Here is a 56246-nt window from a genome sequence, read left to right as displayed (position 1 = left end):
GCGCGACATCCAGGATGTCATTCGCCAACAGGCGCGCGAGCCCGCTCCGTCGAAAGGCTGGCTTAACGTACATGCCGAACAGCCGGCCCTTATGGGCGTGCTTCGGCCCCTGCTGGACGACGAAGCCCAGCGTGCCGACAAGCTCGCCGTCTCGAAAGGCGCCGAGGGTGTGGGTGTCCTCGAGCCGCCTGGCGAACCATTCGACGCCAAGCCCGTTCTCCAGCTCGAAGGTGCTGCCCATCGATTCCGGGCTGATCGTCAGCGCCTCCAGACGAAGGGCCTTGAAGCATGCCGCATCGTCGGCCCGCAGGCGCCGGATCGTTGCAGCAGGGCTCATGGACCGGCTTTCCATCGTCCTCGCGTGAAAAAATCTTCGCGTGAAAGCGCCGCCCTTGGGCGGGCGCTTCGCCGCATGCGCGTGCTCGACTCCTCGGCCTACGGGCCTTCACAGGCCGACATGCCAGCCGGCCTGCAAACAATGCGGCCTGCCGCAATCGCAGGCCGCCAGACGTCACCTCACAGGAGCTGACCTCAGATGAGGCCGAGAGGTCAAGCCATCAAACTACTGGGCGCGCTTCAACCGCTTGATCTCGGCGACCTGAAACTTGCCGCCGGCCAGCAGGCTGCTGCAATGCAGCCAGACCTTGTTGCGATCCCAGCCCAGGAACGCCTTGGTCTCCGCACAGTCCGCGTAGTGCTTGTACCTGAGGGTGTCGGAGCAGGTCGTATCGAAATGCGAAAATTCCTGACCGGACAAGCTGCATCCGACCCAAGGCGCATTGCCCGACTTGAAGCTGGTCTCGCAGCCGCCGTTGCAGCTGCTGGCGGCTCTCTCCAGCTTGGCGATCCTGGCTTCCACGGAGTCCGACGCAACTGACGGCGCGCGCGCCGTCGACGACGCCGTCGACCGCGTGCGGCGCGAGATCCCGGTGTCGGCCGTGGTCTTCGACCTCTGGAGCTTTGTCGCCTGCTTCGGTGCGTCGACCGTTACGCCCGGAAGCGAGGGGGCGGAGCCTGGTGTGATTTGCGATGCGGCAGGACCGCACAGCAGGACGGTTGCCAGCACGGCGGCAGCCGAGGACACGACGACACTCGACGACAATCTCATGACAATATCCCTTCAGGGACGAACCTGCCGTCCCAATACATTGTGACCGCACTATATTACCTATTCGAAAATGGGAAACTTGGCTACTCAGCGCCGAAAAAATTCTGCGAATGATCGTCGTTTGCATCGCGATCGGGTGATGTGCCGGCGACGCATCCAGAGATTGCCGTGTCGCGATGGGAGGCGATTTTCGGATCGACAGAAATGCGCGCAGGCTGGATCGGGGCGGTTGGCCTGATGTCACCTGCCGGGAGGCGGAGCTATCAACGCAGTGCGGCAATAGGCTTCCACGCGGCATTGAAAGCAGGCCGCGTTCCGCGCGGCAGGCTGCAAGTTCCTTGTGGAGCAGCTTCGCTGGAAACTGCTAGAAGCGATCACGCACTCACAGGGGATGACGAGCTCAATGACAGCCAAGCGCGTGGTGTTCACCGGGGGAACCGGCAAGGCGGGCAGGCATGTGCTGCCGCATCTGCAGAACAAGGGCTACGCGCTCCTCAACGTCGACCTCAAGCCGTTCGATCACCCCGGGATCAATACCCTGATCGCGGATCTGACGGACAGCGGCCAGGCCTTCAACGCGCTGACCACGCATCATGGCTTCGGCGGCTTCAACGCCGGCCGGCCGCCACGGGCGCCGGATGCGGTGGTGCATTTCGCCGCGATCCCGCGGGTGCTGATCGAGCCCGACAACGAGACCTTTCGCGTGAACACGATCAGCACCTACAACGTCATCGAGGCCGCTGCGAAGCTCGGCGTGCGCAAGATCATCATCGCCTCCAGCGAGACCACCTATGGCGTCTGCTTCGCGGAGGGCGACAAGGACTTCAGGAGCTTTCCGCTCGAGGAGGACTACGACACCGACCCGATGGATTCCTACGGGTTGTCCAAGGTCGTGAACGAAAAGACCGCGCGCGCCTTTGCGATGCGCTATGGCATCGACATCTACTGCTTGCGCATCGGCAACGTCATCGAGCCGCATGAATACGACATGTTCCCCCGCTTCCTCGCCGACCCGCCGTCGCGCAAGCGCAACGCCTGGTCCTATATCGACGCCCGCGACCTCGGCGAGATCGTGCATCTGGCGATCGAGAAGGACGGGCTCGGCTTCCAGGTCTTCAACGCGGTCAACGACACCGTCACCGCAACGATGCCGACGCGCGAGCTGCTGCGCCGCTATTGTCCGAATGTGCCGGTGACCCGCGAGATGGGTGACGACGAGGCGCCGCTGTCGAACCGCAAGACGCGCGAGGTGCTCGGGTTCAAGGAAGCGCACAATTGGCGCAAATACGTGAAGGCGGGGTAGGGCAGCCGTAGGGCGGATGAGCGCAGCGTAATCCGCCATTCCGGCTGTTGTGCGCATAGCGGCTGTTCGCGCACGGGGCGGCCGATTACGCTGCGCTCATCCGCCCTACGGACCGGTGCCTTCCCTCACGTCATCCGCCGCCGGAGCGCGAGCATCGCGAGCGACAGCACGATCGTCCCGACGATGAACACGGCCGCCGCCGAGACGATCGCCGGACTGATGTTCTCGCGGATGGTGGCGAACATCTGCCGCGCCAGGGTGCGCTGATTGGGGCCGGCGACGAAGAGCGTCAGCACCACCTCGTCCAGCGACGTCGCGAAAGCGAACAATGCGCCGGAGATCATGCCGGGCAGCGCGATGGGAAACGTCACCGAGCGCAGCACCACGGCAGGCGAGGCGCCGAGACTCGCGGCGGCCCGCTCGAGCTGGATATCGACGCCCTGCAAGGCCGAGGAGACGTTGACCAGCACGAACGGCACGGCGACGACGGTGTGCGCGATGATGACGCCGAGATAGGTGTTGGTGAGCCCGTAGCGCGAAAACATCAGCTGCATGCCGACGCCGAGCACCACCGCCGGCACGACCATCGGCAGCAGGAACACGGTGCGAAGCGTCGCGAACAGCAGCGAGGCGGGCTTGCCGCGCAGGCCGAGCGCGGCGAGCGTGCCGAGCAACGTTGCAAGGGCTGTGGTCCCCGCGCCGATCAGCAGGCTGTTGACGATCGACAGCCGCCAGGAGTCGGCGGTGACCAGCTCGCGAAACCAGCGCGTCGAATAGCCGGGAATGGGATAGTTCAGGAACACGCTGTCGGTCAGCGATAGCGGCAGCACCGCGACCAGCGGCCCGAGCAGGAACACGATGACGGCGATCGCGAACAGCAGCTTGACGAGCGGCAGCCATTTCATGCGCGCTGCTCCTCGGCCGAGGTCAGCCGGATGTAGACGGCATAGAGCAGGATCGTCATCGCCAGCAGGACGAGACCGAGCGCACCGGCCATGCCCCAGTTCGCCGCCCCCGTGGCGTAGTAGGCGATCACCGAGCTGATCATCTGGTCGTTGGCGCCGCCGATCAAAGCGGGCGTGATGTAGTAGCCCAGCGCGGCCATGAACACGAGCAGCGCGCCCGAGACGACGCCGCGCATCGACAGCGGCAGCAGCACGTGGACGAAGGCGCGCAGCGGATGGGCGCCGAGCGAGGCCGCCGCCGGCATCAGGTTGCGCGGGATCGCGATCAGCACGCTGAAGATCGGCAGCACCATGAACGGCAGCAGCACATGCGTCATGGCGATGACGACGCCGATCCGGTTGAACATCAGCGGGATCGGCGCCGACGTCAGGCCGAGCCCCTTCAAGGTGGCGTTGATCAGGCCGTTGTCCTGCAGCACGACATACCAGGCGGCGGTGCGTACCAGCAGCGAGGTCCAGAGCGGCAGCAGCACCGCGCCGAGCAGGATCTGCCGTCGCCAGCCGTCGACCGAGGCGGCCACCATCGCGAACGGCAGGCCGATGAGGATGCAGGCCAGCGTCACCAGCGCCGAGGTCACGAAGGTCCGGATCATGATCAGGCGGTTGGCCGAGGCGCCCTCCGGCATCGCAGCGATATTGCCGGCGGCGTTGCGCTCGAGGTCGACAGCAGCGAGCAGGTTCTTGTCGGTCCAGGGCGAGGCGACGGCCTCGGCGATGGTCGTCCAATAGGTGGTCTCGCTCCAGCGCGAGTCGATCGCGGCGAGGTCGACCGCGTCGGTGCCGTCGAGCGCGCGGCGGGTCTTACCAAGCAGGCTGCGGAATCCGGACTGCGCGCTGTTGAGGCGGCGAACGAGATCGCCGAACTGCTCGTCATTGGTCAGCTTGCGGATGTCGTCGATGAACGCGGCCTGTGCGGTTGCAGGAGGCACGCTCGTGCGGTCCCAGCGCGCCAGCGCCTTGTGGGTGCGGGGCAGGGACTCGGTCGCGACTGGATCGGATACAGCCGACTTCATCATCGTCACCAGCGGCACGACGAAGAACGACAGCATGAACGCCAGAAGCGGCGCCAGCAGCAGAAATGCCGTCAACCGTTGGCGGAAGACTGGTCGCATGATCCCACCACCCAGACGTCCGACGCCGCGAACGACAGCGCGACCTCGCTGCCGACCTCCGCAGCCTGACCGGCACGATCGCCCTTGATGATCAGCCGCTGCGCGCCGGCCGTGGCGACCAGACGCACGTGATCGCCGAAATACACCGCATCCAGGATGCGCGCGGTCAGGCGGTTCGCGGTCGCCGCTGCATGATCGTTGATCCGGATGGCCTCGGGACGGATCGAGACCTGCACCCTGCCGCCATCAATGCGGCCGGCGCCGGCATGCGCCGCCAGCGCGAGGCCCGAGTCCGCCGTCAGCCGCACCGCGTCGCCCGCGTGCTCGTCGACCTTGCACGCCAGCAGGTTGGTCTCGCCGATGAACTCGGCGACGAAGGGCGTGCGCGGCAGCTCGTAGATCTCGCGCGGCGTGCCGATCTGCTCGATCCTGCCGTGGTTGAACACGGCGATGCGGTCCGACATCGTCAGCGCCTCGTCCTGATCGTGGGTGACGAACACGATGGTGAGGCCGAGCCGGCGGTGCAGGTCGCGGATGTCGAGCTGCATCTGCTCGCGCAGCTTCTTGTCGAGCGCGCCGAGCGGCTCGTCCATCAGCACCACCTGCGGCTCGAACACCAGGGCGCGGGCAAGCGCGACGCGCTGCTGCTGGCCGCCGGACAGCTGCGCCGGCTTGCGCTCGGCCATGGCCGACAGCTTGACCATGTCGAGCACGCGGGCGACGCGCTGCGCGATCTCGGGCTTGGGCGTGCCGCGCATCTTGAGCGGAAAGGCGATGTTGTCGCGCACGCTCATATGCGGGAACAGCGCGTAGTTCTGGAACACCACGCCCATGTTGCGCTTGTGCGGCGGCAGCCCGTCGACCCTGGCGCCGCCGACCTCGATCGTGCCGCTGGTCGGCTGCTCGAAGCCGGCGAGCATCATCAGGAGCGTGGTCTTGCCGGAGCCGGAGGGACCGAGCAGGGCGACAAACTCACCGCGCGCGATATCGAGATCGAGATCGTCGACCACGGTCAGCGCAGCGAAGCGCTTGACCACCTGCCGGAACGAGATGAAGGGGGTATCCATGACGGAGGCTTTCGGCGCGGACCTCGCCGGGACTCATGCACGAGGAGGGCAGGCGCGCGTCGCGACGACGATCATCGCGCGCCCGGTTTGCTGAAGCGGCGAACCTCAGCGCGCGAGCCAGGCGTTGAAGCGCTTCGACAGCTCTTCAGAATTGTCGGTCCAGAAGCCGACGTCGAGCGCGATCGCCTGCTTCAGGTTGTCCGGCGTGGTCGGCAGCTCGGCGGCGAACTTTTCCGGCACCAGCTTGGCGGCGGCGATGTTCGGCAGGCCGTAGGCGATGTATTCCGGCAGCTTGGCCTGGTTCTCGGCCTGGCTCGCAAACGCGATGAAGTTCATCGCGGCATCCTTGTTCGGCGAGCCCTTCAGCACCACCCAGCTGTCGACCGCGTAGATGCTGCCCGGAAACACGAAGCCGAAATGCTTGCCCTCCGTGCGGTTGATGGCGCTGATGCGGCCGTTATAGACCGAGGTCATCGCGACCTGGCCGGACGACAACAGCTGCAGCGGCTGCGCGCCGGCCTCCCACCACACGATGTCGGCCTTGAGCGCGTCGAGCTTCTTGAAGGCGCGCTCGACGCCCTCCTTGGTCTTCAGCACCTTGTAGACGTCGCTGGCTGGCACGCCGTCGGCCATCAGCGCGAATTCGAGCGTGTATTTGGCGCCCTTGCGCAGGCCGCGCTTGCCCGGAAACTTCGCCGTGTCCCAGAAGTCCGCCCAGGTCTTCGGCCCATCCTTGATCTTGTCGCCGTCATAGGACATGCCCGTCGACCACACGATGGCGCCGACGCCGCAATCGCTCACGCCGGCCGGGATGAAGCCTTTCTTGTCGCCGATCTTGCTCCAGTCGATCTTCTCATAGATGCCGTCGCTGCAGCCGAGCTCGAGCTCCTCGGCCTCGACCTGCACCGCATCCCAGTTCGGCACCCCGGCCTTCACCTTGGCCTGCAGCACGCCATAGCCGCCGTCCCAGCTCTCGTCGAGCACGGTGGCGCCGAGCTTGGCGGCGAACGGCTGGAAGTAGATCTTGCGCTGCGCGTCCTGATAGTTGCCGCCCCAAGACACCACCGTGAGATCGCGCGCCTGCGCCGCCGCGGCGACGCTCAGCATGGCTGCCGCCGCCACCAGCACCGTCTTCGAGACGGGGAGGGCCGCGCGTGGCGTCCCGTTCGACACCTTCACACCCGTGGGGCTGGTCCGCCGTGAAAACATGCTCGATGATCCGTCGCGCTTTGAAAGGTTCAAAAAAGCTATCGGCTGTTCCCAGCCGTGGCAAGCGCGAGTTTTGATCGTGAGATGATGCCATTTTGGCGCTAGGCGCCGCGCCGGCCGCGTTGCGGCAGGGCGTGTTGAGATCGTCCGCTGCCGGCGCATGGTCTGGTCCGGCGGGGGTCACGCCCCCGGGGACGTGTTTGGAGCGTTGCGGTCCTACAATCCGGCGCTGCAACCTTGATCGTCCGGGCAGGCAAGCGCCGGCACCGGTTCGCTCCCCGCCGAATTGTCGACGACGAGACCGAGCGCCGGTGTGCTCGTCGCCCGCGCACGGGTCGGAGCCGGCAGCCGCCGCGATGCACCGTGGGCGCCGATGCGTTCAAAACCCTCTGCTGTCTTCATCAGTCTGGCGGCGACAAGATGATTCAAAAAATCCATGTTGCAACTCCGTGTGGTCAAATGACCCGGCGGCCTGGTGCGGGACAGGCCGCCGGGTCGGCGCAACGTGCTGGAGTTGGCGTCCTCCATCTCGCTGCGCTGGTCTGTGATCCGTTTCACAGTCGTGTAGAATTGATCGTGAATCGGATCATCCGTGGAGCGTGATCGGGACGCCGGCTGCCATTTGTCTCTACGAATCAAGAGACGATCGCGTTTCCGGGCGCTCGACATCACGCGCGTTCACATTCTTGTTTACTCCGCGGGTTGAGCCGCCACCGTGCCGTGGCCGCCATGCTGGGTGAGGGGCTTCATGCCGGTCAGCGTCCGCAGCAGCACGTAGAACACGGGCGTCAGGAACAGGCCGAACACGGTGACGCCGATCATGCCGGAGAACACCGCGACGCCCATCGCGCGCCGCATCTCCGAGCCGGCGCCGGTCGAGAGCACCAGCGGCAGCACGCCCATGATGAACGCCATCGACGTCATCAGGATCGGCCGCAGCCGCAGGCGGCTGGCCTCGATCGCGGCGCGCAACGGCGTCCGCCCGGCGAATTCGAGCTCGCGCGCGAATTCGACGATCAGGATCGCGTTCTTGGCGGAGAGGCCGACGAGCACGATCAGGCCGATCTGGGTGAAGATGTTGTTGTCGCCCTTCGAGAGGTAGACACCGAACATCGCCGCCAGCAGGGCCATCGGCACGATCATCAGGATCGCCAGCGGCAGGGTCAGGCTCTCATACAGCGCGGCCAGCACCAGGAACACCAGCAGGATCGCGAGCGGAAACACCCACAGGCCGGAGTTGCCGGCGATGAACTCCTGGTAGGTCAGGTCGGTCCATTCGAAGGCGAAGCCGGGCGGCAGCACCTCGGCCGCGACCCGCTCGGCGGCCGCCTGCGCCTGGCCGGAGGAGAAGCCGGGCGCCGCTGCCGCGTTGATATCCGACGACAGGAAGCCGTTGTAGCGGATGGCGCGTTCGGGACCTGCGCTCTGTCGCACGTTGAGCAGCGCCGACAGCGGCACCATGTCGCCGGAGGCGGAGCGCACCTTGAGCTGGCGGATATCGTCGGCACGGGCGCGGAACGGCGCGTCGGCCTGCACGCGCACCGAATAGGTGCGGCCGAACTTGTTGAAGTCGTTCACGTAGTAGGAGCCGAGGTAGATCTGCAGGGTGTTGAACACCTCCGTCACGGGGACGCCGAGCTGCAACGCCTTGGTGCGGTCGATGTCGGCGAACAGTTGCGGGACGTTGACCTGGAAGCTCGAGAACACGCCGGCGATCTCCGGCGACTTCTGCAGGCCGGCCATGAACGCCTTGGTGACGTCGTTCAGAGCCTCGTAGCCGAGGCCGGCGCGGTCCTCGATCTGCAGCTTGAAGCCGCCGATGGTGCCCAAGCCGTTGACCGGTGGCGGCGGGAACATCGCGATGAAGGCGTCCTGGATGCCCGCATATTTCTTGTTGAGCTCCATCGCCAGCGCGCCGCCGGACAGCGATGGATCCTTACGCTCGTCGAACGGCTTCAAGGTCGAGAACACGATGCCGGCATTGGAGGAGTTGGTGAAGCCGGAGATCGACAGGCCGGGGAAGGCGACCGAGCTCTCGATCCCGGGCTGCGTCAGCGCGATGTCGCTCATCTTGCGGATCACCTCCTCGGAGCGGTCGAGCGTGGCGCCGTCCGGCAGCCGCGCGAAGCCGACCAGATACTGCTTGTCCTGGCCCGGCACGAAGCCGCCCGGCACCTGCTTGAACAGCACGGCGGTGGCGCCGACCAGCAGGACATAGAGGATCATCACCGCGGCCTTGCCGGTGATCACCTTGGACACGCTGCCGCTGTAATTGTTGGAGGCGCGGACGAAGGCGCGGTTGAAGCCGCGGAAGAACCAGCCGAGACTCTGGTCGAGGATGCGGGTGAGGCGATCCTTCGGCTCGTGGTGGCCCTTGAGCAGCAGCGCCGACAGGGCCGGCGACAAGGTCAGCGAGTTCACCGCCGAGATCACGGTGGAGATCGCGATCGTCAGCGCGAACTGCTTGTAGAACTGGCCCGTGAGGCCGGAGATGAAGGCGAGCGGCACGAACACGGCGACCAGCACCAGCGCGATCGCGATGATCGGCCCCGACACCTCGCGCATCGCTTGGTAGGTGGCGTCACGCGGCGACAGCCCGCTCTCGATGTTGCGCTCGACATTCTCGACCACGACGATGGCGTCGTCGACGACGATGCCGATCGCGAGCACCAGGCCGAACAGGCTGAGCGCGTTGATCGAGAAGCCGAACAGATGCATCACGGCGAAGGTGCCGACGATGGAGACGGGCACCGCCAGCAGCGGGATGATCGAGGCGCGCCAGGTCTGCAGGAACAGGATCACCACGATCACGACCAGCACGATCGCCTCGAACAGCGTGTGCACGACGGCCTCGATCGAGGAGCGCACGAACTGGGTCGGGTCGTAGACGATGTGATACTCGACGCCCTCCGGCATCGTCTTCGCGATCTCCGCCATGGTGGCGCGGACGTTGTCGGAGATCTGCAGCGCGTTGGAGCCCGGCGCCTGGAAGATCGGAATCGCCACCGCCTGCTTGTTGTCGAGCAGCGAGCGCAGGCCGTATTCGGAGGCGCCGAGCTCGATGCGGGCGACGTCGCGCAGCCGCGTGATCTCGCCGTGAGCGCCGGTCTTCACCACGATGTCGGCGAACTGGTCCTCGTTCGACAGCCGGCCCTCGGCATTGACCGAGAGCTGCAGGTCCAGCCCCTTCACGCTCGGCGAGGCGCCGACCACGCCGGCAGCGGCCTCGACGTTCTGCGCCTGGATCGCCTTGACGATGTCGCTAGCGGAGAGACCGTGCTCGGCCGCCTTCTGCGGATCGACCCAGACCCGCATCGAATAGTCGCCGGCGCCGAACAGCTGGACGTCGCCGACGCCGTCGATGCGCGCCAGCCGGTCCTTGACGTTGAGCACCGCGTAGTTGCGCAAATAGGTGGTGTCATAGCGGCCGTTGGGCGAGATCAGATGCACGACCATGGTGAGGTCGGGCGAGCTCTTCTTGGTGATCACCCCGAGCTGGCGCACCACGGCGGGCAGCCGCGGCTCGGCCTGCTGCACCCGGTTCTGCACCAGCTGCGTGGCCTTGTCCGGATCGGTGCCGAGCTTGAAGGTGACCGTGAGCGTCATCGCGCCGTCGGTGGTCGCCTGGCTGCTCATATAGAGCATGTTCTCGACGCCGTTGATCTGCTCCTCGATCGGCGTCGCCACCGTCTCGGCGATCACCTTCGGATTGGCGCCGGGATAGGTCGCACGCACCACCACGGAGGGCGGCACGACGTCGGGGTATTCGGAGATCGGCATGGAGAACAGCGCGATCAAGCCGCCGAGGAAGATCAGCGTCGACAGCACGCCTGCGAAGATCGGCCGATCGATGAAGAATTTGGAGAGGTTCATGGGAGGCCCCGTGGTCGGGAGAGGTCGGTCGTCGTTATCTGACTTGGTCTAAGGGCTGGCGCGGTGCCCACCCTCCCCTGGAGGGGGAGGGTCGGCTCGCATGAGCGCAGCGACATGCGAGACGGGGTGGGGTGGCGGCCCCTCCGCGCGTGCGGTGCTCGACTGAGACGAACCCGCGACGCACGGATGGCTGAGGAGGTGCGAGCAGGTTTTCACCAACTGAGACCGTCACCCCACCCCGCCGCGCGCTGTGCGCGCGTCGACCCTCCCCCTCCAGGGGAGGGTGGGCATCGCGTGTGTGGTGACCGCCATTGTCGATCATGATCAGCGCTGCGCCAGTCGCTTGTTGTCAGTGGCCGCCCCATCGCGTGCGCCCATCGCGGCCACCTGCGTCTTCAACAACGCACCTGGCCGCACCCGCTGGAGGCCATTGACCACCACGCGCTCGCCGGGCTTGAGGCCGGCGGAGATGATGCGCAGGCCATCGACGCTGCCGCCGAGGCTGACCGGGCGATAGACAGCGCGCTCGTCGTCGCCGACCACCATCACGAATTTCTTGTCCTGGTCGGTGCCGATGGCGCGCTCGTCGAGCAGCACCAGCGATTGCTGCTGCGGCTGGCCCATGCGCACGCGCGCGAACTGGCCGGGGATCAGCCGGCCGTCCTCGTTCTTGAACACGGCGCGGACGCGGATCGTGCCGCTCTGCCCGTTGACCTGATTGTCGATCAACTGGATATGGCCGGATGCCGTGATGCCGCCCGAGGTCGTCATCTCGACCGGGATGCGGTCGAGATTGCCGCGTTTGCCCGAGCCGTCGGCAATCGCCGACAATGCGCGCAACACCAGCTCTTCGGTGGCGTCGAAGCTCGCATAGATCGGGTTGACGGACACCAGCGAGGTCAGCACCGGCGAGGCCGACCCGGCGGCGACGAGGTTGCCGACCGTGACCTCGATCCGGCCGACCCGGCCGTCGACCGGCGCGCGCACCTGCGTGTAGTCGAGATTGAGCTTGGCTGTCTGCAAGGTCGCTTCGGCGGCCTTGACGTTGGCGATGGCTTCGCGATTGCCGTTGTCGCGCTGGTCGTAATCGCGCTTGGTCACGATGGAATTGCCAACCAGCTGCGCGCCGCGCTCCAGTTCGTTGGCGGCGAAGGCGGCGCGGGCGCGCGCCGCTTCCAGTTGCGCCTGCGCCCGGTCGACCTCGGCGGCGTAGGGCGCCGGGTCGATCTTGAACAGGACGTCGCCAGCCTTGACCAGCGAGCCCTCGGTGAAATTGGTGCCGAGAATGGCACCGGCCACCCGCGGCCGGATCTCGACCCGCTCGACGGCTTCAAGCCGGCCGGAGAACTCGTCCCACAGGCTCGCCTGGCGCGGCTCGACGACGGCAACCGTAACGGGGACGGCCTGTTCGGGGGCCGCAGCGCGGGCCGCATTCGGCGCGGAACTGAAGTGGAAATATTGGGAGCCGGCGTAGGAGCCGGCGGCAATCACCAAGCCGGCGGCGACGGTGCTCAGCCACCGCTTCAGGCGGCCGGAAGAACGAATTTCGGACGAAGGCATTGGCGCGCTCCAGATTTGTAGTGCTCGCTACAAATGTGGCGCTGGCAACCCGTTCGCAAGAGACTTATGTAACGGATACTACGAAAATAGTAGCCCGACTTTCGGCGGACTGCGCCAGATCAAAGAAATCACGTTCAAGAACAACTAGATAAGAATCAGACGGGGCGGAGACGGAACAGGAGTTTTGCAGATGGGCATCGGACGGCCCCGGACTTTCGATCGCGACACCGCGCTGGACCAGGCGATGGAGGTGTTTTGGCGCCATGGCTATGAGGGCGCCACCATCGCCCAGCTCACCGACGCCATGGGCATCAACCCGCCCAGCCTCTATGCCGCGTTCGGCAGCAAGGAGGCCCTGCTCAGGGCCGCGCTCGACCGCTACACGGCGCGACGGGAGGCCTGGATGGACGAGGTGCTGAGCGCGCCGACCGCCCGCGAGGTCACCGCGCGGATGCTGATGGGCGTCGCCGAGAAACAGACCGATCCCTCCAATCCGCCCGGCTGCCTGCTGGTGCAGGGCGGTCTCGCCTGCGGCTCCGGCTCGTCCAACGTGCCGTTCGAGCTCGCGGCCCGCCGCGCGCAGACCGAGGAGCAGCTCCGGCACCGTTTCGAGCGCGCCAAGCGCGAAGGCGATCTGGCTGAAGCCGCCGACCCCGCTGCGCTCGCGCGCTATGTTTCCGCCGTGATCACCGGCATGAGCGTGATGGCGTCGTCAGGCGCCGACCGCGAGGCATTATCCCAGGTCGCCGTCGTCGCGATCAAGGCGATCGAGGATCAGTCGGTGAGGGCGCCGGCGGCGGCGAACTGATCGACATCATGCGCTGAGCGACGGGTGCTCTGCCGTCGCAAAGTCTTGTGCTCGTGGGCGCGATGCGATCCCCTGCGGCCGCCTCATTGTCATCGCGCGAACCAAGAGCAATTCCTCCATGCGTGTCTTCTCCGCCGCCCTTGCCACCGAGACCAACACTTTTGCGCCGATGCCGACGGGGCTCGCGACCTTCCACGAGCGCGCCTACTTCCCGGCCGGAACGCATCCGGACAAGATGCAGATGCATGGCGGGCCACTATGGGCGGCGCGGCAGGTCGGGCCATCGAAAGGTTGGACCTTGATCGAGGGGCTGGTCGCCGCAGCGGTGCCGAACGGGCTCGTCACCCGCGCCGCGTTCGAAACCCTGCGCGACCAGATCCTCGCCGACCTCGAAGCCGCGCTGCCGGTCGACATGGCGTTGATCGGCCTGCACGGCGCGATGATCGCCGACGGCTATGATGATTGCGAGGGCGAGCTGCTCGCGCGCATCCGCGACATCGTCGGACCCGATGTGGTCATCGGTGCGACGCTCGACCCCCACGTTCACATGAGCGAGCTGATGGTCAGAAGCGCCGATCTTCTGATCTGCTGGAAGGAATATCCGCACACCGACATTCTCGAGCGGGCCCAGGATCTGGTGAAACATTGCACCGAGCTCGCCGAGAAGCGGCTGAGGCTGCAGAAGGCCCTGGTCGACACCGACATGATCGTGACCCTGCACACCACGCGCGAGCCGGTGCGCAGCTTCGTCGACCGCGTCACCGCGCTGGAAGGCAAGGACGGCATCGTCTCGGCCTCGATCGTTCACGGCTTCGGCTGGGGCGACACGCCGTCCATGGGCACCAAGGTGCTGGTCTATAGCGATGCCGCCGTCGATCCCGATGGCGCCAAGGCGCAGGCGCTGGCGCGCAAGCTCGCGGACGAGCTGATCGGCATGCGCGAGGCGGTGACCGAACGCATGCCCGGCGTCGATGCTGCGCTCGACCAGGCCTTGGCGAAGGACGGCACCATCGTGCTCGGCGATGCCAGCGACAATCCCGGCGGCGGTGCGCCCGGCGATTCCACGTTCATCCTGCGCCGGCTGCTCGACCGCAACATCGGCAATGCCTGCCTCGGTCCGCTCTGGGATCCGATCGCGGTGCGCATCGCCTTCGATGCCGGCGTCGGCGCCAAGCTGCCGCTGCGGATCGGCGGCAAGATCGGGCCGCTGTCGGGTGATCCCGTCGATGCGACCTGGGAGATCAAGGCGCTGAAGGAGAATATGGTGATGACGGGCCTTGCCGGCACGCCCGCCAAGCTCGGCGATTGCGCGTTGATCGGGAGCAATGGCGTCGAGGTCGTGATCACCACGTTCCGCTGCCAGGCGTTCGGCACCGACTTCTTCACGCAGCTCGGCTGCGATCCTGCCACGCGCAAGCTCGTCGTGGTGAAATCCGCCCAGCATTTCCGCGCGGCATTTGCGCCGATCGCGGCCGACATCATCATGGTCGATGCGCCCGGCGTGGTCGCGCGCGACGTGACGACGTTGCCCTACAAGAAGATCAAGCGTTCGAAATGGCCGCTCGATGAGTTGCCGCAATCATCGCGAGCATGATGTCCCAGAATGCGACGATCATCGCACCGCCGTTAACGTTCGGAACGCGGCTGGAACGAACCGCGTCCGAATCGCTTGCGAATCACGGTTTGAGATCTGTTCACGGCTAGATGTCGTAGCTCTCGGAGATGGCGCGCAACATGCAGCGCCGGCGATTCTGATCGTGCGGCTCGGCTTTCGTCAGAAGGTTAAAGGCGCAGAGGCGCGCCGGCGTTGTTGGAGAGAAGGCGACGCCCCAGCATGCTGCGGGCGGGCCCGCTCACGTCGTCGACGTTCCGAACCGTCGCATCCACGCCGCCCTCAGACCGATCGGTGCTGGCGAGAACGGGCCCGGCGGCGCGCGCGTGATCAGGGCGACCAGCAGGAGCGCGGCGATCGCGAGCCAGAAGCACAGCCAGAACGCATCGAGATAAGCGAGCACGTTGGCCTCGCGCTGCACCTGTGCGGCCAAGGTCCCGACGGCGCGGGCCTTGGCCTGGCCGCCGCCATGCGCGGCGAAATAGCCGGTCAGTCGTTGCAGCGCGCGCGCGACGTCGAGATCGCCGCTCTGGATGTTGAGGCCGAGATAGGCCGAATGCACCTGCTCACGCACCCGCAGCCACGTTCCCATCAGGGCGACGCCGATTTCGGCGCCGCCGAGCCGCATCACCTGGATATAGGCCGCAAAGGACGTCGCTCGCGCCGGATCGGAATTCGACAGCGCGAGGATGATGATCGGAAGCAAGGTCAGGGCCTGTCCGATCGACTGCAGCACGACGATGACGATGAAATCCTCGCGCGCCCAGGCATGGGTGATCTGGGTGCCGAGCAGATTGGCCGCCGCGAAGGCACTGAGACCGAGCACGACGACGATGCGGGGATCGAGATGGCGAAGCAGGACGATCGACAGCGGCACCAGCACGACCATCGGCAGCGCGCCGTAGAACAACAGCAGCGAGCCGCTCTGCTCCGGTCGCAACTGCGTGATGGTGACGAGGAAGTTCGGCACCAGCGACGCATTCGAGAGGCTGGTCAGCGTGTAGAGCAGGATCACGACCAGCGACAGCCCGATGTTGCGCGAGAACAGCACGTTGAAATGCGCCCATGGCTGCGGGGCGAGCGCCTCGTTGACGAGGAACAGGACGAACAGCGCGGCGCCGCCGCACAGCAGCGCCATCACCGTGCCCGATTGCAGCCAGTCGAGTCGGTTGCCCTGGTCGAGACCGGCATAGATCATCGCCACGGCGCTGCCGAGCAGCAGCATCCCGCCCCAGTCGGCGTTCTCGAGCAGCGCGCGGTTGACGGGCTCGGCCGGGGTGCCGAGATAGACCATCAGCGCCATCAGCGGCGCCAGCACGACGCCCTGCCAGTACAGCCACTGCCAGCCGAGATGCTCGACATAGAAGCCGACCAGCGAGGTCGAGGTATCCAGCGCGAAGCCGACCCGGATCGCATAGATCGAGATCGCCGGCAGCCACCAGCGGATCGGCAGGTTGCGGAAGATGATCATGAGCGTGGCCGGCACGAAGGTGCCGAGCAGCATGCCGTGCAGGATCGCGAGCGCGATCAAGGTCGGATAGTCGCGCACGAACGGAATGATCAGGGACAGCACCGCATAGATCAGGCTGGGAATACCCAGCACACGGCGCAGACCGAACACGGTCGCGAGCCACGCCACGGCCGGCGCGATGACGATCTGCGAGCCGATCGCCGCGGTGGACAGCCAGGCGCCCTCGTCAAAACCGAGCGAGAACGCGCCGCGCAGATCGGGCAGGCCGACCGAGGTCAGCCGGCTGTCGAAATTCGCCAGGAACGAGCCGAGCAGGACGGCGCCGACGGCAAACAGCGGATGCGCCGCCTGGCCGCCGCGCGACAGCGGTCCGCGATCGGTCTCACTTGGCGCCATCGGCCTGGCCGTTGGTGCGGATGTGGGTCACGACCGACATGCCCGGCAGCAGCCGCGCGAGCAGCGGCTGGTCGCCGTCGAGGGCGATGCGGACCGGAATGCGCTGCACGACCTTGGTGAAGTTGCCGGTGGCATTGTCGGGCGGCAGCAGCGCGAATTGCGAGCCGGAGGCCGGCGCGATCCGCTCGACGCGGCCATGCAGCCTCTGGCCCGGGAACGAATCCACGGTGATCTCGACCGGCTGGCCGGGCGCGACATGGGTGAGCTGCGTTTCCTTGTAGTTGGCGATGACGAAGACATGCGGCAGCGGCACCACCGCGATCAGGCTGCTGCCGATATTGACGTAGTCGCCGACCTGCACCTGGCGCTGTCCGACGACGCCGTCGAATGGCGCGGTGATCCTGGTGTAGCCGAGCTTGAGCCGCGCGGCGGCGAGCGCGGCCTTGGCGCCGGCGAGATCGGCGCCGCGCTGCTTCTTGGTGCCGGTGAGCACCTCGAGCTGATGACGCTGCGCGGCGATCACCGCGCGGCTCGCGCGCACGTCCGCCTGTGCCTTGGCATAGGCGGCCGTTGCCTGTTCCAGCCGCTGCTTGGTACCTGCCTCGCTCTGCGACAGCGACTGCTGGCGCTCTTCCTCCTGCCTGGCCTGCACCTCGGCCGCGCCGGCCGAGACCTGCTGCGCCTCGGCCTGGGCGATGGTCGCGTATTGCAGCTCGACCTGGTTGCTGAGGTTGTCGAGCGCCGCCTGCGCCGCTTCGACATTGGCCTCGGCCTGCGACACCTGTGCCTCGTAGTCGGCCGGATCGATCTGGACCAGCAGGTCGCCGGCCTTGACCTGCTGGAAATCGCTGACCGCAACCTTCGTCACCTCGCCGGCCACGCGGCTCGAGAGCTGCGTCAGGTCGGCGCGCACATAGGCATCGTTGGTCGATTGGGTCGTTGCGTTGCCGGTCCAGGCGTTCCAGCGCGTGGTCGCGAGCGCCACGAAGGCGAGCGCTGCGATCACCGCAAGCAGTGGAATGCCGAGACGCGCCCAGAGCCCGGGCGCCGCGGCGGGCGGCGTCGATGCAGCGCGCGCCGCCGCGTCGACGTTGCTCGGTGTTTCACTCAAGGGACGCCTCCTGCATCGGCCGACGCTGATCAGTCCGACGACTCGTATCCCATTCTGCGCCGCGTGCCACCTGGACTCTGGGTTGTGAGCCATGCGTCGCGGGGCATGGACATCTGCGCGCCGAACGGAACCCGCGGGCGATCGGACCGTGATGAACCAGCTAACAGGCCAGCAGGTTGAGCACAGGCACAGCCCGCGATCGCCGCGCCGGGATCGCGCCAACGACATCGGCGCCGGATTCGCTGCCGCGACCAGCCCGCGCCTGATGTCCCAGAATGCGACGTCGCGCGCGCTCACGTTAACGTTCAGAACGTGACTTGAACGAACCGCGTCCGAATCAGCGGCGCAGCCCGGTACGAGGTCTGTTCACGGCTAGATGTCGTGCCGTCATCGCGTGACATCAGCTATTCGGCGTCACTTGACCGCAATTTGGACGACCGGCTGGGTGCGAGAGCGTTAAGAGCACGGAGCGGCCTGCCGCCAAGCGGTTGTCGGTGACGCCGGCCGGCGCGCGCTGCCCGGTTGCAGCGGTCGCCTCGCTGGGTCACATTTCTCATCCGCGACTTGGGTCCAGCCGTTTGCTGATCAGAAGGCTTTCATGCATGGGTCACAACGGAGCGATCCTGGTTGCCGGCGGCGCCGGCTACATCGGGGCTCATTGCTGCAAGGCTGTCGCCGGGGCCGGCTACGTGCCGATCTGCTATGACAATCTGTCCACCGGCCATCGCCGCTTCGTGCGATGGGGACCGCTGGTGGTCGGCGACATTGCCGACAGCACCAGAGTGGCTGACACCATTCGCGCCCACGCGGTCGACGCGGTGATGCACCTGGCCGGGCCGAGCACGATCGGCGAATCCGTCGCCGATCCGTCCAAATATTATCTGAACAACGTCGTCGGTACCTTGGGCCTGCTGCAGGGCATGCGCGAGGCCGGGTGCGCGCGGCTGGTGTTCTCCTCGACCGGCGCGGTCTATGGCGACGCCGGGCGGGATCCGATTCCCGAGAGCGCCGCGGGATCGGCCCTGAATCCATACGGCCGCTCGAAATACATGATCGAGCAGATCCTGGCGGACTATCAGGCAGCCTACGGCCTGTCGGCCATCGTGCTGCGCTACTTCAACGCCGGCGGCGCCGACGCGTCAGGCCTGATCGGTGAGTTGCGCGATCCCGAGACGCACCTGATCCCGCGAGCGCTGATGGCGATCCTCGGCCACGTGCCGGACTTTGCGATCTTCGGCACCGACTATGACACACCCGACGGGACCGCCGTGCGCGATTACGTTCACGTCGACGATCTCGCGGCAGCCCACATCGCGGCGATGGAGCGTCTGCTGCAGACCGGTTCGGGTGGCACCTACAATCTCGGGACCGGCCGCGGCCATTCGGTGCGCGAGATCGTCGATGCAATCGGCAGGGAGACCGGCGAGCGGGTCCCGCTGGTGGTGCGCGCGCGCCGCGCCGGCGATCCACCGGTCCTGGTCGCAGATCCCCATCTTGCCCAGCAGGAGCTCGGCTTCGCGGCGCATCGGTCCGATCTCGGCACGATCATCCGCTCGGCCTGGACCTGGCACCAGACCGCGCACCCCCGGATCGCATGAGGCCGATGCCGCGTGCCGGGGGCTCGTCGGGGAAGCTGTTACGCCGCGGCCGGCGGCGTGTGGGCGAACTCGTCCACGAAGCTCATCTCCGCGCGCTCGTCGTCGACCGACCAGCAGCCGATCTCGGAAGCGCCCCGGAAGAAGTGGACACTGTGGACCGGTGAGCGGAAGTCGTCGCCGCGAATGATCCGGAGCAGGGTCTGCGCCACGCGGCGGTGATCGCCGGGGAGCCTGAGGTCGAAGAATGCGTCGCCATAGCCCGGCAGGATGGTGCCGGCCGAATCGCGAACTTCCATGCGCAACTGTGCCATGCTCGCATTCAACGACAGCAACGGTTTCCGCCCGGTAAATGCCGCCGTGCCTGCGCAGGTGGTCTCACCATGGAGCGCGTAGCGCGCTGGTCGCCATCAGCGAAGCGTGGACGAGGTGCTCTGACAAGAGGCGCCGTTCGAGCAAGCGGCCAGCCTTGTCAGCAGCGGATCGCATCGGCCGCGGTGGCCGTTGGGATGATCGCGCAAGGGATCACCGGGCCTTCTCCAGCACCGGGCGCTCTGTGGTGACGAGGGCTGCCGGGACAACCGCTTCATTGCGGGGGAGGATCGGCAGTTCGAACAGGACACGCGTGCCAGTCGGCTGGTTGGCGCTCAGGGTGAGACGGCCGCGAAGCTGCTGGACCATCCCCTTGATCATCCGGAACCCCAGGCTTGTGCGCGGTTGATCGATGTCGAAACCATCGGGCAGACCGACGCCCTGATCGGACACGCTGAGCTGCAGGCAACCGTCGATGTCGCGGGCGGAGATGTCGATCGGTCCGTCCTGGCCAGGATAGGCATGTTTCACGGCGTTGCTGACCAACTCATTGAGCAGGAGACCGAGAGGCACGGCGTGATCGGCCGACAGCCGCATCGGATGGGCATCGCAGTTCAGGATACGCGCTCCCGCGACGCGTTGCAGCCTCTTGCAGAAGTCTATGAGGAAGACGTCGACGTCGATGAAGCCGATCTGTGATGCCCGCGAGAGATGATCATGAACCTGTGCAATGGCTGCTACGCGCGATCCGGCCTCGCCGAGGGCAAGCTTGGCCTCAACGGAATCCGTCCCGAATGCCTGCACCCGGAGCATGGCCACGACGGAAGACAGGCTGTTCTTGACGCGGTGACCCATTTCGCGCGTCAGCATGGCTTGATGGTCCAAGGCGTCCCGGAGCCGCGTCTCCTCATGCAGGCGCTCGATTGCAATCCCGACGATGTCGGCGAATTCGGTGAGGAAGGCAGCGTCCGCCTCGTCGAAGCGGCGGGGGGGCGGACTGTCGACCTGGAGCACGCCGAAATAGCCGCCGCCTCGTCCGCCGCGATCGATCCGGACGCTGATCGACGTCTTGATGCCGCGGTCTACTCGAAGCCCCGGTATCTCGAAGCGACCATCCGGGGGAGCGCGACCGGTGATGATGGCTTGACCCGTCTGGAAGGCGCGCCCGGCAGGCGAGGTACTGTCCACGACGAACGATGATTGTTCGACCGAGCTCGGCCATCCGTACCCCGCGCGGACCAGCTGTCTCTTTCCGTCCGCCACGAATTCCATCACCATCGCGAACGGTGCATTGAGGCCCTTGGCACCGAGCGCGGCGGCGCGCTGAAGAGCGACGTGGATGTCGCGGGTCTGCAATGCAGCACGACTGAATTCGGCGAGCGCAGATTGTTGGATGAGCCTGTAGCTGCGCATGTCATTCCGGACGCCCGCGCGCTCGAGAAGGATCGGAAAAGCGGTATCTTGGCTCTGATGTCCCAACACGCGGATTCTCCAAAACAGAACGCACCCCGACTACAAATTCCCCGCGGCTCTCTTCCTTACGATTTGATATTGTAGGGCTATTGTGTTGCCGTTCACCGGCCGGAGTCTGAGCAAAAGCGGACATGGTCCAGTTTGCCGCAGCGCAATTCGTCGCGAGCCGGATCGAGGCGAAAGGCGCCCCGGCTCGCGTCGAGGGGGCGCTTGGCAGTTGCACCTGACGCTTGCCGTGCCCGCGCGCTCGTCCAGAGGACCTTCCACGGAGAGCGGGCACCGGCGCCGCGGCGCGACGCGCGCTCTTGCAGCCCGTCAGAGGGTGGGCGGCACCATCCTCACGGAAACCGCCATATGCGCGATCGGCCAGCCTTGAGCCGGGCGGCAGGCCGGGTTGGCGCGCCGGCCAGATCCGCTCATTCGGCGGCCATTCTTTTGGGCCGCTCGGTGGTGTGGCCCACCGACAGCGAGCCGTGGGGCGTGTGACAGATGGATCCCGTCGAAGGGGTGTGTCCTGTCCGAATCCGTCAACGACCTCAATTTCATCCGTGAATGCCTGCGTCTGGCGGCGGATTTCACGCAACTTGCGCGCGATGCCGTCGATCCGGACCTGCAGGCGCATTGTCTGCGGATGGCCGCCTTCTGGACCGATCGGGCCGCCGGAAATCCCGGCGCGGAATCGGACGATCCGAGTCAGGAAATCGCCGGATGCGCGATGAGCGAGCAGGGCCGTTGTTGCGGCGCGGCGGGGGAGCCTTGCGTGCGGGAGCTCGTGAGCAATTTTGCTCAGACTTGCCGGTCGAGAGCGCCCAAGAAACGGGGGCGACGGCGCGGACAGCCGCCTCTGCGCCGTGGCCTCCGTCCCTCATCGTGGCTTGTCAGTTTTGGAATGATCAAGGCGCAAACCGATCGCGATCTGCGGAGCAATCAGCTGCTCGATGCCCTGGCGCCGGACAGCCGCGGCCGGATCGAGCCGCACCTCGAGCCCGTTGATTTCAAGCTCGGCGCCGTGGTCTGCGAGGCGGGCGGCCATCTCCGGCATGCCTATTTCCCGAGAGGATCGGTGTTGTCGCTGTTGACCGTGCTGGAGAACGGCGACGCCATCGAGACGGCCAATATCGGTCGCGAGGGCGCCTTCGGCCTCTTCGCCGCCATGTACAGCCGGGCCTCCTTCAACCGTTGCATCGTTCAACTCGAAGGGCATACCGTCCGGTGTCCGATCGAGCTGCTGCAGCACGAGTTCGATTCCAGCGAACATGTGCGCAATCTTCTCGTCAGCTACTCGGAGACGCTGCTGTCCCAGGTTCAGCAGACGGTGGCCTGCAATGCGATGCATTCGACGGAAGAGCGCATCTGCCGATGGCTGCTGATGATGCACGACCGGGCCGAAGGGGCGGTGCTTCCGTATACGCACGAGTTCCTGTCGCAGATTCTCGGGGCCAATCGCAAGTCGGTGACGCTTGCCGCGCAATCCATGCAGGCGGCCGGCCTGATCAGCTATCGTCGCGGCACCATCCAGGTACTCAACCGGCCCGGCCTCGAGAAAGCCTCGTGCGAATGCTACGCCATCGTCAAGCAGCGGTTCGATGCGTTTCTCCAGCCGCCTACGACGGCGGTGCGCAGTCAGCTGCAGTGATATGATGGTGGCAATGATGTGATGGTGGCGTGGATCGAGCCGAGCAGGGCGGCCCCAGCTCGATCTCGCGATGCCCGGTCACAAGCTCTTCAGCGGACCTTTGCCTCCGACCGACTTGTCGCCTGCGATATGCGGCTGATCGTGCAGGACGACGTTCAGCAGGGAGCTGTTGATCTCGAGGTGACCGTTGTAGTCGATGAAGCCCAGCTTGCGGAACTTGTTCATGAAGTGACGGACGCGCGAGCGGGTGGTGCCGATCATGTCGGCCAGCATCTCCTGGCTGACCTTCGCGATGACCCGCTGCGGCTTGCCGTCATTGCCGAAATTGGCCAGCAGCAGTAGCGCCCGCGCAAGGCGCTTCTCGCTCGAATTGAACAGCTGATCGATGAGATCGGCCTCGACGCGGATCGTGCGGGCGAGAATGTGCGAAACGAAGATCTCGGAGAACGCCGGCTGCTCACGCAGGGCGCTCAGCGCGGCCGATTTGGTGATCCGCAGGATTTCGCTGTCCGTGATGGCCGACGCCGCCGACAGCCGATGAGACTGGCCGGCCAGGCAGCCTTCGCCGAAAAAGTCGTCCTGCCCGAGCAGCGCGATGACCGCCTCCTTGCCCTGCTCGGAATGGACGACGATCTTGACCGTGCCGGTGATGATATAGAACAGCACATCGGCGGGGCCGCCCTGAGAAAAGATCTGCTGGTCCTTTCGGTATTTCCCGATCGTCCGGCCTGGGCCTTCGGTCTTGAGGAACACCGCCGGATCGAAAGCCTGCTTCCTTGGCGGCGGCTTTGCGGCCGTCTGCGGCTTTACGATGGGTCGCTTCGCCATGTGTTCTCCCGGGTGAAACGCGAGTGCTGGATACTTCGAAGCCGGATCTCGGCATCACGGTTGGGCAGGCGCGAACACAGCATAGCGCCTTTCGCGGACGCTTGACAGCGCGGCGTCTATTTCAACGGGACACGCACAGTCGCTTCGTGTTCCAGTGACGCAGCGGAGCGAGAATTAGTTAATTCATGTTATCAAGCATTGGCACCGCGTCGCTCATGCAGCGCGAACAGGCCCAGTGCCTCGCGGACGTCACGCAAGGTCGCATCGGTAACGGTGCGCGCCAGTCGGGTGCCGCGCCTGACGATCTCGAGAACGTGGCCGGGATCACGTGCAAACGCCGCCCGCCGGTCGCGGATCGGCGCGACCACGGCCTGCAGCACGTCATCAAGTCGCTGCTTCACGACGCTGTCGCCGAGGCCACCGCGGACGTAGCGCGCCTTCAGGTCCGCAACCGCCGCAGGATCGTCGTCGAACGCGTCGAGATAGGTGAAGACGACATTGCCCTCGACGCGGCCCGGATCGGCGGCCCTGACGTGGCCGGGATCGGTGAACATGCGGCGGACGGCATCGCGAATCTGGTCCGCGGTGGCGGAGAGCGGAATCGTGTTGCCCTGTGATTTGCTCATCTTGGCCTTGCCGTCCACGCCAGGCAGGCGTCCGACGCTCGGGATCAGTGCGCGTGCCTCGGGGAGCACTTCCGTGCCCGCCTGGCGGTTGATGCGGCGGACGATCTCGTTGGTCTGCTCGATCAGCGGCGCCTGGTCGTCTCCGACCGGCACGATGGTCGCCTTGAAGGCGGTGATGTCGGCGGCCTGCGCAACGGGATAGCACAGGAAGCCGGCCGGAATATCGCGGCCGAAGCCGCGCGCCTGGATCTCGTCCTTGATGGTCGGGTTGCGCTCGAGCCGCGCCACCGTGACGAAGTTCATGTAGAGCAGCGTGAGATCGGCCAGCGCCGGCAGGTGCGATTGCAGGCAGATGGTCGTCATCTCCGGATCGATGCCGACGGCGAGATAGTCGGTCGCGATCTCCAGGACGTTCCGGCTCACCTTGGCCGGATCGTGGGCGTGGTCCGTGAGCGCCTGGGCATCGGCCAGCAGCAGGAATTGCCGATGCGTCGATTGCAGCGCGACGCGGGTTTGCAGCGAGCCGACATAGTGGCCGAGGTGCAGCGGGCCGGTGGTTCTGTCGCCGGTCAGGATGACGGGACGTTCTGGCATTGAGAGTGGCATCGTGGTTCTCCAGGAGTGAGAACCGCCGCTCGATCGAACTCTTCGATGCTGTTGATGACAAGAACCGCGTCGCAGGCCGATGAACGGCGGCGACGGGCGAATGAATGACGAGGCCGTGCCGCTCCTAGATGGAGCGCCACCACGTGTTCGCGTGCAAGGTCTCAGTCTTGATCATGCGACCGATATGGCCGAAACCGCCGATGAATGCAACCCGCTCAGGCACGCTGCGCAGAGCGCGGCCTCAGGCCAGTTCAGCCATTCCGCCTATTCGAGATCAATCGCATGATACTGGCCGGTCTTGTCGAGCTGCGTGCCCCAGACCTTGTGCAGCGCCTGGTGGTCGGAGGGGCCGAAGCTCACCTTCGATCCGACGCCCAGCTCGTAATTCTGCATCGATTCGAGGACATCGACCAGCGTTTCCGTGTCCACCGCGGGACCGGCGCGGCGCAGCCCTTCGATCAGGATGTTGGCCGTGAGATAGGCTTCCAGGGACGAGTAATCCGCCGGCTCTCCCGGAAAATATCTGTCGAGCGCCTTCTTGTAGTTCAGGGTGACGGACGCGTAGCCGTCGACCGCGGGCGTGACCTGGGTGCAGATGACGCCGTCCGCATAGCGCGGGCCGAGCACCATCAGCTCACTGGCGAGGCCGGTGCTGCCGACGCCGGAGATCGTCGCGTAGGTCATGTCCGGATAGAGATCGCGGGTCTTCTCGATGAACTTGGCCGCGGCGCGAAAGGTGGCGACCAGCACCACCGCCTTGATCGCATGCTTCTGCCGCCGCAGTTGCGCGATGGCCTCGTCGACATTGACGGTGTTGCGGCTGTAGCTCATGCGGAAGGCGTCGCCCGCGCCGCCGCGCAGCCCGTGCATCGCCCTGCTGACGCCCTCCCACCCCGCGTCGCCATAGGCATCCTGCTGGGTGAGAACTCCGATCTCCTGCGGACGCAGCTTGCGGATCTTGACGAGATAGTTCACGAGCGCATGGGCTTCCTCGGCGTAGCCGGCGCGGTAGTTGAAGACGTAGCGGTCCGGCGGATCGCGGCGAAGCGAAGGAGCCCCGGTGAAGGCGCCGAAGTACAGCGCATGATGCTCGAGCGCGTACGGCACCGAGATCAGGGCCGTCGGACTGCCGTAGTTCTCGACGAATCCGAACACCTTGTGCTGCTCGTAAAGCTCCTTCATCGCGTTCAGCGTCCGCGTCGGCTCATAGGCATCGTCGGCCGTGTAGAGCTTGAGCTGCCGGCCATGCACACCGCCTTCCTCGTTGACCTGAGCGAATGCGAGGTCGATGCCGAGCTTGAGTTGACGGCCCATCTCCCTGGCCGGCCCTGAAAACGGCGCCGCCATTCCGAAGCTGATTTCGGTATCGGTCACGCCCTGGACCGGGGCGCGCGTGCTGGTCGGCTGCGCCGACGCGGCATTGGCCACTCGCGTGTCGAACTTCGGCACACGGTCGTCCTCCCTCAGCGGCACGTTCTGGTCCGGCGCGACCGCCGGAGCGGCGCTCGCGAGCGCTCCGGTCCGGAGAGTATCCTGGACTGGCGCAACGGTCTGCGCGGCTTGGACCGGCGGCGATGGGACTGTTGCCGTCGTTGTCGCCGCCGCGCTGCTCTTGGCGGAGAGCGCAGCGGTCCACCGCGTCGGAAGTCTCGTCGCTGCAAAGCCGGCCACGCCCGCGGCAACAGCCACGAGCCCCATCACGCTCAACGCGCCGAGGAGACGCCGTTCCCGTGGCGGCGGAGGAACCTCCTGCACGCCGTAACGGGACGCGAATTCAGCAGGGGTAGGCCGATCGTGCTCGTCGCGCCACGGTTGTTCATACAGCGGACGCCGGCCGTCGTCGTAGCCGGACGGGAATGGCGGATCGCGGTCGTCATTGGGCGCACGCAGATGTCTCACGATTTTCCCCTTGGCTCGCGCGTCATGGACTCGTTGGAGTTTTTTCTGGATCGCGCGGCATACGCTGCAGGTTCTGCCGGCCGGATGAGCGTGGCCATGCGCCGAGATCTGCACATGTCACACGAACTAACACTCGTCGTCGAGCGTCGGTGGAACGGCAGTTCCAGACATGTTGTCTGGAACAAGTCCGAACGTCGGCATGATACTGCGAAGCAATGGGGCGGTTGTTTGTTCTCGCCGTCAATTCCAGCTGAACAAGGAGGGAGCCGCGCCGCCATGGCAGCAAATTGGCTCTGACAGCAAGCAGGAGAGAAGTGCCGTGAAGCAGTCGGACTTGTTGTTGGCATCAGCATCCGATGACGCTGCGCCCCCGACGCCGAGCTCCGCGTCACCGGCCGGTCGTCTCCTCCGCCACCAGTCCCGTCACCATCGCCTTCACCATGGTCGCGATCTGCGCGCGCAAGGCCGCGAGCGGCACAGCGATCAGCTTCTGCTCCAAGCCGAGCGCGACCATGCCGTGGACGGCCGAGAACAGGCTGCGCGCGGTGACGCTGATGTCGTCGAAAGAGCGCCGTGGAAACAACGCCGCCAGTGGCTGGTGGATGTGACGGAACAGGTGCATCTGGTCGGCGATCGCCCAGTCGGGCAGCGGCTTCTCGGGCGGCATGCGGTGCTCGAACAGCGCGCGCCAGAGCTCGAGATTGTGGGCGGCGAAGTCGCAATAGGCGATCGCGATGCGCACCAGCGCAGCCTCGGGGCCGGGAGGGCCCGCGCTCTCGGCTGCGGACAGGTCGGCGTCGAGCCGCGCCAAGGTGCGTGATCCGACCATCAGCACCAGTTCGTCGACGTCGGCGACGAGATTGTAGACCGCGCCATTGGCGACGCCGATCTCCTGGGCGAGATCGCGCGTCTTCAGACCCGCGAGACCCCGCGTCCGGATCATCCGCTCGGCGGCCTCGATCAGGGCTTCGCGCTGTTTCGCACGTCTTTCCAGTGTCTTGGACATTGTTAACCAAAATATTGAGCGATGCTCAAAATAGTTCTTGAGCGTCGCTCATGATTGCGCTAGAAGAAACGTCATGAGCGATGCTCATAACAGGGAGTTCACAATGTTCAAGACCGTTCTCACGCTGTTTCGGGGCACCGTGGCCGTCGCGGAGGAGGAGCTGCAGGACCGGACAGCGCTGGTGATCCTGGATCAGCAGCTGCGTGACGCCGCCGCCGCCGTCGATCGCAGCAAGCGCGCGCTGGCGCTGGCCATTGCGCAGGACCAGCAGGAGGGCAAGCGGCTCGAGGCGACCTTGGCGCGGATCACCGATCTCGAGGTGCGCGCCACCGCAGCGCTCGACGGCGGCCGCGAGGATCTGGCCCGCGAGGCGGCGCAGGCGATCGCCGGCCTCGAGGCCGAGTGTGACGCGGCGCGGACGGCGCGGGCGCTGTTCGCGACCGAGATCACCAGGCTGAAGAAACATGTCGCCAACGCCGAGGCGCGCATTGCCGAGCTCGATCGCGGCCGGCGGATTGCGCGCGCCTCCGAGGCCGTGCGCAATCTGCGCCGCGGCGGCATCGAGGCGGCGCGTCCTTACGAGTGCACGCTGCCCGAGGCCGAAGCGACGCTGAAACGGCTGCGGGAGCGGCAGATCGAGGCGCAGGCCGCCGACGAGGCGCTCATGGAGCTCGATGCCGCGACGGGGCCGATCACCACGGCCGAGAAGCTCGCCGAGCAGGGCTTTGGCCCACGCATCAAGACCACTGCCGACGACGTGCTGGCGCGGCTGAAGGCCGGCCGCGCCGCACCGGCCAACTGATTTTCGTCACGACCGATCGAACGCATCAACAACCACGTCATCATAGGAGCCGACCATGAACCAGAACACCCAGCCGCACAGCAGCGCCTTCATCACCTTCTCCTACGCCTCGTTCGCCGCCTCCGCCTTCCTCGTCGCTCTCGGCGTCTTCTTCATGCCGATCGATCTCTGGATGAAGGGCTATCTGACGATGGGCATTGTCATGCTGGTGCAGACCTGCGTCACCCTGACCAAGACGCTGCGCGACCGCCACGAGAGCGGCAAGCTCGTCAATCGCATCGAAGACGCTCGCGCCGAGCGCCTGCTGATGGAGGTGTCGAAGGCAGCTTAGGGCGGCCGCAGTCGTCTCGCTCTCTTGGCCTCTCCCCGCTCTTGTCCACCGTAGCTCGACGAGCGAAGGCGGATGCGGGGAGAGGCCGGATTGCATCGAAGATGCAATCCGGGCGAGGGGAAGTTTGCGGGGCAAGCTCCGACTTCGGCGAGACAGCGCCGGCAGGCGGTGGGCGCGAAGGCGTCCGCCGCTCACGTCGTTCAACCTGCATTTACCCTCGCTCACGCTCCGTCCCGCGTCGTTATCGTGAATTAACAGCACCAGGGCATAAGGCGGCGAGGGCGGCCGCGATCCCGGCTGCGCCGCTTCTGATCACGCCGTGCTAGGTTGAGGCATGAACATCGTCGCAGCAGTGGGGCGTATCCGACGCAGCATCGGCTTCTGGCTGACCGCGCTCGGCCAGGAGGCGATGGACCTGTCGCTACGCACCCATGCGGAGTTGCGCACGCGCATCGTCGAGAGCCCGGGCACGACCCTGGACGATGCGGCGCTGGCGGCGCTCGTGGCCGATCTCCGCACCATTGCCGGCAAGACGCTGCCCGCCGGCGAGCTCACCTACGGCATCTTCTCCGGAGCGCGCGAGCCGCTCGCGCGCGCCATCATCACCGTGGTGTCGGAGGAGGCGGGCGGCCGGCCGATCGCCTTCAATGCGCTCGCGGTGATGCAGGTCGAGCGCGATGGCGACAGCCAGCAGGTGATCCATCTCGGATTGGTCATGGTCGATCCGGAAGCGCGTGGCAAAGGCCTGTCCGGCGTGCTCTACGGCCTCACGACGCTGCTGCTGTTCGTCCGCGACGGGCTGCGGCCGAAATGGATCTCCAACGTCACGCAGGTGCCGGCGGTGGCCGGCATGGTCTGCGAGACCTTTTCCGACGTCTATCCGTCGCCGCTGCCGCAGGCCCGACAGAGCTTTGCGCATCTTCAACTCGCGCGCGGCATCATGCGGGCGCATCGCGCGGTGTTCGGCGTCGGCGGCGAAGCCGGGTTCGACGAACAGCGCTTCGTCATCACCAACGCCTATACCGGCGGCTCGGATGCGCTGAAGAAGACGTATGACGATGCGCCGAAACATCGCGACGCCGTCTACAACGGCTTCTGCGCGCGCGAGCTGGACTACACCAGGGGCGACGACCTGCTGCAGCTCGGGCGCATCGATCTCGCTGCCGCCCGGCGCTATCTGCTGCGCGAGATCCCCTCCGGCTCGCTGCCGGCGCTGCTGGCGACCTCGGCCGTGCTGGCGCTGCAGCGGATGATCCTGCCGCTGGCGCATTGGCTCGACGACACCAGGACGTTCGGCACGCTGCGTCCGCGCCTGCCGACCGGCGAGCCCACGCCATGACGGCCGGCATCGTTGCCGACTCCGTCGTCAATCTCTGCGGCGCGATCGGTCTCGCGGTTGCCGCGGCGATGCTGCACCGGCGCGATTCCCATGGACCGCTGACGGCGCGGCTCGTCGCTCTGCTCGCGCTGGTCGCCTCGCTGTTCCTGTTGCGCGGCATCGCATGGTGGATGGACAGTGCTTTTCTCGACCGCATCTCGCTGATTCCGGCGGCGCTGATCCCGCTCGGCGCGCTGGTGGTGACGGAAGGTCTGCTGCGCCGACACGCGCATCGCGCGCTCAAGGCGATCGCGCTGGCCGGCGGCGTGGTGCTCGCGCTCGCCGGCGCGCTCGGTCCGGTCGAGTTCGAAAGCCACCACACGGTCGTGCTGTCAGCCTTTCAGCTCGCAGGCTTTGCGACCTGCGCCTGGCTGCTGCTTCGCCGCGACCGCGCGAGCCTGCTGGCCTGGGAGAACCGCGCCATCGATCGCGTCGCCTCCGGCGCCATCATGGTCATCCCCTTCATCATCACCGATTTCCGCGTGCTGGCGCCGAGCATGCCGGTGCGGCTCGGTGCATTGGGCGCGCTGCTGGCGGTGACCGCGATCCTGATCGCCGGCGCCAGCGCGGAGACGCAGCGTCAGGGCGGGCTGCTGACATTGTTGCGGATCCTCGGCGCCGCCCTGCTCGGCGCTGCCGCGGCCGCGCTGTCGCCGGACGTCGATGCGGCGCAACTGATGCGTTTCTGCGCGGTCGCGGTGGCCGGCGTGCTCACGATCGGGCTGATCGGCGATGCCTTGCGCGCGATGCTGCAAGCCCGCGAGCCGGGCGTGCTCGACTCGATCGGGGCGTCGATCGCGGCGACGCGCGACGAACTGATCGCCGAGCTCACGCGCCAGCCGGTCTTCGAAAGCGCACGCCGCTGTCGCGAGGTTGAGCTGACCGCCTATGATCCGCCGCTGCTGCGCGACTTTCTCGCGTCAAGCCGCGTGCTGCGCCGGGCCGATGCGCCGTGGCGGCGGGCGGCCACCGACCCCGCCGTCGAGCGCATGGTGGCGCTGATGGATGCGCGGCATGCGACGCATGTGATCGTGCTGTCGCACCAGCCGGTCGACCTCATCGTGCTCGCGGTCTCCGTGATCTCGGCCGATCCGGCCACGGAAACCGCGCTCGCGCTCGTCAGGCGCCTGCTGGTGCAGGCGCCCGAGCGACAGGTGATCACGCCCACATGTGATGATGCTGATGCTGTGACATCTCCATCATCGGCCCCTCCATCATCGGACCGTCCATGACCAGGGTTGGCGGAGCGGCGCTGGCCTGTGCTGCCGGCGCGGCGCTGGGAAGCATGATCACGTTCGAGGCGGGCGCGCTGGTGACCGCGGCCAGCAGCGCGGCGGCGTCGGCACTGTTGCCGCCGCCGGTGGTCGCCAGCACCTGGCCGATCGTGGTGCCGTCGACATTGTAGGCGCCGCCATTGACCGGGATGTTGTTGCCGCCGACATCGGCTGCGTTCTGGTGCATCTGGTCGGCGGCCGCGGCGACCAGCGCCTTGTTGCCGGCCTGGAAACCCTCCAGGATCTTGGCGATCTCGGCGCCGAGCGTGCTCTGGTCGCCGAGCAGCTCGTTGTCGAAGCGGGCCTGGAAGATGCCGCCCTGCGCCGCGTCGAAATCGGTGACGTCCTTCTTGAAGGTCATCAGGTCGGCGGTGACCTGCGCCATCGCGGCGGCGTCGCCGGAATTGACGGCCGCGATCGCAGCCTTGCCGAGCGCGTTCGACTGGGCGATGAACATGGCCCAGAAATCGGTCTGTGCCTGGTTGTCCTGATAGGCCGGCGTCGGGTTGAGGAAGCCGCCGAAGCCGCTCCAGCCGTTCAGGCCGTTCTGCTGCGCCATGTTGGCGAGATTGGTGTCGCCGGCGACGATGTCGATGATGTCGAGGAAGTCGTCGTTCAGCGCGCGGCCGATGTCGACATTGCCGGCCGCGCCGTTGATGTGGGTGTTGACGAGCGCGAGCTGGTCGATGATGGCGAGCGCGTGCACGCCGGTCAGGCCTCCGAACTGCAGCGGATTGGCGGCGACCAGCGCATTGAGGCCGGCGATCAGCGCGTCGACATCGTCCTGGATGACGTCGACGTTGCTTTCGTTCACGCCGCCGATCAGCCGGTTGGCGGCATCGTTGAAGATCAGGCCGAGCTCGGCCAGTGTGCCCTTGGCGGCGGTTGCGGCCGTCACGCCTTCGGGCAGCAGCGCCGGCGCCTGCAGGAAGCCGGTGACGCCGTCGGCGTTGGTCGCATTGCCCGCAAGGTTCGGATCGTTGTTGACGACGTTGAGGATGTCGAGGTGCGCGTTGCGCAGCGCGGTCTCCGCGGCGGCGACGCTGCCGAATGCGCCGCCGCCGGTCACCGAAGCCATCGCGGCATCCTGCGCGACCGTGATGTCGGCGAGGATCTTGTTGATGTTGGTGAGCGTCTGCCCGGTGAACTGGCCGGCGGCAACCATCGCCTTCAGACCATCCTGAATCACGGTGAGATCGCCGGTGTAGTTGTAGACGCTGCCAAGCCCCTGGCCGCCTTCCTCGACCACGTTGCGCCACAGCCCGCCTTCGAGAAAGCGCGTCGCGTCGTTGAAGACGACGCCGAGATCGGCAAAGCCGAGCGCGGGCGTCGGCGGCGTGGGTGTGGGCGGCGTCGGAGGCATTGGAGGCATCGGCGCAGGAGCCGGCTGGCAGTGATGATCGTGATGATGATGGTGGTGGTGGTGGTCGCTGTGATGATGGTGACCGTGGTGACTGTCGTGATGGTGACGGTGATGGCGCGACATGTCCGACGTACTCCCCAAAGCTGCGCACCACTGCGGATGAGCCGAAGCAATGCGGCGCGGCTGACGCGGGTGCGGATGATGAGGGCCATCTGCTGCCTGCTTCGTGGCTGCTTCGCGCAGGGATTGTGGAATGCGTCTGCGTCAGATTGTCGTGCGGCGTACGGGTGGCGCTCCCGCAGAGCTGCGACATCTCACCGCTTGACGGTCGAGGCGCGCTTCGGGAGCCGGCTCTCAGCGACGATGTCGCGCCCGCGGCAAATCAGTGAGTTGCAAGAGCGTTCGACCGTAGCGATTCGGTCGATGGTAGACGTTCCGAGCGCACGCGGACCGCCTTGCGACGATCCGACGCGTCCGGGAACTTGTGATGAGACCGGGAGCAGCTACGCGCCGCCGCTCCGATGTGGCCGGATCATGGCGATTTCTTTACGAACGCGGCGAATGCGTCGGCGTAGTCGGCATGCCAGCGCGACAGTGGCGGCCGGTTCTCGACGATGTCGCCGGCCGCCCACAGGATGCGCCGCTCGTCCAGCGCGCGCGGCACGTCGTTGTCTGGGCACAGCACGTAGAAGTCGCCGGCCGCGACGCGCTCCAGCATGAAGTCGACCGTCTGCTCCGGCGTCCAGGCGGCGGCCGGCTTCTCGACGCGGCCATTCGCCGTCAGCGGCGTGAACACGAAGCCCGGAATGAACAGATGCGCCGTCACCTGGCAGCCGGGCGTGTTGCGCAGCTCGTGCTGCAGCGCCTCGGTGAACGCCTTCACGCCGGCCTTGGAAACGTTGTAGGCGGGATCGCCGGGCGGCGTGGTGATGCCCTGCTTGGAGCCGGTGTTGATGATCAGCGCCGGCCTGCCTTGCGCGATCATGCCGGGGGCGAACACCTGCGCGCCATGGATGATGCCCCACAGATTGACGCCGAGGATGCGCTGCCAATTGGCCTCAGTGAGCATCTTGCTGCCCGGCTGGATGCCGGCATTGTTCATCAGCACGTCGATCGCGCCGAAGCGCTGCCGCACCGCCGTTTCGAGCGCGACCACGCTGTCCCGGCTGCTCACATCGACCGTGGCGGTCATGACCGCAGCCTCGCCACGCTTGGCCGCAGCCGCGAGCCTGGCGGCGGCGTCGCGCAGCCGGGCCTCGTCGACATCGGCGATGCAGACGTTCATGCCGCGCTCTGCGAAGCGCGTGGCGGCGGCGAGCCCGATGCCGGAGGCGCCTCCGGTGACGACGGCGGTGTGGTCGGCGGACAAGGCAGGGTGAGACACGGCAGGTTCTCCGGCATGACGACGAGATGCTGGTGTATGACGTCTTGGCGCGGCCGCAAGATCATCCGGCTGACGGCAAGACGGTTTTTTGCGGCTGCAACGCGAGGCGCATCAGTCCGGTCGCGGATGCATCGCGTCGGCTGGAACCGGCTTACGACGCGGCCCTGGCCCCGCGGGTCTTCCTTGGCTTCTCGATGTCGCTGCGCAGCGCGGCGAGATCCTTCTTCACGGCGTCAGCTGCGTCACGCTCGATGCGCCGGTAACGTTCGACCAACTGCGTGCCGAACGTCGTCAGCGCCGCGCCACCGCCATTGCGGCCGCCGGTCTGCCGCGCGACCGCGGGCTGCCGGCATACCCGGTTGATCTCGTCGACGAGGTCCCAGGCCCGCTTGTAGGACATGTCCATCGCGCGCCCGGCCGCAGAGATCGAGCCGTGCCGCGCGATGTTCTCCAGAAGCGCGATCTTGCCCGGTCCGATCCGGCCGCCGTCATCGAGATCGATGCGCAGGCTGAGCGAGGGCAGGGCGTTCGCTTTCGGCATGGAGGGTCTGCTCGTACTGACGTGGGGCGGACATTGCCACCATCATGTTTTGCGAACAAGATGATCCCAATCGACAATCGCAACGACATCTGGGGACGAAATGCTGCCTGCGCTGTTTTCACCGCTCACGATCGGTCCTTATCGCCTCAAGCACCGCGTCGTGATGGCGCCGTTGACCCGCATGCGCGCCGCAAGGGAGACGCTCGCGCCGCGGCCGCTCAACGTCGAGTATTATGCGCAGCGCGCGACGCCGGGCGGGCTGATCATCGCCGAGGCCTCGCCGGTGCTGCCGACCGGCACCGGCAGCCCGAACGTGCCGGGCATCTACAGCGCGGCGCAGATCGCCGGCTGGAAGCAGGTCGTCGATGCGGTGCATGCCAAGGGCGGATTCATCTTCCTGCAGCTCTGGCACGTCGGCCGCGTCTCGCATTCCTCGTTCCAGCCGGGCGGCGCGCTGCCGGTGGCGCCGTCGGCGATCGCGATCGGCGACGATCTCAAGGCGATGACGGCGGACGGCAAAGGCGCAGCTTACGAGACGCCGCGTGCGCTCGACACCGACGAGATCCCCGCGCTTGTCGCCGCCTACGGCCAAGCCGCGCGCAATGCGATGGCCGCCGGCTTCGACGGCGTCGAGGTGCATGGCGCGAACGGCTATCTGATCGAGCAGTTCCTGCAGACCCGCAGCAACCAGCGCACCGACCGCTACGGCGGCGCAATCGCGAACCGCTGCCGCTTCCTGCTTGAGGTCACGCAGGCGGTGATCGATGCCTGCGGCGCCGACAAGGTCGGCGTGCGGCTGTCGCCCTATGGCATCGCCAACGGCTCCGGCGAAGCCGACCCGATGCCGCTCTATACCCATGCGATCGAGGCGCTCGACAAGCTTGGCATCGCCTATCTGCACCTGATCGAGCCGCGCTCCTCCGGCGCCGGCCGCGCCGACGTCAACTGGCAGAACGTGCCGTCGGCCATCGCTCTGTTCCGGCCGGTGTGGAGGGGCGTCCTGATCGGCGCCGGCGGCTTCACGGGCGAGCCGGCCGACGCCGCGCTCCGGGCCGGCCTCGCCGACGCCATCGCCTTCGGCCGCACCTTCATCTCCAACCCGGACCTGCCCGCCCGGCTGCAGCACGGCTGGCCGCTGACGCCCTATCACCGCCCGACCTTCTACGGCGGCGAGGAGAAGGGCTACACGGACTATCCGGTGTATCAGGAGACGGTGACGGCATAACCCGCTCACTCCGTCGTCATCGCGAGGCGCGTCGCATATATCGATCCGAGCTTTTCGCTCGCCTGTCTCCACATCGTCATGCCCGGGCTTGTCCCGGGCATCCACGTCCTTCGGAGAATGCCGGACGACGTGGATGGCCGGGACGAGCCCGGCCATGACGGGGTGAGAGGTCGCAATACAAAACAACATCGCGTTGCCCAGAGGATTTGCCCCATGAAGAACCGCACGACCGGACGTTCGGCCTTCCTCGCGCTGCTCAAGGATGAGGGCATCACGCATCTGTTCGGCAATCCCGGCACCACCGAATTGCCGATCATGCATGCCCTGAAGGATCATCCCGATCTCACCTACGTCATGGCGATGCAGGAGAGCCTGGTGGTGGCGATCGCCGACGGCTTCAGTCGCGCCTCGGGACGCCTCGTCGCCTGCAACGTCCACGTCGCGCCGGGTCTCGGCAACGCCATGGGCGCGCTCTACAATGCGCAGTTCACCGGGACGCCGATGATCCTCACCGCCGGCCAGCAGGAGCAGGGCCACGGCCTGATGGAGCCATTGCTCTACGGCCCGCTGGTGCGGATGGCCGAGCCGCTGGTGAAATGGGCGGTCGAGGTGACGAGGCTGGAGGACCTGCCGCGCATCATCAGGCGCGCCGCCAAGGTGGCGACCACGCCGCCGACCGGTCCCGTCTTCATCTCGCTGCCCGGCGATATCCTCAATGCCGAAGCCGGCATCGAGCTCGGCCGTTCCACCCGGGTCGATGCGCGCGTGTTGCCGGCCGCGGACGCTTTGCAGGGGCTGGCGCAGCGCATTCTCAAGGCGCAGCGGCCGGTGGTCATCACCGGCGACGAGGTCGTCAAGAGCGATGCGCTGCGGGAGGCGGCCGAGTTCGCGTCGGCGATCGGCGCTCCCGTGCATCAGCAGTCCGCGCCCTATGGCGCGCATTTCCTGTCCGAGCATCCCTGCTACATCGGCTCATTGTCGCGCGCGCAGCAGCAGGTCCGCGACCTGCTCGCGCCACACGATCTTCTCATCGTGCTCGGCGCCGATCCCTTGCGGATGTCCGTGCACAGCGAGATCGAGCCGCTGCCCGAGGGCTTGCCGATCGTGCAGATCGGCCTCGTCGATTGGGAGCTGGGAAAGAATTTCGGTGCCGAGATCGCGCTGAAGGCCGACGTTCGCGAGACGCTGCTTCAGCTCACGCCGCTCTTGCGCGAGCTCGGCGGCGCGGCCCTGCAGGCGCGTGCGCAGGAACGCCTGGCCGAATTGTCCTCGAAGAACTGGAGCGCGCGGCGCCGCAAGCTGGCCGCGCAGATCGAAGCGGCGCGCGAGCGGACGCCGATCGATCCGGACTACCTGGCGCTGCAGGTCGCCGAGGCGATGCCGGAGCACGGCATCATGGTCGACGAGGGCCTGACCTCGGCGCGCTACATGACGGCGCTGTGGCCGTACCGCGACCGCTACAACTATCACGCGCTCGCCTCGGGGGGCATCGGCTGGGGCCTGCCGGCCTCGGTCGGCGTCAGCCTCGCCAATCCCGATCGCCCCGTGGTCTGCTACTCCGGCGACGGCAGCGCGATGTATTCGATCCAGGCGCTGTGGACCGCAGCGCATCACAAGCTGCCGCTGTCGGTGGTCATCGTCAACAATGGCGGCTACCGCATCATCAAGCAGCGGCTGCTGTCGTTCCACGGTGACGACAACTATATCGGCATGGATTTTGTCGATCCGCAGGTGGATTTTGCCGGGCTCGCCCGCTCGCTCGGCTGCGAGGCAATGCGCATCAGCGATCCCCGTGAATTGCAGCCGACGCTCTCGGCGGCGTTCCGCCGCCCCGGCGCCAAGCTGATCGAGGTGATGGTCAGCAACGCGGTGAACTGAGCGTTACTCCCGTCGCGCGGGGAATGCCGGACGTCCGGCCGAACCTTTGGTGACTGCCGCCTGCTTTTCTTCTGCAGGCGAGCCATGGGTGAGGCCTTCGCCGGGCATCCCCGCGCCCTCCGCCTTGCGAAGGCACCGCACCGGCAAACCTCGGACGCTCCTGGCGCCGCGAGAACGGAAGCGCGCATCCCGACACACGCCCATCATCGATCTCTGCGACAAGTTCCGAAATCCGAGACTTGCTTGATGTCAGCATTGAATTCAAACCCAGCCCCTTCCGCTCGTCGCGCGATCCCGATATGACGCCGCCTTCGTTGTGACTGGAAAAGCGCCATGACCAGGATTGATGCAATCGCCCGTGCCCGTCAGAGCCTGACGAGCGGTGACTTCTTGGCCGAGCTCGGCCGCCGGGTCGCCTATCGCACCGAGAGCCTCAATCCCGAGCGCAAGGACGACCTCGCGGCGTATCTGACCAACGAGCTGACGCCGTCCTTTGCAGCGCTCGGCTTTTCCTCCGAGATCGTGCCCTCGCCGAGCGGCAAGTCGCCGTTCCTGATCGCGACCTACCACGAGAGCGACAGCGCCCCGACGATGCTCAGCTATGGCCACGGCGACACCGTCGACGGCATGGCCGGCGAATGGCGCGACGGCCGCGATCCCTGGGCGGTGACGCCAGCGGGCAATCGTCTCTATGGCCGCGGCACCGCCGACAACAAGGGCCAGCACAGCATCAACATGGCGGCGCTGCGCGCGGTGCGCGAGGCCCGCGGCGGCAAGCTCGGCTTCAATGCCAAGTTCATCATGGAGATGGGCGAGGAGATCGGCTCGCCCGATCTCGCCAGGGTGGCCGATCTGCATCGCGACGCCTTGAAGGCCGACGTTTTCATCGGCTCGGACGGCCCGCGGCTGTCGACGGCGCGCCCCACCATCTTTCTCGGCTGCCGCGGCGGCATCCGGTTGCATCTCGACGTCAACCTGCGCGAGGGCGGCAACCATTCCGGCAATTGGGGCGGCGTGCTCGCCAATCCCGCGACCATCCTTGCCAATGCCATTTCCACGCTGGTCGACGGCCATGGCCGTATCAAGCTCGATACCTTGAAGCCGCCGCGCCTCACCAATGCCATCCGCGCCATCCTCGCCGACGTGAAGGTGGAGCCGACCGCCGACGAGCCGGCGCTGTCGGACCATTGGGGCGAGGAGGGGCTGACGCCGGCGGAGCGGCTCTATGCCTGGAATACGCTCGAGGTGCTCGCGATCTCCTCCGGCAATATCGACAAGCCGGCGAATGCGATCCCCGGCCGCGCCCGCGCCGTGCTGCAGCTGCGCTTCGTGGTCGGCACCAAGGTCGACAGCATCGTGGAGGACGTGAGGAGCCATCTCGTCGCGCACGGCTTCCCGATGGTCGAGGTCAGCATGACGCAAGGCTTCGCGGCCTCGCGCGCCGACATCGACAGCCCCTGGATCAAATGGGCCGCGGAGTCCATCAAGATGAGCACCGGCAAGGCGCCCGCGGTGCTGCCGAACTTCGGCGGCTCGCTGCCCAATGACGTGTTTGCCGACGTGTTGAAGATGCCGACCATGTGGGTGCCGCATTCCTACCCGGGCTGCTCGCAGCACGCGCCGGATGAGCACATCCTGCTGGATGTCACGGACGAGGCGCTCGGCCTGATGGCCGGGCTGTTCTGGGATCTTGGTGAATTGCGGAAGCCGTTGTGAGCCGAGAAGGAGGCATGAGCACACATCGCCTGGCGTCTGGTGAGGAGCGCGCGCCGGCCAGGAAGACGGAAGGTGGGCGCGGCGCGTCTCGAACCATGAGGTCCGTGTGCCGTGCGGTTGCATTGCCGCGTGCGGGAACCCGCCTGCAACTTTCGTCTGGTCGCGGGGCCTGCGAGCCCCTCGTAGTTTACCATCCCGACGTTCGGCGCTGCCGTTTCAGCCCGGACGTCTTGTCGAAGGGGACGCGGGACAGGCAATTTGTCGCAATCGTCCGAGGACGTCCCGCCGCGGGGCGGTCTATGGTGCCCGCGCTCGTCCGGCCGGAGATCGTCCGGGGGCGGGGGCCATTTTGAGTTCGCTGTGGTTTATGCAAGCATCCGGCGATCAGCCGGATTGAGGAGATCAGTTATGAAGCAGCTTCGCCTATTCGGTCTTGCCGTCGCCGCCGCGCTCTGCGCCGGCCAGGTGCAGGCCGAGGACCTGACGGGGACCCTGAAGAACATCAAGGAGACCGGCACCATTACGCTCGGCGTCCGCGACTCCTCGATCCCGTTCTCCTATCTCGACGACAATCAGAAGCCGATCGGCTTTGCCATCGACATCTGCATGGGCATCGTCGATGCCGTGAAGAAGGAGCTCAAGCTCGACAAGCTCGATGTGAAGCTCAACCCGGTGACGTCGTCGACCCGCATCCCGCTGCTCGCCAACGGCACCATCGATCTGGAATGCGGCTCGACCACCAACAATGCCGAGCGCCAGAAGCAGATCTCCTTCACCAACACCCACTTCCTGACGGCGAGCCGCTACGTCTCGAAGAAGGCGAGCAAGATCAACTCGATCGACGATCTGAAGGGGAAATCGGTCGTGTCGACCGCCGGCACCACCAACATCAAGCAGTTGACCGAGGCCAATGCCGCGCGCAACCTCGGCATCAACATCATCCCGGCCAAGGATCATGCCGAGGCCTTCCTGATGGTGGAGACCGATCGCGCCGTCGCCTTCGTGATGGACGACATTCTTCTGGCGAGCCTCGTCGCCGGCTCCAAGGATCCGGCCGCCTATGTCGTCTCCAAGGACGCGTTCTCGAAGCCCGAGCCCTACGGCATCATGCTGCGCAAGGACGATCCGCAGTTCAAGAAGGTGGTCGATGCGGCGACCGCCAAGATCTACACCAGCGGCGAGGGCGCCAAGCTGTATGACAAATGGTTCATGCAGAAGATCCCGCCGAAGGGCCTGAACCTCAACACCCCGCTGTCGGCCGAACTGAAGGCCGAGTTCGCCAAGCCGTCGGACTCGCCGGATCCGGATTCGTACAAGCCGTAACGTGAGGCCGCAGCTCTCGCGCCGAATTCGATGTGCCCCCCTCCCCCTTGCGGGGAGGGGGCAGGGGTGGGGGTCTCAGGAAAGACTGCCCGTGTGGACCCCCGACCCCGACCCTCCCCCGCAAGGGGGGAGGGAGCGCAGCGAGTTTTTGGCAAAGACTGTGTAATGCGACTTGCGAGCTAATTCCCTCTCAGGATGTCCCCGTGAACTACACCTGGAACTGGCACATCTTCCTGGAGCCGAACCCGACCGGGGCCGGCACCTATTTCGACATGCTGCTGGCGGGGCTGAAGGTCACCATCGTGACCTCGCTGTCGGCCTGGGTGATCGCGCTGATCTGCGGCACGATCGTCGGCATCCTGCGCAGCTTGCCGTCCAAGCTGGCGACCTGGATCGCCTTCGCCTATGTCGAGTTCTTCCGCAACATGCCGCTTTTGGTGCAGCTGTTCCTGTGGTTCTTCGTGCTGCCGGAGCTGTTGCCGCCCACGATCGGCCTGTGGCTGAAGCAGATGCCCAATGCGCCATTCTATACGGCGGCCGTCGGCATCGGCCTGTTCATGTCGGCGCGTGTCGCCGTGCAATTGGCGGCCGGCATCGGCTCGCTGCCGCGCGGCCAGAAGCTGGCGGCGACCGCGCTCGGCCTCACCACCTTGCAGGCCTACCGCTACGTGCTGCTGCCGATGGCTTTCCGCATCATCCTGCCGCCGCTGACGTCCGAATTTCTCAACACGGTCAAGAACAGCGCCGTCGCAATCACGATCGGTCTGATCGAACTGACGGGCGCTGCGCGCGCCATGCAGGAATTCTCGTTCCAGGTGTTCGAGGCCTTCAGCGCCGCCACCTTGATGTATCTCGTCATCAACGTCATCGTCGTGATCGGCATGCGGCTCCTGGAGCGCGCGGTGGCGGTCCCTGGCTACATCACGGGCAAATGAGATGCTGGCCAATTTCGATTTCGACGTCATCCGCCGCTCGCTGAGCTATCTTTTCATCGACGGCATGACCTTCACGCTGACCTTGACGGCGCTGTCGGCGACGGGCGGTCTTGTGTTCGGCACCCTGATCGCGCTGATGCGGCTGTCCGGCTATCGGGTGATGGGCTTTATCGCCGGGCTCTATGTCGACTTCATGCGCTCGCTGCCGCTGGTTCTGGTGATCTTCTGGTTCTACTTCTTGGTGCCCTATATCGGGCAGTGGATCACCGGCTCGTCGCGGCCGATCAAGGTCGGCGCGTTCGCGTCCTCCCTGATCACCTTCATCCTGTTCGAGGCGGCCTATTTCTCCGAGATCATGCGCGCCGGCATCCAGTCGATCTCGCGCGGCCAGCCGGCCGCGGCCTCGGCGCTCGGCCTGACCTATGCGCAGACCATGCGCTACGTCGTGTTGCCGCAGGCGTTCCGCAACATGCTGCCGGTGCTGCTGACCCAGACCATCGTGCTGTTCCAGGACACGTCGCTGGTCTACGTGCTCTCGATTCCGGACTTCCTCGGCGCTGCTTCGAAAGTCGCCCAGCGCGACGGCCGCCTGGTCGAGATGTACCTGTTCGCGGCCCTGGTCTACTTCACCATCTCCTGTGTCGCGTCCTACGGCGTCCGCCGCCTGCAGTCGCGCATCTCCATCATCAGATAGTCGGCTCCCATGATCGAAATCAGCCACGTCAACAAATGGTACAGCCCGAGCTTCCAGGTGCTGAAGGACTGCACGACCTCGGTCGCCAAGGGCGAGGTGGTGGTGGTCTGCGGCCCCTCCGGCTCCGGCAAGTCGACCCTGATCAAATGCGTCAACGCGCTGGAGCCGTTCCAGGACGGCGTGATCACGATCGACGGCCTCAAGGTCAATGATTCCAAGACCAACCTGCCGAAGCTGCGCTCGCGGGTCGGCATGGTGTTCCAGCACTTCGAGCTGTTTCCGCATCTCAAGATCATCGACAACCTCTGCCTCGCCCAGCAGAAGGTGCTGGGTCGTGGCCATGAGGAAGCGACCGCGAAGGGCATGAAGCTCCTGGATCGCGTCGGTCTCAAGGAGCAGGCGCAGAAGTTTCCGGCGCAGCTCTCCGGCGGCCAGCAGCAGCGCGTGGCGATCGCACGTGCGCTCGCCATGGATCCGATCGCGATGCTGTTCGACGAGCCGACTTCGGCGCTCGATCCGGAGATGATCAGCGAGGTGCTCGATGTCATGGTTGATCTCGCCCGCGAGGGCATGACCATGATGGTCGTGACCCACGAGATGGGCTTCGCCAGGAAGGTCGCCCACCGCGTCATCTTCATGGACCGCGGCGAGATCGTCGAGGACGCCAAGAAGGAGGAGTTCTTCGGCCAGCCGCGCAGCGAGCGCGCGCAGCAGTTCCTGTCGAAGATCCTGTCGCATTAGTCCGGTGAGTCATTCCGGGGCGCCCGCAGGGCGAACCCGGAATCTCGAGATTCCGGGTTCGATGCTGCGCATCGCCCCCGAATGACGGCGAGAGTAACAATTGGTGTACGCAGATGGCTTTGCGTGCGCAGATGAGAATGGAGACACGTCCTTGGACCCGATCGCTTACGTCAACGGCGCCTTCGTGCCCCTGTCCGAGGCCAAGGTCTCGGTCCTCGATCGCGGCTTCCTGTTTGCCGACGGCATCTACGAAGTGGCGGCGGTGCTCGATGGCAAGCTGGTCGACAGTGCCCCGCATCTTGCCCGCCTGGAGCGCTCGGTCGGCGAGATCGGGCTGGCGCTGCCGGAGAGCGTGGCGCGGATCGAGGAGCTGCAGAAGGAGCTGGTCGCACGCAACCGGCTCGACCAGGGCATGGTCTATCTGCAGGTGACGCGCGGTGCCGACAAGGGCCGCGACTTCCCGTTTCCCAAGGGCGACGTCAAGCCGACCTTGGTGATGTTCGTCACCGCCAAGGACATCATCAATGCGCCCTCGGCGAAGACGGGAATTGGCGTCATCACCGTGCCCGACATCCGCTGGGCGCGCCGCGACATCAAGAGCGTGGCGCTGCTGGCGCAGGTGCTCGCGAAGCAGGCGGCCGCCGCGGCCGGGGCCGGCGAGGCGTGGATGGTCGAGGACGGTCATGTCACCGAGGGCGGCTCGTCCTCGGCCTTCATCCTGACCAAGGACGACGTCATCGTGACGCGGCCGAACTCGAACGCGATCCTGCCGGGCTGCACCCGCAAGGCCGTGGTGAAGCTCGCCGAGGAGCGCCAGCTCAAGGTCGAGGAGCGGCTGTTCACGGTGGAGGAGGCGCTCGCGGCGAAGGAAGCCTTCATCACCAGCGCGAGCTCGTTCGTGCAGCCGGTGGTCACGATCGACGGCAAGCCCGTCGGCGACGGCAAGCCGGGACCGGTGGCGGCGCGGCTGCGCGAGATCTATGTCGATTTTGCGCGCGCCACGGCGGTGTAGTTGGAGGAGACGATAGAGCAGGTGCAGCATCGAAACCCGTTTGCATTGTCCGGCGCTTTGCTATCGTGGCGACGAACGAAACAGAAATCAGGGAGGAGTTTCGATGCGGTATCGCTTGAGAGGGCTCGCGGCCGGACTATTGATTGCGGGCGCAGGCATGACGGGAGCGGCATTGGCCGATGACGGCTGGGTGACCCTGGTCGACTCCACGACCAAGGCCGACTTCACCGAGGTCGGCAAGGCCAATTGGGAGATGAAGGACGGCGCGCTGTCGGCCGACAAGCTCGATGGCAAGGATCCATCGTATCTGGTGACCAAGGAGAGCTACAAGGACTTCCAGATCAAGGCCGAGTTCTGGGTCGATGACGCCGCCAACAGCGGCATCTTCATCCGCTGCGACCAGTCGGCGAAGATCGACTCCAACATCTGCTACGAGGTCAACATCTTCGACAAGCGGCCCGATCCGAAATACGGCACCGGCGCGATCGTCGACGTGTCCAAGGTCGATCCGATGCCGAAGGCCGGCGGCAAGTGGAATACCTATGAGATCACCGCCAAGGGCACGCGGCTGACCGTGATCCTCAACGGCGAGAAAACCGCCGATGTCGACGACAGCAAGCACGCGGCGGGACCGATCGCCCTGCAATACGGCTCGGGCGTCGTGAAGTTCAGGAAGGTGCAGATCAAGCCGCTGTAGCGGCCGTGCATTCCGGGCAGCGGCGCTGGCCGCGGCTCGCGCGGTACAGGCTCTTGCAGTACCAGCGGCGCGCCATCATCTGCAGGGGATGGCGGGCCAACCGGGCCAGCGTCACCAGTTCGAGCATGGCGGGCATTGCAGCCTCCTTGACATCCTTCCGACTTTTGCGAGATGGGGCGGCACTTCGTTTGCGGAAGTGCCGCCGCAGTCGCATCAGCCATGCAGCTTCTTTGCGGTCTCGGCGATGACGCGGCCCTGATAGCGCGCCCCCGCCAGCTCGTTCGCGCTCGGCTGCCGGCTGCCGTCACCGCCGGTGATGGTGGTGGCGCCATAGGGCGAGCCGCCGGTGACCTCGTCGAGCTTCATCTGGCCGGCGAAGCCGTAGTTGAGGCCGACGATGGTCATGCCGAAATGCAAGAGGTTGGTGATGATCGAGAACAGCGTGACCTCCTGGCCGCCGTGCTGGGTCGCGGTCGAGGTGAAGGCGCCGCCGACCTTGCCGTGGAGCGCGCCCTTGGCCCACAGGCCGCCGGCCTGATCGAGGAAGTTGGCCATCTGCGAGGCCATGCGGCCGAAGCGGGTGCCGGTACCGACGATGATCGCGTCGTAGTCGGCGAGCTCCTCGACCTTTGCTATCGGAGCGGCCTGGTCGAGCTTGTAGTGGGAGGCCTTGGCGACGTCGGCCGGCACCAGTTCGGGCACGCGCTTGACGTCGACGGTGGCGCCGGTCTCGCGGGCGCCTTCGGCCACCGCGTTGGCCATCGCTTCGATGTGGCCGTATGCGGAGTAGTAGAGAACGAGAACCTTGGTCATGGCAGTCTCCGTGGGGACGAGGATGATCGGGGAGAGCGTCCCGGCCGGATGCCCGGCCGGGATCGCGTGAGAGGTCAGGCGGCGTCGACGAGCACCAGCTCGGAATCTTCGAGCGCGGTGATCTTGAGTGTGGCCTCGTCGCGGATGGCGGCGCCGTCACGGGCGTTGACTCGGACGCCGTTCACTTCGACGCTGCCGGCTGCGGGCACCAGATAGATGTGGCGGGCCTTGTCGGCGCTGTACTCGGCGGTCTCGCCGGCCTTCAGCGTGGTGCCGACTACGCGCGCCTTGGCACGGATCGGCAACGCGTCGCCGTCATCTGCGAAGCCGCTCGCCAGCGTGACCAGCTTGCCGGAGCGGTCGGACTTCGGGAACGGCTTGGCGCCCCAGGTCGGTTGTCCGCCATCGGTGGTCGGCTCGATCCAGATCTGGAAGATCCGCGTCGTGGTCGGCTCCAGATTGTATTCGGAGTGGCGGATGCCGCTGCCCGCACTCATCACCTGGACGTCGCCGGCCTCGGTGCGGCCCTTGTTGCCGAGGCTGTCCTGATGGGTGATCGCACCCTCGCGGACATAGGTGATGATCTCCATGTTCCGGTGCGGATGCGCCGGGAAGCCGGTGTTCGGCGCGATCTCGTCGTCGTTCCAGACGCGCAGGGCGCCGTGGCCCATGTTGCTGGGGTCGTAGTAGCTCGCGAACGAGAAATGGTGCTTAGCCTTCAGCCAGCCGTGGTCGGCGCCGCCCAGCGCCGCAAAGGGCTTCAATTCGATCATGGGTCTGCTCCTGTGGTTGAAACGGCCGGCCGGGGCCGCCGTGCTGTTGGGCATTGGAATAAGGGAGCGGCCGGGGTATAGAAATAGAAACTATTGAAACCTATTGTTTCTAAAAACGAGATTTAAGGCGATGGCGCGACTTCCGGATTTCGAGGCGATGGCGATCTTCGCGAAGGTCGTCGAGCTGCGCTCCTTCGCCGGCGCCGCGCAGGAGCTGGGCCTCTCCAAGGCCTCCGTCTCCAAGGCGGTGAGCCGGCTGGAGGAGCGTCTGGGTACGCGGCTGTTCAACCGCACCTCGCGGCGCTTGGCGCTGACAGACGCCGGCCAGCGCCTGTCCGAGCGTGCCGCGCAGCTGCTCGCCGATGGCGAGGCTGCCGAGACCGAGGCGCTCGCGCAGTCGCTGACGCCGCGCGGCCTGGTGCGCTTCGCGGTGCCGATGACGTTCGGCGTCAAGAAGATCGCGCCGCTGCTGCCGGCGTTCCTAGAGCAATATCCGGAGGTCTCGATCGACCTCCACATGAGCGACGCCACCGTCGATCTGATCGGCGAAGGGTTCGACCTCGCGCTGCGGATCGCGCGGCTTCCGGACTCGTCGCTGGTCGCGCGCCGCCTTTGCCCCATGCCGCGCTACACGGTGGCGGCGCCGTCCTATCTGAAGCGCCACGGACGGCCGACGCATCCGATGCATCTCGCCGAGCACAAATGCTTCGGCTACGCCTATCTCTCCACCGCCGGCGTCTGGCACTACACCAATGCGGCCGGCGAGCAGGCCAGCGTACGGCCGGCGGGACAGCTGCGCGTCAACAATGGCGAAGCGCTGTTGCCGGCGGTGCTCGCCGGGCTCGGCATCGCGGACCTGCCGGATTTCATCGTTGGCGACGCGATCGCGTCTGGCGAGGTCGAGGTGGTGCTGAAGGGCTGGAGCCAGCCCGAAGGCGCAATGCATCTGGTGATGCCGCCCGGCGGCCCGCGCCCCGCGCGGGTCGAGGTGCTGACGGAGTTTCTGGTGAAGGAACTCGCGAAGGGGAAGAAGCGATGATCGCGGCCGCCGATCCCAGCCGATCAGGACTGCACCTCGCACACATCAACCCATGCGGCTCCCGTCAGCTCGGCCAAGCGATCCGGCGTGATCTTCACCGCGCTGTGGGTCGAGCCCGCGGCGGGCACCACGATGTCGAAGGCCTTCAGCGAGACGTCGCAATACACCGGTAGCGGCGACTTCAAGCCGAACGGGCAGACGCCGCCGACCTCATGTCCGGTGATGTCGGCGACCTCGTCGAGGCCGAGCATCTTCGGCTTGCCGCCGAACAGCGCCTTCACCTTCTTGTTGTCCATGCGCGCGTGGCCTGCGGCGACGATCAGGATGACGCGCTCGCCGACGCGCAACGACAGCGTCTTGGCGATGCGGGCCGGCTCCACGCCATAGGCTTCCGCCGCGAGCGCCACGGTTGCGGAGCTCTGGCTGGAGACGAGAACGTCGATGTCGGGGGCTTTTTCGGCGAAGAAGGCGCGGACGGATTCAAGGCTCATGCGTGTTGACGATCTCAGGCAATTCGGAAAGCGCAGCAATACGATGATCGGGCGCAAAACCCAACTCGTCCATCTGGGTCCGCAGCGCCTTGAACATCGTGAGCGGGGACACGAGATCGGTCTCGATGCAGGCGGCCGCCATGGCTTCGGGAGTGACGCGCTCGATCCAGGCAACGTTGAGACCGAAGGCCTTGGCGCCGCAGACGTCCCAGGGATTGGAGGACACGAACAGCACCTCGTCGGGCGCAAGCCCGAGTGTCTCCTCGATCAGCGCATAGGCTTGCGAGCTCGGCTTGAAGATCTTGCGGGCATCGACGCTGATGACGGCATCGAGCAGCGTGTCGAAGGCGCTGGCTTTCACAAGGCCGTCGAGCATCGCTGGGCTGCCGTTGGAGAGGATCGCGAGCCGGCGGTCCTTCATCGCGGCGAGCGCGGCACGTGCATCAGGGTAGGGATCGAGATCGAGATATTTGGCGATGATGCGATCGCGTGTGATCGCATCCGCCTGCAGGCCGAGAACGCGCAGCGTATAGAGCAGCGACTCGCGGGTAACGACCGAAAAATCCTCGTAGCGCTGCATCAGCGAGCGCAGCCAGGTGTATTCGAGCTGCTTGATGCGCCAGATCTGGGTGATGATGTCGCCGTGGCCGGGAAAGGCCTGCTCGGTGACCGCCGCTACCGACTGGATGTCGTACAGCGTGCCATAGGCATCGAAGACCAAGGCTTTGAAGGGCACGGCGCTCACCTCATCGAGAGAGGCAGGCGCGATGGCCGATGGCCACCGCGCCCGCGGATGATAGCACGATCCTCGACGATACGAGCCGTCGGACGGCTCAGATCCCGAGCAGCCTGCGCGCGTTGGCCTTCAACACTTTCGGCCGGATCTCCTCGCGGATGTCGAGCTTGGCGAAATCGGCGAGCCAGCGGTCGGGCGTGATCACCGGCCAGTCGGAGCCGAACAGCATCTTGTCCTGCAGGATCGAGTTGATGTAGCGCACCAGGATCGGCGGGAAGTACTTTGGCGACCAGCCGGAGAGGTCGATGTACACGTTCGGCTTGTGGGTCGCGACCGACAGCGCCTCCTCCTGCCAGGGGAAGGAGGGGTGGGCGAGAATGATCTTGAGGTCGGGGAAGTCGGCCGCGACGTCGTCCATGTACATCGGGTTCGAGTACTTCAGCCGCATCCCCATGCCGCCCGGCATGCCCGAGCCGACGCCGGTCTGGCCGGTGTGGAACAGCGCGATGGCGCCGCCGTCGTTGATCGCCTCATACAGCGGATAGGCCAGCCGGTCGTTGGCGTAGAAGCCCTGCATCGTCGGGTGGAACTTGAAGCCGCGGACGCCATACTCCTCGATCAGCTTGCGCGCCTCGCGGACGCCGAGCTTGCCCTTGTGCGGATCGATGCTGACGAAGGGGATCAGCACATCGAGATGGTCGGAGGCGACCTCGAGCATCTCGTAATTGTTGTAGCGGCGGAAGCCGGTCTCGCGCTCGGCGTCGACCGGGAAGATCACGGCGGCGATGTTCTTTGAGCGGTAATAGGCCGCCGTCTCCGGCACCGTCGGCGGGTGCTTGTGCGGCGACTTGAAGTAGTCGGCCATCTGGGCCTGGAAATCGTCGTAGCCGTCATCCGCATGCATGCCGCAGGGCTCCTCGGCATGGGTGTGGATGTCGATGGCGACGACATCGTCGATCTTGGGCAGAGCGAGCTTGGGCATGGGCGTTCCCGGCGGTTGGTTCTTGGCTTTGGAAAATTGATTATAGGATATAACAAATTTGGCAATCGCCAAGTTGGATCGAGGGGCCCGTCGCCGGCCGGTTCTGTTGAAGCCGGGGCCCGCCATGATTGACATCCGGCGGGCTGGTGGTTAGAAACCGGCCAATCCGGGCGACTTGGTCGCTTGCGGAACTCCCTTTGTATTTGCCACTTCCGGCCTGTCCAACACGGCCTTTCAACGTATCAGGATGTCCCATGAAGGTCCGTAACTCGCTGAAGTCGCTGCGTGGCCGCCATCGCGCCAACCGTCTGGTCCGCCGCAAGGGCCGCGTCTACGTGATCAACAAGGTCCAGCGCCGCTTCAAGGCGCGCCAGGGCTGATCCCGTAGATCTCCCCTCGAGAAGAGGGGCCTTCTCACAGGTCTTTGAGGCGCGTGCTGCTTTGCAGGACGCGCCGACTGCGTTTAGACTTGGGGCATGGCCAAGCGATCCTTGCGGGCGATTCTTCTCGCCGTTGTCGTCATTTCCATACCGCACCTTGCGCAAGCGCAGGGCGAGCCGCGCGCGACGCCCAAGCCGAAGCCGCCCGAGGCGCCCGCCAAGCTGCCCAAGGTCGGAGCCGACAAGACCAAGGGCCTCGATTTCCTGTTCGGCGCCCTGAAGGCGGCGCCGGACGAGATCAGCGCCAAGCATGTCGAGGCGCGGATCTGGGCGATCTGGCTGCAGACCCCCAGTGACACCGTCGCCCTGCTGATGGCGCGGTCCAAGGCAGCGATGGACGCGAAGCAGAACGAGGTTGCGCTCAAGCTGCTCGATTCGGTCATCAAGCTCCGGCCCGACTACGTCGAGGCCTGGAACCGTCGCGCGACGATCTATTACCTCCAGAACGATTACGGTCGCTCGCTTGCCGACATCCAGCAGGTCCTGCTGCGTGAGCCGCGGCACTTCGGCGCGCTCGCGGGTCTCGGCATGATCATGCAGGATCTCGGCGAGGAGAAGCGGGCCCTGGACGCGTTCCGCAAGGCGCTCGAGGTCAATCCGCACCTGGACAAGGTGCCGGAGCTGGTCAAGACGCTGACCGAAAAGGTCGAAGGCCGCGACATCTAGCCTTGGCGATCGATTAACCATGTCAGGACGGCCGTCCTTGCCGGCCGATCTGCGCCATCCCACCTGCCGTTGATCGGAGGACATCCGGCGAGGAGGTGGCGCAATGAGGCGTGCAGTGCTGACGGCAACGCTCATCGGAATGACGGCGACGGCCGCCTGGGCCGAGGATCCGGATCTGTTCTGGGTGGTCGGCAACCGCGCCACCAATCGCTGCGAGATCGTGACCAGCAATCCGATCGTCACCCCCACCATGGGCGACATCTGGTTCGCGTCCGGGCCGTTCAAGTCGAAAGACGACGCCAAGCTGGCGCGATCGACGATCAACGCGTGCCCGAACAAGGACATCACGTCCGAGGACTGATCGGCGCAATCCGGCCCGGTCAGCCGACTCAGTGAAATGCGGTGCTGCGGCGGTCCGGCATGCCGTACTGCGCGGCTGCGGCATACAGCTGCGCGATCTCGGCCTCGAGATGCTCGTTGACCAGCAGCAGGGCCTTCAGCGCGCCGCGGAGATCGCCATTGCAACTTGCGACGATCTCGTCGATCGCAGCCTCGCTCGAACGAAAACTCATCGGTAACCCCCTCCCAAAACACCAAACAAAACGCAGGGCCGGTCATCGTGTTCAAACGACGCAATGATCTGACCGCAAGTAATTCACGGCCATCAGCCGATTGCGAGGAAATGTCCCGACCATGGTTATAAAATGGCCGACGACGCCATGATGACAGGATTGGCTTGACGGGACGTGGAATTGCGCGCTTTCCCGCGCAACCGCCTTCGTTCTGCTCCGTATCTGTCAGCGTGACACGTAGAAAAATATCAATGATTTCAATCACTATTGCGGTGGTCCTCGGTGGGCTCGCGCTGGCCACGCGGGCCGGTATTGCCATCGTCGAAAAGCGCTATCCGCAGCAGGGGCAGGCGATCCCGGTCGCCGGTGCGACCATCAATCTTGTGGATATCGGGCCGCGCAACGCGTCTGGACCGCCGCTCTTGCTGCTCCATGGGGCGAGCTCGAACCTCGAAGCCATGCGCCGTCCGCTGGGTGATCTCCTGGCGCAGCGCCACCGGGTGCTCCTGGTTGACCGTCCCGGCCACGGCTGGAGCCCGCGCGCGCGGCCTGAGGATTCCACGCCCGCGGCTCAGGCCCGGATGCTGGACGAGGTGCTGGCGCGGCTCGGCGTCGGCCAGGTCGTCCTGGTGGTGCATTCCTGGAGCGGCGCGCTCGGCCTGCGCATGGCGCTCGACTTCCCCGACCGGGTTGCGGGCCTCGTGATGCTGGCGCCGGTCGCCTATCCCTGGCGGGGCGGGGTCGGGCGCTACAACGAGGCCGTCACGACGCCGGTGGTCGGGCCGTTGCTGGCGCACACGATCACGCTGCCGCTCGGCCTGGCGCTGATGGCGCCCGGCGCCCGCGGCGTGTTCGCGCCGCAGGCGATGCCGGACGATTTCGTCGACCGGACCGCGACGCCGCTGCTGCTGCGCCCGCGCGAGTTCATGGCCAATGCCCGCGATCTCGTCACCCTGAAGCAGGCCGTGATCGAGCAGGCGCCGCGCTATGGCGAGATCAAGGTCCCGGTCACGATCGTGGCGGGCGGGGCCGACCGGACGGTCTATACCGACATCCATTCCCGCCCGCTCGCGCGGGTCGTGCCACAGAGCCGCCTGATCGTGCTGCCCGACCTCGGGCACATGGTCCAGAACGCGGTGCCGGAGCTGGTGGCCGGCGAGGTCGACCGGATCGTCGCCGCGGTGACCCCGGCCGACGCCCTGGCGCCGTGATGTGAAAAAGCCCCGGCGGTCCGCCGGGGCTTTGCAGTCGAGGCGACGTGTCGGCCGGCGGCCGCTTACTGCTTCTGCTTGCCGTCCTTGTCGAACGACGAGACATAGGCCCAGAGGTTGTTGATCTCGGTCTCGTTCTTGATGCCGGCGAAGGTCATCTTGGTGCCGGGGATCTTGGCCTTCGGGTCCTTGATGTATTCCTTGAAAACCGCCTCGTTCCAGGTGATGCCCGAGTTCTTGTTGGCTTCCGAATAGTTGTAGTCCGGCGCGCTGCCCGACTTGCGGCCGTCGAGGCCGTTGAGTTCCGGGCCGACCTTGTTCTTCGCGCCCTCGCCGATCGCGTGGCAGGGCAGGCACTTGTTGAAGGACGTCTTGCCGGCGGCGGCATCCTGCGCCAGCGCGGCAGATGCCAGCGACGACGAGGCGAGGACGACGAGCGCGCTCAAAGTCATTTTCTTCATGGATCAGGCTCTGTGGGTTACGAGACGAGTTTGCGCGCAGGTTGTGGCATGGCCTCAGGCGACGCACAAGCGGGGAAGCACTGAGGCAAATCAGCATAATGGCGGAGCTTGTTGCTCTGCCGCAAACTTCGATGCGGATCCGCTGCCTATCCAAACCGTTTCCGTTGTGATTGATATGCCAGCACAAATCGAGGGCCGGAGGAACGCGATGGCGATCATGATGCCGGAAGCTGATCGGGCGGTGCTGGCGCGCCGCGATGAGATCGTTGCTGCACTGCGTGCGATCGTGCCGGGCGAAGGCGTCATCGACAGCGCCGCCGAGATGCTGCCTTACGAGTCCGATGGGTTGATGGCCTACCGCCAGCCGCCGATGGTTGTGGTGCTGCCGGAGACCACCGCGCAGGTCTCGCAGGTCCTGAAATATTGCCACGGGCAGGGCATCAAGGTGGTTCCCCGCGGCTCGGGCACCTCGCTGTCCGGTGGCGCGCTGCCGCTGGCCGACGGGGTGCTGCTCGGGCTCGGCAAGTTCAAGCGCATCCGCGACATCGACTTCGACAACCGCGTCGTCGTCACCGAGCCAGGGGTCACCAATCTCGCCATCAGCCAGGCGGTGGCGCATGCCGGCTTCTACTATGCGCCGGACCCGTCGTCGCAGATCGCCTGCTCGATCGGCGGCAACGTCGCGGAGAATTCCGGCGGCGTGCACTGCCTGAAATACGGCATGACCACCAACAACGTGCTCGGCTGCGAGATCGTGCTGATGACCGGCGAGGTGCTGCGCATCGGCGGCAAGTGCGCCGAGAACGCCGGCTATGACCTGATGGGGCTGATCACCGGCTCGGAAGGGCTGCTCGGCGTCGTCACCGAGGTCACGGTGCGCATCCTGCAGAAGCCCGAGACGGCGCGTGCGCTGATGGTCGGGTTCGCCGAGGTGGAAGCGGCCGGCGAATGCGTCGCCCGCATCATCGGCGCCGGCATCATCCCCGGCGGCATGGAGATGATGGACAAGCCTGCCATCCACGCCGCCGAGGCCTTCGTCCATGCCGGCTATCCGCTCGACGTCGAGGCGCTGCTGATCATCGAGCTCGACGGGCCCGGCGTCGAGGTCGACGAACTGATCGGCCGCGTCGAAACGATTGCAAACGCCTGCGGCTCGACCACCTGCCGGATCTCGACCTCCGAGGCCGAACGCAACCTGTTCTGGGCCGGCCGCAAGGCGGCGTTCCCCGCGGTGGGGCGGATCTCGCCGGACTATCTTTGCATGGACGGCACCATCCCGCGCGGCGCGCTGCCCAAGGCCCTGGCGCGCATCCGCGAGCTGTCCGAGAAGTACCAGCTCGGCTGCGCCAACGTGTTCCATGCCGGCGACGGCAATCTGCATCCGCTGATCCTCTACGACGCCAACAAGCCGGGCGAGATGGAGCGGGCGGAGGCGTTCGGCGCCGACATCCTGCGCTGCTGCGTCGAGCTCGGCGGCGTCCTGACCGGCGAGCACGGCGTCGGCATCGAGAAGCGCGACCTGATGCCGGAGATGTTCACCGAGATCGACCTCAACCAGCAGCAGCGGGTGAAGTGTGCCTTCGACAGCCAGGGCCTGCTCAACCCCGGCAAGGTGTTTCCGACCTTGCACCGCTGCGCCGAGCTTGGGCGCATGCACGTGCATGGCGGCAAGCTGGCGTTTCCGGATCTGCCGAGGTTCTGAAAGCCACCGGCCTCTCCACGTCATTGCGAGCGAAGCGAAGCAATCCAGAGTCGTGGGCGGAACCCTGGATTGCTTCGCTTCGCTCGCAATGACGCGGAGAGCATTGTCCATACCAGCCACATTGCACCCCGCAGACACACGTCCGCATCGCCGCGGCGCATGACGCCCGGATCGTGCGATCGACCCGCCCTCCAAAACCATCGAGAGGGCGCAGGGAATGCCGGGTGAAGGCCTCACCCATGGCCCGCCTGCGAAAAAAATGCAGGCGGCAGGTACCACAGGTTCAGCCGAACATCCGGCATTCCCTGCGCGGCGGTCTTAACGCTTATACGTGATCTCCTCGGGGACCGGCGTTCTTGCCCCCGTCGCCTGCGTGCCCCGTAAAGGGCATCACCCGCTTGGCCTCAGCACCGGGAGGCCAGGACCACACGATTTCACGTCCGCATCGCAGTCGTTCGTCGGCATGACCGAAGCCACGCTGCGACCCGACACGGCCACCGCATCCCCGCCTCGCATATCGTGACGACCGCGCGTACGCCCCTCTCGGTGAGGCGGGATGGGCGGAGGATTACACAATTTCTGGGAAAACGAAAGAGGAAATTTCACCGTTCGGAGGGGGCTGCTACTCCGCATTGAAATAGCTCGCGAAATTAGCTCTTGCGCGGGAGCGATTTTGCCGCGGCCGGCCGTTCCTTGGGCAGTGAGATCGCGCGAAAATCGCAAAGCTGATTTGCCCGACGATCCGAAAAGCCTACATCTTTCTGGTTCGAAATAATGAGCGCTCAAGGGATCGGCCTTGGACATCTCCCGTGTGAAGGGAACGGGTCAATAGTTATTTGCGCTACAAATCAATTGGTTATGTAGTGGGGGCGCCCATCGTGCACGGCGTATTCACGGTGAATGAAGCGGCCGTCTGCCGTTCGCTTGTCGATTCGTGCCGAAGTCTTGAAGAGGGCATGCAATATTGTTCATCCCCACCGGCGAAGAGGCGCCGCGGACACGTTTGTTGCCGGTGGATTATCAGGGGAATAGTCCTGTCGCCGCAAAACTCTTTATAAGAGGACCGACTCGGCGGATCGCTATAGACACATGATGGCGGGCGGAGGCGCGGCGGACAGATCTTTGCCGGTGCCAGGAAGGTCAGCCGTCGCCGCCTTAAGGCCAGCTGATAGATCGATCCCCTATGGCAGACGCTGAAATACCATCATCATGGTCAAGTGCGGGCCGTAACGCCCTTGGAAATACGCTTTGGATCTTACCTCTAGTAACCTTCGAGAGAGTGACTGAAGGGCACTATAATCAGGCAGCTATTTTGGGCGCGGCCTGGATTGTTGCCCTCATACTTGCCGTAAAGTTGCACATTGTAGAAGAGCTTGCATCGAGCCATAAGAGGCGATCACAATTGCTGACTTGGGCATGCATCATTGCAGGAGCGGTGCTTCTGGGACTTGGCATATTTCGGCTGTCCTCGCCGCCGGTTCTTCAAAACG

54 protein-coding genes (2 of these 54 only partly in view) are annotated in these 56246 nt (G+C 65.9%); 26 read left to right on the top strand and 28 right to left on the bottom strand.

Annotation, left to right across the window (positions count from 1 at the left end; all coding sequences use genetic code 11):
• Positions 1-337: the 5' portion of a GNAT family N-acetyltransferase gene (locus QX041_RS33675; RefSeq protein ID WP_315825432.1), read on the bottom strand. Its footprint begins 182 nt before the window's first position; the window shows 337 of its 519 coding nt (coding positions 1-337); its start codon is at positions 335-337; the stop codon falls past the left edge of the window.
• Between the two features lie 225 nt (positions 338-562).
• Positions 563-757: a hypothetical protein gene (locus QX041_RS33670; RefSeq protein WP_315716598.1), complete on the bottom strand. Its 195-nt coding sequence runs from the start codon at positions 755-757 to the stop codon at positions 563-565.
• Positions 758-812: 55 nt separating this feature from the next.
• Here QX041_RS33670 and QX041_RS33665 point away from each other — a divergent pair, with 55 nt between their 5' ends.
• Positions 813-1154: a hypothetical protein gene (locus QX041_RS33665; RefSeq protein ID WP_315799368.1), complete on the top strand. Its 342-nt coding sequence runs from the start codon at positions 813-815 to the stop codon at positions 1152-1154.
• A gap of 357 nt (positions 1155-1511) precedes the next feature.
• Entirely contained in the window at positions 1512-2411 is a 900-nt protein-coding gene (locus tag QX041_RS33660) for an NAD(P)-dependent oxidoreductase (RefSeq protein WP_316168072.1), read from the top strand.
• 125 nt (positions 2412-2536) lie between these two features.
• Here the strand turns inward: QX041_RS33660 and QX041_RS33655 are convergent, their stop codons facing one another.
• The 7 genes from QX041_RS33655 to QX041_RS33625 form a co-directional block, all read right to left on the bottom strand.
• Complete coding sequence (locus tag QX041_RS33655) at positions 2537-3316, bottom strand: ABC transporter permease (RefSeq protein ID WP_316168071.1); 780 nt, start codon at positions 3314-3316, stop codon at positions 2537-2539.
• On the bottom strand, positions 3313-4425 hold the full coding sequence (locus QX041_RS33650; protein WP_316168078.1) for an ABC transporter permease: 1113 nt from the start codon (positions 4423-4425) through the stop codon (positions 3313-3315). Before QX041_RS33650 ends, QX041_RS33655 begins: the two co-directional genes overlap by 4 nt.
• Positions 4426-4460: 35 nt before the next feature.
• Complete coding sequence (locus QX041_RS33645) at positions 4461-5555, bottom strand: ABC transporter ATP-binding protein (protein ID WP_316168070.1); 1095 nt, start codon at positions 5553-5555, stop codon at positions 4461-4463.
• A 105-nt stretch (positions 5556-5660) separates the two neighbouring features.
• The gene (locus QX041_RS33640) at positions 5661-6662 is read right to left on the bottom strand and encodes an ABC transporter substrate-binding protein (protein ID WP_316168077.1); all 1002 of its coding nucleotides are present in this window, start codon (positions 6660-6662) and stop codon (positions 5661-5663) included.
• Positions 6663-6980: 318 nt separating this feature from the next.
• Positions 6981-7433, bottom strand: a complete 453-nt coding sequence (locus tag QX041_RS33635) for a hypothetical protein (RefSeq protein ID WP_316168069.1) — start codon at positions 7431-7433, stop codon at positions 6981-6983.
• Between the two features lie 21 nt (positions 7434-7454).
• Positions 7455-10637 carry a multidrug efflux RND transporter permease subunit gene (locus tag QX041_RS33630; protein WP_315825428.1) on the bottom strand — a complete coding sequence of 1061 codons (3183 nt, stop codon included), beginning with the start codon at positions 10635-10637 and terminating at the stop codon, positions 7455-7457.
• 324 nt (positions 10638-10961) lie between these two features.
• Complete coding sequence (locus QX041_RS33625; protein WP_316168068.1) at positions 10962-12197, bottom strand: efflux RND transporter periplasmic adaptor subunit; 1236 nt, start codon at positions 12195-12197, stop codon at positions 10962-10964.
• Between the two features lie 190 nt (positions 12198-12387).
• Between QX041_RS33625 and QX041_RS33620 the strand changes: the two genes are divergently transcribed.
• The gene (locus tag QX041_RS33620; protein ID WP_315753348.1) at positions 12388-13005 is read left to right on the top strand and encodes a TetR/AcrR family transcriptional regulator; all 618 of its coding nucleotides are present in this window, start codon (positions 12388-12390) and stop codon (positions 13003-13005) included.
• A 118-nt stretch (positions 13006-13123) separates the two neighbouring features.
• Positions 13124-14599: a M81 family metallopeptidase gene (locus QX041_RS33615; protein ID WP_316168067.1), complete on the top strand. Its 1476-nt coding sequence runs from the start codon at positions 13124-13126 to the stop codon at positions 14597-14599.
• Between the two features lie 259 nt (positions 14600-14858).
• Here the strand turns inward: QX041_RS33615 and QX041_RS33610 are convergent, their stop codons facing one another.
• Together QX041_RS33610 and QX041_RS33605 are read right to left on the bottom strand one after the other, a co-directional pair.
• Complete coding sequence (locus QX041_RS33610; RefSeq protein WP_316168066.1) at positions 14859-16484, bottom strand: MFS transporter; 1626 nt, start codon at positions 16482-16484, stop codon at positions 14859-14861.
• A complete protein-coding gene (locus QX041_RS33605; protein WP_315753354.1) occupies positions 16471-17595 on the bottom strand; it encodes an HlyD family secretion protein in 1125 nt (374 codons plus the stop codon). Before QX041_RS33605 ends, QX041_RS33610 begins: the two co-directional genes overlap by 14 nt.
• Before the next feature lie 602 nt (positions 17596-18197).
• Between QX041_RS33605 and galE the strand changes: the two genes are divergently transcribed.
• Positions 18198-19193, top strand: coding sequence for a UDP-glucose 4-epimerase GalE (gene galE / locus QX041_RS33600; protein ID WP_316168064.1), 996 nt, complete (start codon positions 18198-18200; stop codon positions 19191-19193).
• 38 nt (positions 19194-19231) lie between these two features.
• On the opposite strand, the gene QX041_RS33595 is transcribed toward galE, so the two are convergent.
• Both QX041_RS33595 and QX041_RS33590 read right to left on the bottom strand, forming a co-directional pair.
• Positions 19232-19504: a hypothetical protein gene (locus QX041_RS33595; protein WP_315753358.1), complete on the bottom strand. Its 273-nt coding sequence runs from the start codon at positions 19502-19504 to the stop codon at positions 19232-19234.
• 211 nt (positions 19505-19715) lie between these two features.
• Positions 19716-20984, bottom strand: a complete 1269-nt coding sequence (locus tag QX041_RS33590; protein ID WP_316168063.1) for a sensor histidine kinase — start codon at positions 20982-20984, stop codon at positions 19716-19718.
• Positions 20985-21606: 622 nt separating this feature from the next.
• On the opposite strand from QX041_RS33590, the gene QX041_RS33585 reads away from it, so the two are divergent.
• Positions 21607-22611, top strand: coding sequence for a Crp/Fnr family transcriptional regulator (locus QX041_RS33585; RefSeq protein ID WP_316168062.1), 1005 nt, complete (start codon positions 21607-21609; stop codon positions 22609-22611).
• Between the two features lie 78 nt (positions 22612-22689).
• Here QX041_RS33585 and QX041_RS33580 read toward each other — a convergent pair whose 3' ends face one another.
• The 4 genes from QX041_RS33580 to QX041_RS33565 all read right to left on the bottom strand — a co-directional run bounded on the left by QX041_RS33580 (position 22690) and on the right by QX041_RS33565 (position 27576).
• A complete protein-coding gene (locus tag QX041_RS33580; RefSeq protein WP_316168061.1) occupies positions 22690-23439 on the bottom strand; it encodes a Crp/Fnr family transcriptional regulator in 750 nt (249 codons plus the stop codon).
• A gap of 191 nt (positions 23440-23630) precedes the next feature.
• Entirely contained in the window at positions 23631-24671 is a 1041-nt protein-coding gene (gene trpS / locus QX041_RS33575; protein ID WP_316168060.1) for a tryptophan--tRNA ligase, read from the bottom strand.
• Positions 24672-24935: 264 nt separating this feature from the next.
• Positions 24936-26570: an ABC transporter substrate-binding protein gene (locus QX041_RS33570; RefSeq protein WP_316168059.1), complete on the bottom strand. Its 1635-nt coding sequence runs from the start codon at positions 26568-26570 to the stop codon at positions 24936-24938.
• Between the two features lie 388 nt (positions 26571-26958).
• Positions 26959-27576, bottom strand: a complete 618-nt coding sequence (locus QX041_RS33565; RefSeq protein WP_315716620.1) for a TetR/AcrR family transcriptional regulator — start codon at positions 27574-27576, stop codon at positions 26959-26961.
• 103 nt (positions 27577-27679) lie between these two features.
• Here QX041_RS33565 and QX041_RS33560 point away from each other — a divergent pair, with 103 nt between their 5' ends.
• The 4 genes from QX041_RS33560 to QX041_RS33545 all read left to right on the top strand — a co-directional run bounded on the left by QX041_RS33560 (position 27680) and on the right by QX041_RS33545 (position 31319).
• Positions 27680-28378, top strand: coding sequence for a PspA/IM30 family protein (locus QX041_RS33560; protein WP_315716621.1), 699 nt, complete (start codon positions 27680-27682; stop codon positions 28376-28378).
• A 55-nt stretch (positions 28379-28433) separates the two neighbouring features.
• On the top strand, positions 28434-28709 hold the full coding sequence (locus QX041_RS33555) for a YiaA/YiaB family inner membrane protein (RefSeq protein ID WP_315716622.1): 276 nt from the start codon (positions 28434-28436) through the stop codon (positions 28707-28709).
• 334 nt (positions 28710-29043) lie between these two features.
• Positions 29044-30048: a hypothetical protein gene (locus QX041_RS33550; RefSeq protein ID WP_315825420.1), complete on the top strand. Its 1005-nt coding sequence runs from the start codon at positions 29044-29046 to the stop codon at positions 30046-30048.
• A complete protein-coding gene (locus QX041_RS33545; RefSeq protein WP_315825419.1) occupies positions 30045-31319 on the top strand; it encodes a hypothetical protein in 1275 nt (424 codons plus the stop codon). The genes QX041_RS33550 and QX041_RS33545 overlap by 4 nt, the downstream gene beginning before the upstream one ends.
• Here QX041_RS33545 and QX041_RS33540 read toward each other — a convergent pair.
• The 3 genes from QX041_RS33540 to QX041_RS33530 form a co-directional block, all read right to left on the bottom strand.
• A complete protein-coding gene (locus QX041_RS33540; RefSeq protein WP_316168058.1) occupies positions 31246-32724 on the bottom strand; it encodes a hypothetical protein in 1479 nt (492 codons plus the stop codon). The two genes, QX041_RS33545 and QX041_RS33540, sit on opposite strands and share 74 nt — an antisense overlap.
• Before the next feature lie 532 nt (positions 32725-33256).
• Positions 33257-34108: an SDR family NAD(P)-dependent oxidoreductase gene (locus QX041_RS33535; protein ID WP_316168057.1), complete on the bottom strand. Its 852-nt coding sequence runs from the start codon at positions 34106-34108 to the stop codon at positions 33257-33259.
• Positions 34109-34259: 151 nt separating this feature from the next.
• On the bottom strand, positions 34260-34649 hold the full coding sequence (locus QX041_RS33530) for a winged helix-turn-helix domain-containing protein (protein WP_316168056.1): 390 nt from the start codon (positions 34647-34649) through the stop codon (positions 34260-34262).
• Between the two features lie 100 nt (positions 34650-34749).
• On the opposite strand from QX041_RS33530, the gene QX041_RS33525 reads away from it, so the two are divergent.
• The 9 genes from QX041_RS33525 (at position 34750) to QX041_RS33485 (ending at position 44870) form a co-directional block, all read left to right on the top strand.
• Positions 34750-35874: an alkene reductase gene (locus QX041_RS33525; protein WP_316168055.1), complete on the top strand. Its 1125-nt coding sequence runs from the start codon at positions 34750-34752 to the stop codon at positions 35872-35874.
• Positions 35875-36087: 213 nt separating this feature from the next.
• A complete protein-coding gene (locus QX041_RS33520) occupies positions 36088-37752 on the top strand; it encodes a thiamine pyrophosphate-binding protein (RefSeq protein WP_316168054.1) in 1665 nt (554 codons plus the stop codon).
• Positions 37753-38085: 333 nt separating this feature from the next.
• Complete coding sequence (locus tag QX041_RS33515; RefSeq protein ID WP_316168053.1) at positions 38086-39468, top strand: M20 family metallopeptidase; 1383 nt, start codon at positions 38086-38088, stop codon at positions 39466-39468.
• A gap of 408 nt (positions 39469-39876) precedes the next feature.
• Complete coding sequence (locus tag QX041_RS33510) at positions 39877-40791, top strand: amino acid ABC transporter substrate-binding protein (protein ID WP_315753374.1); 915 nt, start codon at positions 39877-39879, stop codon at positions 40789-40791.
• Between the two features lie 203 nt (positions 40792-40994).
• Entirely contained in the window at positions 40995-41726 is a 732-nt protein-coding gene (locus tag QX041_RS33505) for an amino acid ABC transporter permease (protein WP_315736524.1), read from the top strand.
• A gap of 1 nt (position 41727) precedes the next feature.
• A complete protein-coding gene (locus tag QX041_RS33500) occupies positions 41728-42420 on the top strand; it encodes an amino acid ABC transporter permease (protein ID WP_315736525.1) in 693 nt (230 codons plus the stop codon).
• 9 nt (positions 42421-42429) lie between these two features.
• Positions 42430-43161 carry an amino acid ABC transporter ATP-binding protein gene (locus QX041_RS33495; protein ID WP_315753377.1) on the top strand — a complete coding sequence of 244 codons (732 nt, stop codon included), beginning with the start codon at positions 42430-42432 and terminating at the stop codon, positions 43159-43161.
• 151 nt (positions 43162-43312) lie between these two features.
• Positions 43313-44173, top strand: a complete 861-nt coding sequence (locus tag QX041_RS33490; protein WP_315753379.1) for a D-amino-acid transaminase — start codon at positions 43313-43315, stop codon at positions 44171-44173.
• A 103-nt stretch (positions 44174-44276) separates the two neighbouring features.
• Positions 44277-44870, top strand: coding sequence for a DUF1080 domain-containing protein (locus tag QX041_RS33485; RefSeq protein ID WP_315753381.1), 594 nt, complete (start codon positions 44277-44279; stop codon positions 44868-44870).
• Here QX041_RS33485 and QX041_RS33480 read toward each other — a convergent pair.
• From QX041_RS33480 to QX041_RS33470, 3 genes are all read right to left on the bottom strand, one after another.
• On the bottom strand, positions 44857-45006 hold the full coding sequence (locus QX041_RS33480; protein WP_315736529.1) for a hypothetical protein: 150 nt from the start codon (positions 45004-45006) through the stop codon (positions 44857-44859). The two genes, QX041_RS33485 and QX041_RS33480, sit on opposite strands and share 14 nt — an antisense overlap.
• Before the next feature lie 77 nt (positions 45007-45083).
• Entirely contained in the window at positions 45084-45683 is a 600-nt protein-coding gene (wrbA, locus tag QX041_RS33475; RefSeq protein WP_315825412.1) for an NAD(P)H:quinone oxidoreductase, read from the bottom strand.
• Positions 45684-45757: 74 nt separating this feature from the next.
• Positions 45758-46456 carry a pirin family protein gene (locus tag QX041_RS33470; RefSeq protein WP_315825411.1) on the bottom strand — a complete coding sequence of 233 codons (699 nt, stop codon included), beginning with the start codon at positions 46454-46456 and terminating at the stop codon, positions 45758-45760.
• Between the two features lie 130 nt (positions 46457-46586).
• Here QX041_RS33470 and QX041_RS33465 point away from each other — a divergent pair, with 130 nt between their 5' ends.
• On the top strand, positions 46587-47495 hold the full coding sequence (locus QX041_RS33465) for a LysR family transcriptional regulator (protein ID WP_315716640.1): 909 nt from the start codon (positions 46587-46589) through the stop codon (positions 47493-47495).
• Positions 47496-47518: 23 nt separating this feature from the next.
• Here the strand turns inward: QX041_RS33465 and QX041_RS33460 are convergent, their stop codons facing one another.
• The 3 genes from QX041_RS33460 to QX041_RS33450 form a co-directional block, all read right to left on the bottom strand.
• The gene (locus QX041_RS33460) at positions 47519-47986 is read right to left on the bottom strand and encodes a YbaK/EbsC family protein (protein WP_315716641.1); all 468 of its coding nucleotides are present in this window, start codon (positions 47984-47986) and stop codon (positions 47519-47521) included.
• A complete protein-coding gene (locus QX041_RS33455) occupies positions 47976-48722 on the bottom strand; it encodes a haloacid dehalogenase type II (protein ID WP_316168052.1) in 747 nt (248 codons plus the stop codon). Before QX041_RS33455 ends, QX041_RS33460 begins: the two co-directional genes overlap by 11 nt.
• Before the next feature lie 97 nt (positions 48723-48819).
• Positions 48820-49704, bottom strand: coding sequence for an amidohydrolase family protein (locus tag QX041_RS33450; protein ID WP_315716643.1), 885 nt, complete (start codon positions 49702-49704; stop codon positions 48820-48822).
• Between the two features lie 254 nt (positions 49705-49958).
• Here QX041_RS33450 and ykgO point away from each other — a divergent pair, with 254 nt between their 5' ends.
• The 3 genes from ykgO (at position 49959) to QX041_RS33435 (ending at position 51171) form a co-directional block, all read left to right on the top strand.
• On the top strand, positions 49959-50084 hold the full coding sequence (gene ykgO / locus QX041_RS33445; protein WP_006611362.1) for a type B 50S ribosomal protein L36: 126 nt from the start codon (positions 49959-49961) through the stop codon (positions 50082-50084).
• Between the two features lie 96 nt (positions 50085-50180).
• Positions 50181-50810 (top strand): tetratricopeptide repeat protein, encoded by a 630-nt coding sequence (locus QX041_RS33440; RefSeq protein ID WP_316168051.1) that lies wholly within the window; start codon positions 50181-50183, stop codon positions 50808-50810.
• 103 nt (positions 50811-50913) lie between these two features.
• Positions 50914-51171 carry a hypothetical protein gene (locus QX041_RS33435; protein WP_316168050.1) on the top strand — a complete coding sequence of 86 codons (258 nt, stop codon included), beginning with the start codon at positions 50914-50916 and terminating at the stop codon, positions 51169-51171.
• Between the two features lie 28 nt (positions 51172-51199).
• Here QX041_RS33435 and QX041_RS33430 read toward each other — a convergent pair whose 3' ends face one another.
• Positions 51200-51382 carry a hypothetical protein gene (locus QX041_RS33430; protein WP_315716646.1) on the bottom strand — a complete coding sequence of 61 codons (183 nt, stop codon included), beginning with the start codon at positions 51380-51382 and terminating at the stop codon, positions 51200-51202.
• 251 nt (positions 51383-51633) lie between these two features.
• Here QX041_RS33430 and QX041_RS33425 point away from each other — a divergent pair, with 251 nt between their 5' ends.
• A complete protein-coding gene (locus tag QX041_RS33425; RefSeq protein WP_316168049.1) occupies positions 51634-52593 on the top strand; it encodes an alpha/beta hydrolase in 960 nt (319 codons plus the stop codon).
• Between the two features lie 65 nt (positions 52594-52658).
• Here QX041_RS33425 and cycA read toward each other — a convergent pair whose 3' ends face one another.
• A complete protein-coding gene (gene cycA / locus QX041_RS33420) occupies positions 52659-53054 on the bottom strand; it encodes a cytochrome c-550 CycA (RefSeq protein ID WP_315716648.1) in 396 nt (131 codons plus the stop codon).
• Positions 53055-53262: 208 nt separating this feature from the next.
• On the opposite strand from cycA, the gene QX041_RS33415 reads away from it, so the two are divergent.
• Positions 53263-54756: an FAD-linked oxidase C-terminal domain-containing protein gene (locus QX041_RS33415; protein ID WP_316168048.1), complete on the top strand. Its 1494-nt coding sequence runs from the start codon at positions 53263-53265 to the stop codon at positions 54754-54756.
• 1183 nt (positions 54757-55939) lie between these two features.
• Positions 55940-56246, top strand: partial view of a hypothetical protein gene (locus QX041_RS33410; protein ID WP_316168047.1) — the beginning only. Its footprint extends 593 nt past the window's final position; the window shows 307 of its 900 coding nt (coding positions 1-307); its start codon is at positions 55940-55942; its stop codon lies off the right edge, out of view.

It is taken from the genome of Bradyrhizobium sp. SZCCHNRI2009 (assembly GCF_032485115.1).
Taxonomy (GTDB): domain Bacteria; phylum Pseudomonadota; class Alphaproteobacteria; order Rhizobiales; family Xanthobacteraceae; genus Bradyrhizobium.
Note: the sequence above shows the minus strand (reverse complement) of the source record. Positions and strands in the feature narration are given on the sequence as shown.

What these genes read in the sequence shown, in the direction of transcription:
- QX041_RS33660 (WP_316168072.1), top strand. Translation starts at nt 1,512, where the DNA reads ATGACAGCCAAGCGCGTGGTGTTCACCGGGGGAACCGGCAAGGCGGGC.
- QX041_RS33655 (WP_316168071.1), bottom strand. Translation starts at nt 3,316, where the DNA reads ATGAAATGGCTGCCGCTCGTCAAGCTGCTGTTCGCGATCGCCGTCATC.
- QX041_RS33650 (WP_316168078.1), bottom strand. Translation starts at nt 4,425, where the DNA reads ATGCTGTCGTTCTTCGTCGTGCCGCTGGTGACGATGATGAAGTCGGCT.
- QX041_RS33645 (WP_316168070.1), bottom strand. Translation starts at nt 5,555, where the DNA reads ATGGATACCCCCTTCATCTCGTTCCGGCAGGTGGTCAAGCGCTTCGCT.
- QX041_RS33640 (WP_316168077.1), bottom strand. Translation starts at nt 6,662, where the DNA reads ATGCTGAGCGTCGCCGCGGCGGCGCAGGCGCGCGATCTCACGGTGGTG.
- QX041_RS33635 (WP_316168069.1), bottom strand. Translation starts at nt 7,433, where the DNA reads ATGTCGAGCGCCCGGAAACGCGATCGTCTCTTGATTCGTAGAGACAAA.
- QX041_RS33630 (WP_315825428.1), bottom strand. Translation starts at nt 10,637, where the DNA reads ATGAACCTCTCCAAATTCTTCATCGATCGGCCGATCTTCGCAGGCGTG.
- QX041_RS33625 (WP_316168068.1), bottom strand. Translation starts at nt 12,197, where the DNA reads ATGCCTTCGTCCGAAATTCGTTCTTCCGGCCGCCTGAAGCGGTGGCTG.
- QX041_RS33620 (WP_315753348.1), top strand. Translation starts at nt 12,388, where the DNA reads ATGGGCATCGGACGGCCCCGGACTTTCGATCGCGACACCGCGCTGGAC.
- QX041_RS33615 (WP_316168067.1), top strand. Translation starts at nt 13,124, where the DNA reads ATGCGTGTCTTCTCCGCCGCCCTTGCCACCGAGACCAACACTTTTGCG.
- QX041_RS33610 (WP_316168066.1), bottom strand. Translation starts at nt 16,484, where the DNA reads ATGGCGCCAAGTGAGACCGATCGCGGACCGCTGTCGCGCGGCGGCCAG.
- galE (WP_316168064.1), top strand. Translation starts at nt 18,198, where the DNA reads ATGGGTCACAACGGAGCGATCCTGGTTGCCGGCGGCGCCGGCTACATC.
- QX041_RS33595 (WP_315753358.1), bottom strand. Translation starts at nt 19,504, where the DNA reads ATGGCACAGTTGCGCATGGAAGTTCGCGATTCGGCCGGCACCATCCTG.
- QX041_RS33585 (WP_316168062.1), top strand. Translation starts at nt 21,607, where the DNA reads ATGGCCGCCTTCTGGACCGATCGGGCCGCCGGAAATCCCGGCGCGGAA.
- QX041_RS33580 (WP_316168061.1), bottom strand. Translation starts at nt 23,439, where the DNA reads ATGGCGAAGCGACCCATCGTAAAGCCGCAGACGGCCGCAAAGCCGCCG.
- trpS (WP_316168060.1), bottom strand. Translation starts at nt 24,671, where the DNA reads ATGCCACTCTCAATGCCAGAACGTCCCGTCATCCTGACCGGCGACAGA.
- QX041_RS33565 (WP_315716620.1), bottom strand. Translation starts at nt 27,576, where the DNA reads ATGTCCAAGACACTGGAAAGACGTGCGAAACAGCGCGAAGCCCTGATC.
- QX041_RS33560 (WP_315716621.1), top strand. Translation starts at nt 27,680, where the DNA reads ATGTTCAAGACCGTTCTCACGCTGTTTCGGGGCACCGTGGCCGTCGCG.
- QX041_RS33555 (WP_315716622.1), top strand. Translation starts at nt 28,434, where the DNA reads ATGAACCAGAACACCCAGCCGCACAGCAGCGCCTTCATCACCTTCTCC.
- QX041_RS33550 (WP_315825420.1), top strand. Translation starts at nt 29,044, where the DNA reads ATGAACATCGTCGCAGCAGTGGGGCGTATCCGACGCAGCATCGGCTTC.
- QX041_RS33545 (WP_315825419.1), top strand. Translation starts at nt 30,045, where the DNA reads ATGACGGCCGGCATCGTTGCCGACTCCGTCGTCAATCTCTGCGGCGCG.
- QX041_RS33540 (WP_316168058.1), bottom strand. Translation starts at nt 32,724, where the DNA reads ATGCCTCCGACGCCGCCCACACCCACGCCGCCGACGCCCGCGCTCGGC.
- QX041_RS33530 (WP_316168056.1), bottom strand. Translation starts at nt 34,649, where the DNA reads ATGCCGAAAGCGAACGCCCTGCCCTCGCTCAGCCTGCGCATCGATCTC.
- QX041_RS33525 (WP_316168055.1), top strand. Translation starts at nt 34,750, where the DNA reads ATGCTGCCTGCGCTGTTTTCACCGCTCACGATCGGTCCTTATCGCCTC.
- QX041_RS33520 (WP_316168054.1), top strand. Translation starts at nt 36,088, where the DNA reads ATGAAGAACCGCACGACCGGACGTTCGGCCTTCCTCGCGCTGCTCAAG.
- QX041_RS33515 (WP_316168053.1), top strand. Translation starts at nt 38,086, where the DNA reads ATGACCAGGATTGATGCAATCGCCCGTGCCCGTCAGAGCCTGACGAGC.
- QX041_RS33510 (WP_315753374.1), top strand. Translation starts at nt 39,877, where the DNA reads ATGAAGCAGCTTCGCCTATTCGGTCTTGCCGTCGCCGCCGCGCTCTGC.
- QX041_RS33500 (WP_315736525.1), top strand. Translation starts at nt 41,728, where the DNA reads ATGCTGGCCAATTTCGATTTCGACGTCATCCGCCGCTCGCTGAGCTAT.
- QX041_RS33495 (WP_315753377.1), top strand. Translation starts at nt 42,430, where the DNA reads ATGATCGAAATCAGCCACGTCAACAAATGGTACAGCCCGAGCTTCCAG.
- QX041_RS33485 (WP_315753381.1), top strand. Translation starts at nt 44,277, where the DNA reads ATGCGGTATCGCTTGAGAGGGCTCGCGGCCGGACTATTGATTGCGGGC.
- QX041_RS33480 (WP_315736529.1), bottom strand. Translation starts at nt 45,006, where the DNA reads ATGCCCGCCATGCTCGAACTGGTGACGCTGGCCCGGTTGGCCCGCCAT.
- wrbA (WP_315825412.1), bottom strand. Translation starts at nt 45,683, where the DNA reads ATGACCAAGGTTCTCGTTCTCTACTACTCCGCATACGGCCACATCGAA.
- QX041_RS33470 (WP_315825411.1), bottom strand. Translation starts at nt 46,456, where the DNA reads ATGATCGAATTGAAGCCCTTTGCGGCGCTGGGCGGCGCCGACCACGGC.
- QX041_RS33465 (WP_315716640.1), top strand. Translation starts at nt 46,587, where the DNA reads ATGGCGCGACTTCCGGATTTCGAGGCGATGGCGATCTTCGCGAAGGTC.
- QX041_RS33460 (WP_315716641.1), bottom strand. Translation starts at nt 47,986, where the DNA reads ATGAGCCTTGAATCCGTCCGCGCCTTCTTCGCCGAAAAAGCCCCCGAC.
- QX041_RS33450 (WP_315716643.1), bottom strand. Translation starts at nt 49,704, where the DNA reads ATGCCCAAGCTCGCTCTGCCCAAGATCGACGATGTCGTCGCCATCGAC.
- ykgO (WP_006611362.1), top strand. Translation starts at nt 49,959, where the DNA reads ATGAAGGTCCGTAACTCGCTGAAGTCGCTGCGTGGCCGCCATCGCGCC.
- QX041_RS33440 (WP_316168051.1), top strand. Translation starts at nt 50,181, where the DNA reads ATGGCCAAGCGATCCTTGCGGGCGATTCTTCTCGCCGTTGTCGTCATT.
- QX041_RS33435 (WP_316168050.1), top strand. Translation starts at nt 50,914, where the DNA reads ATGAGGCGTGCAGTGCTGACGGCAACGCTCATCGGAATGACGGCGACG.
- QX041_RS33430 (WP_315716646.1), bottom strand. Translation starts at nt 51,382, where the DNA reads ATGAGTTTTCGTTCGAGCGAGGCTGCGATCGACGAGATCGTCGCAAGT.
- QX041_RS33425 (WP_316168049.1), top strand. Translation starts at nt 51,634, where the DNA reads ATGATTTCAATCACTATTGCGGTGGTCCTCGGTGGGCTCGCGCTGGCC.
- cycA (WP_315716648.1), bottom strand. Translation starts at nt 53,054, where the DNA reads ATGAAGAAAATGACTTTGAGCGCGCTCGTCGTCCTCGCCTCGTCGTCG.
- QX041_RS33415 (WP_316168048.1), top strand. Translation starts at nt 53,263, where the DNA reads ATGGCGATCATGATGCCGGAAGCTGATCGGGCGGTGCTGGCGCGCCGC.